This is a genomic window from Mycobacterium sp. NGS22 (assembly GCF_059813095.1).
The window spans coordinates 1-57096 of record NZ_JCALDY010000013.1 but is presented as its reverse complement, the minus strand read 5'-3'; the positions used below and the strand labels follow the sequence as shown (position 1 = coordinate 57096).

General features: G+C 67.8%; 49 protein-coding genes (1 of these 49 only partly in view). 22 read left to right on the top strand and 27 right to left on the bottom strand.

Features of this window, described 5'->3' with window-relative positions; genetic code table 11:
• Positions 1-587 carry the 3' portion of a glutamate ABC transporter substrate-binding protein gene (locus tag AC5Y47_RS14300; RefSeq protein WP_499944658.1) on the top strand. Its footprint begins 373 nt before the window's first position, so the window shows 587 of its 960 coding nt (coding positions 374-960); its start codon lies off the left edge, out of view; its stop codon occupies positions 585-587.
• Complete coding sequence (locus AC5Y47_RS14295; protein ID WP_499944657.1) at positions 587-2899, top strand: serine/threonine-protein kinase PknG; 2313 nt, start codon at positions 587-589, stop codon at positions 2897-2899. Before AC5Y47_RS14300 ends, AC5Y47_RS14295 begins: the two co-directional genes overlap by 1 nt.
• Before the next feature lie 301 nt (positions 2900-3200).
• On the opposite strand, the gene AC5Y47_RS14290 is transcribed toward AC5Y47_RS14295, so the two are convergent.
• The 4 genes from AC5Y47_RS14290 to fgd are packed head-to-tail and all read right to left on the bottom strand — an operon-like array spanning position 3201 to position 8326.
• The gene (locus AC5Y47_RS14290; protein ID WP_499944656.1) at positions 3201-4052 is read right to left on the bottom strand and encodes a putative endonuclease domain-containing protein; all 852 of its coding nucleotides are present in this window, start codon (positions 4050-4052) and stop codon (positions 3201-3203) included.
• A 51-nt stretch (positions 4053-4103) separates the two neighbouring features.
• Positions 4104-5246: an acetate kinase gene (locus tag AC5Y47_RS14285; protein WP_499944655.1), complete on the bottom strand. Its 1143-nt coding sequence runs from the start codon at positions 5244-5246 to the stop codon at positions 4104-4106.
• Positions 5239-7323 carry a phosphate acetyltransferase gene (pta, locus tag AC5Y47_RS14280; protein ID WP_499944654.1) on the bottom strand — a complete coding sequence of 695 codons (2085 nt, stop codon included), beginning with the start codon at positions 7321-7323 and terminating at the stop codon, positions 5239-5241. Before pta ends, AC5Y47_RS14285 begins: the two co-directional genes overlap by 8 nt.
• Positions 7316-8326: a glucose-6-phosphate dehydrogenase (coenzyme-F420) gene (gene fgd / locus AC5Y47_RS14275; protein WP_499944653.1), complete on the bottom strand. Its 1011-nt coding sequence runs from the start codon at positions 8324-8326 to the stop codon at positions 7316-7318. The genes pta and fgd overlap by 8 nt, the downstream gene beginning before the upstream one ends.
• Positions 8327-8355: 29 nt before the next feature.
• On the opposite strand from fgd, the gene AC5Y47_RS14270 reads away from it, so the two are divergent.
• Positions 8356-9093 carry an MBL fold metallo-hydrolase gene (locus AC5Y47_RS14270; protein ID WP_499944652.1) on the top strand — a complete coding sequence of 246 codons (738 nt, stop codon included), beginning with the start codon at positions 8356-8358 and terminating at the stop codon, positions 9091-9093.
• On the opposite strand, the gene AC5Y47_RS14265 is transcribed toward AC5Y47_RS14270, so the two are convergent.
• From AC5Y47_RS14265 to AC5Y47_RS14240, 6 genes are read right to left on the bottom strand one after another with little or no spacing between them, the layout of a single operon-like run.
• On the bottom strand, positions 9090-10406 hold the full coding sequence (locus AC5Y47_RS14265; protein ID WP_499944651.1) for an NtaA/DmoA family FMN-dependent monooxygenase: 1317 nt from the start codon (positions 10404-10406) through the stop codon (positions 9090-9092). The genes AC5Y47_RS14270 and AC5Y47_RS14265 overlap by 4 nt on opposite strands.
• A complete protein-coding gene (locus AC5Y47_RS14260) occupies positions 10403-11512 on the bottom strand; it encodes an LLM class flavin-dependent oxidoreductase (RefSeq protein ID WP_499944650.1) in 1110 nt (369 codons plus the stop codon). The genes AC5Y47_RS14265 and AC5Y47_RS14260 overlap by 4 nt, the downstream gene beginning before the upstream one ends.
• Positions 11509-12582 (bottom strand): LLM class flavin-dependent oxidoreductase, encoded by a 1074-nt coding sequence (locus tag AC5Y47_RS14255; protein WP_499944649.1) that lies wholly within the window; start codon positions 12580-12582, stop codon positions 11509-11511. The genes AC5Y47_RS14260 and AC5Y47_RS14255 overlap by 4 nt, the downstream gene beginning before the upstream one ends.
• Positions 12579-13067, bottom strand: coding sequence for a GNAT family N-acetyltransferase (locus AC5Y47_RS14250; protein ID WP_499944648.1), 489 nt, complete (start codon positions 13065-13067; stop codon positions 12579-12581). Before AC5Y47_RS14250 ends, AC5Y47_RS14255 begins: the two co-directional genes overlap by 4 nt.
• A gap of 11 nt (positions 13068-13078) precedes the next feature.
• A complete protein-coding gene (locus tag AC5Y47_RS14245) occupies positions 13079-13945 on the bottom strand; it encodes an SAM-dependent methyltransferase (protein ID WP_499944773.1) in 867 nt (288 codons plus the stop codon).
• A gap of 60 nt (positions 13946-14005) precedes the next feature.
• Positions 14006-14362 (bottom strand): DUF3054 domain-containing protein, encoded by a 357-nt coding sequence (locus AC5Y47_RS14240; protein ID WP_499944647.1) that lies wholly within the window; start codon positions 14360-14362, stop codon positions 14006-14008.
• A gap of 35 nt (positions 14363-14397) precedes the next feature.
• Between AC5Y47_RS14240 and AC5Y47_RS14235 the strand changes: the two genes are divergently transcribed.
• The gene (locus AC5Y47_RS14235) at positions 14398-15585 is read left to right on the top strand and encodes an acyl-CoA dehydrogenase (protein WP_499944646.1); all 1188 of its coding nucleotides are present in this window, start codon (positions 14398-14400) and stop codon (positions 15583-15585) included.
• 11 nt (positions 15586-15596) lie between these two features.
• Complete coding sequence (locus AC5Y47_RS14230) at positions 15597-16190, top strand: hypothetical protein (RefSeq protein ID WP_499944645.1); 594 nt, start codon at positions 15597-15599, stop codon at positions 16188-16190.
• On the opposite strand, the gene AC5Y47_RS14225 is transcribed toward AC5Y47_RS14230, so the two are convergent.
• Positions 16187-17734, bottom strand: a complete 1548-nt coding sequence (locus AC5Y47_RS14225) for an HNH endonuclease signature motif containing protein (protein WP_499944644.1) — start codon at positions 17732-17734, stop codon at positions 16187-16189. The two genes, AC5Y47_RS14230 and AC5Y47_RS14225, sit on opposite strands and share 4 nt — an antisense overlap.
• Positions 17735-17821: 87 nt before the next feature.
• Between AC5Y47_RS14225 and AC5Y47_RS14220 the strand changes: the two genes are divergently transcribed.
• From AC5Y47_RS14220 to AC5Y47_RS14195, 6 genes are all read left to right on the top strand, one after another.
• Positions 17822-18940, top strand: coding sequence for an FAD-dependent monooxygenase (locus AC5Y47_RS14220; protein WP_499944643.1), 1119 nt, complete (start codon positions 17822-17824; stop codon positions 18938-18940).
• A gap of 72 nt (positions 18941-19012) precedes the next feature.
• On the top strand, positions 19013-19687 hold the full coding sequence (locus AC5Y47_RS14215; RefSeq protein WP_499944642.1) for an ABC transporter ATP-binding protein: 675 nt from the start codon (positions 19013-19015) through the stop codon (positions 19685-19687).
• Positions 19684-22164: an ABC transporter permease gene (locus tag AC5Y47_RS14210; RefSeq protein WP_499944640.1), complete on the top strand. Its 2481-nt coding sequence runs from the start codon at positions 19684-19686 to the stop codon at positions 22162-22164. Before AC5Y47_RS14215 ends, AC5Y47_RS14210 begins: the two co-directional genes overlap by 4 nt.
• 21 nt (positions 22165-22185) lie before the next feature.
• Entirely contained in the window at positions 22186-23268 is a 1083-nt protein-coding gene (locus AC5Y47_RS14205) for a UbiA family prenyltransferase (RefSeq protein ID WP_499944639.1), read from the top strand.
• A gap of 44 nt (positions 23269-23312) precedes the next feature.
• Positions 23313-24311, top strand: a complete 999-nt coding sequence (locus tag AC5Y47_RS14200) for a pyridoxal phosphate-dependent aminotransferase (protein ID WP_499944638.1) — start codon at positions 23313-23315, stop codon at positions 24309-24311.
• The gene (locus tag AC5Y47_RS14195) at positions 24304-27276 is read left to right on the top strand and encodes a thiamine pyrophosphate-binding protein (RefSeq protein ID WP_499944637.1); all 2973 of its coding nucleotides are present in this window, start codon (positions 24304-24306) and stop codon (positions 27274-27276) included. Before AC5Y47_RS14200 ends, AC5Y47_RS14195 begins: the two co-directional genes overlap by 8 nt.
• Here AC5Y47_RS14195 and AC5Y47_RS14190 read toward each other — a convergent pair.
• Both AC5Y47_RS14190 and AC5Y47_RS14185 read right to left on the bottom strand, forming a co-directional pair.
• Entirely contained in the window at positions 27273-28784 is a 1512-nt protein-coding gene (locus AC5Y47_RS14190; protein WP_499944636.1) for a cytochrome P450, read from the bottom strand. The genes AC5Y47_RS14195 and AC5Y47_RS14190 overlap by 4 nt on opposite strands.
• A gap of 27 nt (positions 28785-28811) precedes the next feature.
• Positions 28812-30125, bottom strand: a complete 1314-nt coding sequence (locus AC5Y47_RS14185; protein WP_499944635.1) for an aminotransferase class I/II-fold pyridoxal phosphate-dependent enzyme — start codon at positions 30123-30125, stop codon at positions 28812-28814.
• A gap of 97 nt (positions 30126-30222) precedes the next feature.
• Between AC5Y47_RS14185 and AC5Y47_RS14180 the strand changes: the two genes are divergently transcribed.
• From AC5Y47_RS14180 to AC5Y47_RS14170, 3 genes are read left to right on the top strand one after another with little or no spacing between them, the layout of a single operon-like run.
• Complete coding sequence (locus AC5Y47_RS14180) at positions 30223-31140, top strand: Rieske (2Fe-2S) protein (RefSeq protein ID WP_499944634.1); 918 nt, start codon at positions 30223-30225, stop codon at positions 31138-31140.
• Positions 31137-31622 carry a hemerythrin domain-containing protein gene (locus AC5Y47_RS14175; RefSeq protein ID WP_499944633.1) on the top strand — a complete coding sequence of 162 codons (486 nt, stop codon included), beginning with the start codon at positions 31137-31139 and terminating at the stop codon, positions 31620-31622. The genes AC5Y47_RS14180 and AC5Y47_RS14175 overlap by 4 nt, the downstream gene beginning before the upstream one ends.
• A 48-nt stretch (positions 31623-31670) precedes the next feature.
• A complete protein-coding gene (locus AC5Y47_RS14170; RefSeq protein WP_499944632.1) occupies positions 31671-33098 on the top strand; it encodes an NAD(P)/FAD-dependent oxidoreductase in 1428 nt (475 codons plus the stop codon).
• Positions 33099-33165: 67 nt separating this feature from the next.
• Here AC5Y47_RS14170 and AC5Y47_RS14165 read toward each other — a convergent pair whose 3' ends face one another.
• From AC5Y47_RS14165 to purT, 3 genes are read right to left on the bottom strand one after another with little or no spacing between them, the layout of a single operon-like run.
• Positions 33166-34359 carry an O-succinylhomoserine sulfhydrylase gene (locus AC5Y47_RS14165; RefSeq protein ID WP_499944631.1) on the bottom strand — a complete coding sequence of 398 codons (1194 nt, stop codon included), beginning with the start codon at positions 34357-34359 and terminating at the stop codon, positions 33166-33168.
• Positions 34359-34778: a rhodanese-like domain-containing protein gene (locus AC5Y47_RS14160; protein WP_499944630.1), complete on the bottom strand. Its 420-nt coding sequence runs from the start codon at positions 34776-34778 to the stop codon at positions 34359-34361. The genes AC5Y47_RS14165 and AC5Y47_RS14160 overlap by 1 nt, the downstream gene beginning before the upstream one ends.
• Positions 34775-35923 carry a formate-dependent phosphoribosylglycinamide formyltransferase gene (gene purT / locus AC5Y47_RS14155; protein WP_499944629.1) on the bottom strand — a complete coding sequence of 383 codons (1149 nt, stop codon included), beginning with the start codon at positions 35921-35923 and terminating at the stop codon, positions 34775-34777. The genes AC5Y47_RS14160 and purT overlap by 4 nt, the downstream gene beginning before the upstream one ends.
• A 135-nt stretch (positions 35924-36058) precedes the next feature.
• On the opposite strand from purT, the gene AC5Y47_RS14150 reads away from it, so the two are divergent.
• The gene (locus tag AC5Y47_RS14150; protein ID WP_499944772.1) at positions 36059-37318 is read left to right on the top strand and encodes a PPE family protein; all 1260 of its coding nucleotides are present in this window, start codon (positions 36059-36061) and stop codon (positions 37316-37318) included.
• Here AC5Y47_RS14150 and AC5Y47_RS14145 read toward each other — a convergent pair.
• Positions 37315-37953 (bottom strand): PaaI family thioesterase, encoded by a 639-nt coding sequence (locus AC5Y47_RS14145; RefSeq protein WP_499944628.1) that lies wholly within the window; start codon positions 37951-37953, stop codon positions 37315-37317. The two genes, AC5Y47_RS14150 and AC5Y47_RS14145, sit on opposite strands and share 4 nt — an antisense overlap.
• On the bottom strand, positions 37950-39248 hold the full coding sequence (locus tag AC5Y47_RS14140) for an adenylosuccinate synthase (protein WP_499944627.1): 1299 nt from the start codon (positions 39246-39248) through the stop codon (positions 37950-37952). The genes AC5Y47_RS14145 and AC5Y47_RS14140 overlap by 4 nt, the downstream gene beginning before the upstream one ends.
• Positions 39249-39336: 88 nt before the next feature.
• On the opposite strand from AC5Y47_RS14140, the gene AC5Y47_RS14135 reads away from it, so the two are divergent.
• From AC5Y47_RS14135 to AC5Y47_RS14125, 3 genes are read left to right on the top strand one after another with little or no spacing between them, the layout of a single operon-like run.
• Entirely contained in the window at positions 39337-39960 is a 624-nt protein-coding gene (locus AC5Y47_RS14135) for a peptidase M50 (RefSeq protein WP_499944626.1), read from the top strand.
• A 9-nt stretch (positions 39961-39969) separates the two neighbouring features.
• Positions 39970-40710, top strand: coding sequence for a site-2 protease family protein (locus tag AC5Y47_RS14130; protein WP_499944625.1), 741 nt, complete (start codon positions 39970-39972; stop codon positions 40708-40710).
• Positions 40711-40749: 39 nt separating this feature from the next.
• Complete coding sequence (locus AC5Y47_RS14125; protein ID WP_499944624.1) at positions 40750-41643, top strand: cation diffusion facilitator family transporter; 894 nt, start codon at positions 40750-40752, stop codon at positions 41641-41643.
• Between the two features lie 8 nt (positions 41644-41651).
• On the opposite strand, the gene AC5Y47_RS14120 is transcribed toward AC5Y47_RS14125, so the two are convergent.
• Positions 41652-42065, bottom strand: a complete 414-nt coding sequence (locus tag AC5Y47_RS14120; protein WP_499944623.1) for a DUF3151 domain-containing protein — start codon at positions 42063-42065, stop codon at positions 41652-41654.
• A gap of 38 nt (positions 42066-42103) precedes the next feature.
• Between AC5Y47_RS14120 and AC5Y47_RS14115 the strand changes: the two genes are divergently transcribed.
• On the top strand, positions 42104-42889 hold the full coding sequence (locus tag AC5Y47_RS14115) for an Rv0361 family membrane protein (protein ID WP_499944622.1): 786 nt from the start codon (positions 42104-42106) through the stop codon (positions 42887-42889).
• A 67-nt stretch (positions 42890-42956) separates the two neighbouring features.
• Here the strand turns inward: AC5Y47_RS14115 and fbaA are convergent, their stop codons facing one another.
• Complete coding sequence (gene fbaA / locus AC5Y47_RS14110) at positions 42957-43991, bottom strand: class II fructose-bisphosphate aldolase (protein WP_499944621.1); 1035 nt, start codon at positions 43989-43991, stop codon at positions 42957-42959.
• Between the two features lie 62 nt (positions 43992-44053).
• Here fbaA and AC5Y47_RS14105 point away from each other — a divergent pair, with 62 nt between their 5' ends.
• Positions 44054-44743 carry a DedA family protein gene (locus AC5Y47_RS14105; RefSeq protein WP_499944620.1) on the top strand — a complete coding sequence of 230 codons (690 nt, stop codon included), beginning with the start codon at positions 44054-44056 and terminating at the stop codon, positions 44741-44743.
• Here the strand turns inward: AC5Y47_RS14105 and AC5Y47_RS14100 are convergent.
• From AC5Y47_RS14100 to clpB, 7 genes are all read right to left on the bottom strand, one after another.
• Entirely contained in the window at positions 44732-45841 is a 1110-nt protein-coding gene (locus AC5Y47_RS14100) for a glycoside hydrolase family 76 protein (RefSeq protein ID WP_499944619.1), read from the bottom strand. The genes AC5Y47_RS14105 and AC5Y47_RS14100 overlap by 12 nt on opposite strands.
• Positions 45842-45876: 35 nt before the next feature.
• Positions 45877-46524: a TrmH family RNA methyltransferase gene (locus AC5Y47_RS14095; RefSeq protein ID WP_499944618.1), complete on the bottom strand. Its 648-nt coding sequence runs from the start codon at positions 46522-46524 to the stop codon at positions 45877-45879.
• On the bottom strand, positions 46521-47414 hold the full coding sequence (locus AC5Y47_RS14090) for a hypothetical protein (protein ID WP_499944617.1): 894 nt from the start codon (positions 47412-47414) through the stop codon (positions 46521-46523). Before AC5Y47_RS14090 ends, AC5Y47_RS14095 begins: the two co-directional genes overlap by 4 nt.
• A 9-nt stretch (positions 47415-47423) precedes the next feature.
• Entirely contained in the window at positions 47424-47966 is a 543-nt protein-coding gene (gene pyrE, locus AC5Y47_RS14085; protein ID WP_499944616.1) for an orotate phosphoribosyltransferase, read from the bottom strand.
• Positions 47953-48726 (bottom strand): SDR family NAD(P)-dependent oxidoreductase, encoded by a 774-nt coding sequence (locus tag AC5Y47_RS14080; RefSeq protein ID WP_499944615.1) that lies wholly within the window; start codon positions 48724-48726, stop codon positions 47953-47955. The genes pyrE and AC5Y47_RS14080 overlap by 14 nt, the downstream gene beginning before the upstream one ends.
• A gap of 6 nt (positions 48727-48732) precedes the next feature.
• On the bottom strand, positions 48733-49563 hold the full coding sequence (ttfA, locus tag AC5Y47_RS14075; protein ID WP_499944614.1) for a trehalose monomycolate transport factor TtfA: 831 nt from the start codon (positions 49561-49563) through the stop codon (positions 48733-48735).
• A gap of 178 nt (positions 49564-49741) precedes the next feature.
• Positions 49742-52288, bottom strand: a complete 2547-nt coding sequence (gene clpB / locus AC5Y47_RS14070; RefSeq protein ID WP_499944613.1) for an ATP-dependent chaperone ClpB — start codon at positions 52286-52288, stop codon at positions 49742-49744.
• 185 nt (positions 52289-52473) lie between these two features.
• Here clpB and AC5Y47_RS14065 point away from each other — a divergent pair, with 185 nt between their 5' ends.
• A complete protein-coding gene (locus AC5Y47_RS14065; RefSeq protein ID WP_499944612.1) occupies positions 52474-53628 on the top strand; it encodes an FAD-binding oxidoreductase in 1155 nt (384 codons plus the stop codon).
• A 160-nt stretch (positions 53629-53788) separates the two neighbouring features.
• Positions 53789-57096: PPE family protein (locus AC5Y47_RS14060; protein WP_499944611.1), on the top strand; the 3308-nt coding region annotated here is incomplete at its 3' end.

Genomic DNA, 57096 nt, shown 5'->3' with positions numbered 1-57096 from the left:
CCAACCACGTCGAATACCGGATCCTGTCGGCCGACGAGCGCATCACCGCGCTGCAGCGCTCGCAGGTCGACATCGTCGTCAAAACCATGACCATCACCTGCGAGCGCCGCAAGCTGGTCAACTTCTCCACCGTCTACCTCGACGCCAGCCAGCGCATCCTGGCCCCGCGGGATTCCTCGATCAGCAAGGCGGCGGACCTGTCCGGGAAGCGGGTCTGCGTGGCCCGCGGCACCACCTCGCTGCGCCGGGTCCGCGAGATCGCGCCGCCGCCGGTCATCGTGTCGGTGGTGAACTGGGCCGACTGTCTGGTGGCGATGCAGCAACGCCAGATCGACGCGGTGTCCACCGACGACACGATCCTGGCCGGGTTGGTCGGCGAAGACCCGTCGCTGCGCATCGTCGGGCCGAACATGGCCACCCAGCCCTATGGCATCGGGATCAACCTGGACAACACCGGACTGGTCCGGTTCGTCAACGGCACCCTGGAACGCATCCGGAACGACGGCACCTGGAACACCTTGTACCGCAAGTGGTTGACGGACCTGGGCCCCGCGCCACTGCCGCCCCAACCGAAGTACGTGGACTGATGGGCAAGCCGGCGCAGCAAGACCAGCGGGACGAACTCGACCAGGACACCGCCGCCGAACCGGCTTACCAGCCGGAGGACGTGCAGACGGGTGCGACCGCCACGACGGGCCAGCCGCAGGCCACGCAGGCGTTGTTCCGGCCCGATTTCGACGACGACGATGACGACGACTCCGCCTGGACGCTGGGCTCCATAGACACCCAGCCGCAGGACCGCCTGGCCGGGGCGACGCGGTCGTTGCCGCCGGTCCGACAGCTCGGCGGCGGACTGGTGGAGATCCCGCGGGTGCCGGACATCGACCCGCTCAAAGCGCTGATGGAAAACCCGGTCGTCCCGGAGTCCAAGCGCTTCTGCTGGAACTGCGGGCGGCCGGTCGGGCGGTCGGGCTCGGAGGGCGAAGGCGCGTCGGAGGGTTGGTGCCCGTATTGCGGCAGCCCGTATTCCTTTGTGCCACAGTTGAATCCGGGCGACATCATCGCCGGCCAGTACGAGGTCAAGGGTTGCATCGCGCACGGCGGCCTGGGCTGGGTCTACCTCGCCGTAGACCACAACGTCAACGACCGGCCGGTGGTGCTCAAAGGCCTGGTGCATTCCGGTGACGCCGAGGCGCAGGCGATCGCGATGGCCGAGCGACAGTTCCTGGCCGAGGTCGTGCACCCCTCGATCGTGCAGATCTTCAACTTCGTCGAGCACAACGACAAGCACGGCGACCCGGTCGGCTACATCGTCATGGAGTACATCGGCGGGCAGTCGCTCAAGCGCAGCCGCAAGAACGGCAAGACCGAGAAGCTGCCGGTTTCCGAGGCGATCGCCTACATCCTGGAGATCCTGCCCGCCCTGAGCTATCTGCATTCCATCGGCTTGGTCTACAACGACCTGAAGCCGGAGAACATCATGCTCACCGAGGAGCAGCTGAAGCTGATCGACCTCGGCGCGGTGTCGCGGATCAACTCGTTCGGCTACCTGTACGGCACGCCTGGCTACCAGGCGCCCGAGATCGTGCGGACCGGCCCGACCATCTGCACCGACATCTACACCGTGGGGCGCACGCTGGCGGCGTTGACGCTGAATCTGCGCACCCGCAACGGGCGTTACGTGGACGGGCTGCCAGACGACGACCCGGTGCTGACCGAGTACGACTCCTTCGGCCGGTTGCTGCGCCGGGCCATCGACCCCGACCCGCGGCGGCGGTTCGCCAGCGCCGACGAGATGTCCGCGCAGCTGATGGGTGTGCTGCGTGAGGTGGTGGCCCAGGACACCGGGGTGCCCCGGCCCGGGTTGTCGACGATCTTCAGTCCCAGCCGCTCGACGTTCGGGGTGGACCTGCTGGTGGCGCACACCGACGTGTACCTGGACGGGCAGGTGCATTCGGAGAAGCTGACCGCCAAGGAGATCGTGACGGCGCTGTCGGTGCCGCTGGTCGATCCGGCCGACGTCGCCGCGCCGGTGCTGCAGGCCACGGTGCTGTCGCAGCCGGTGCAGACGTTGGACTCGTTGCGGGCCGCGCGGCACGGCTCGCTGGACGCCGACGGTGCCGACGTGTCCGAGTCGGTGGAACTGCCGCTGATGGAGGTCCGCGCGCTGCTGGACCTGGGTGACGTCAGCAAGGCGACGCGCAAGCTCAACGACCTGGCCGAGCGGGTCGGCTGGCAGTGGCGCCTGGTGTGGTACCGCGCGGTGGCGGAGTTGCTCACCGGCGATTACGACTCGGCCATCCGGGATTTCGCCGACGTGCTGGACACCTTCCCGGGGGAGCTGGCGCCCAAGCTTGCGCTGGCCGCGACCGCCGAGTTGGCCTCGCAGCCCGACGAGCAGAACTTCTACCGGCGGGTGTGGGGGACCAACGACGGCGTGATCTCGGCGGCTTTCGGATTGGCCAGATCCCTCTCGGCCGCCGGTGATCGCAACGGTGCGGTGCGGGTGCTCGACGAAGTACCGCCCACCTCAAGGCATTTCACCACCGCCCGACTGACCAGCGCGGTGACGCTGCTGTCCGGGCGGTCGCAGAACGAGATCACCGAGGAACAGATCCGCGACGCCGCGCGCCGGGTGGAAGCGCTGCCGGCCACCGAGCCACGCGTCCTGCAGATCCGCGCGCTGGTGCTGGGCGGCGCGATGGACTGGTTGCAGGACAACCGGGCCAATAATCAAGCCAGCACCAATCACATCCTGGGCTTCCCGTTCACCGACCACGGTCTGCGGTTGGGTGTGGAGGCGTCACTGCGCAACCTGGCACGTGTGGCGCCGACCCAGCGGCACCGGTACACGCTTGTGGACATGGCCAATAACGTGCGGCCGATCAGCACTTTCTAGTCGCCACCGTGGCGCTTCACCCTCGACCGCTGGGCGTTGCGCGTGAACCCTGGGCGTTGCGCGTGAAGCCTGGGCGAAGATCCGCCGATTTCCCCGCCCTACGTTCACTCCGAAAACCCTGACTTCACAACCAAAGCCAAGTACTCACACTCTACCGCTGTTCAGGAGCGCTCCCGCGTTGCGCGTGAAGCCTGGGCGTTGCGCGTGAAGCCTGGGCGTTGCGCGTGAACCCTGGGCGAAGATCCGCCGATTTCCCCGCCCTACGTTCACTCCGAAAACCCTGACTTCACAACCAAAGCCGTCATTGCCCACGCCAACCCCGTTCCTCCATCACCACTCTCACTCGGCGCACGATTTCGGCAGGCCGATTCTCGACGACGATGCGGACTATGATCCAGCCCATCTGCTCGAGCATCTCCAAGCGCCGAATGTCGTACACATATCGTCCGCGTTCGGTCTGGTGGTGCTTACCCTCGTATTCCACGCCAACCAGAAACTGTTCCCAACCCACGTCCACGTGCGCGAACGGAATCCCGTCCTTGCCCAGTACCGGGATCTGGGTCTGCGGCCGCGGGAACCCGGCTTCGATCAAGAGCAGCCGAAGGTAGGTCTCCCTCGGCGACTGCGCACCCGCGTCGACGAGTTCCAGCGCGGTCTCCAGACGTCGCAGACCTGGCGAGCGCGGGTGGCATCGTGCGAGTTCCAGTACATCGGGCACTTTGAACCCCGTCGCAGCCGCCAGCGCATCCAGTCGAGCAACCGCTGAGTGCAGTGCTCCCCTCCGGCCGATGTCGAATGCGGTGCGCTCCGCCGTGGTGACCGAACGGCCGTCGATCGTCTGCTTTTCACCGTCCAACAGCAGACACCTTCTGGTCACGATGCCACGGGGTGGTCGAGAGTTGTTACAGATCAATTCGATTGGGACGTCTCGGGGAATCCACCTGGCGCCGTGCAACGCAGCCGCGGCCGCACCCGCGACCGTAGCGCCTCCCTTGCACCACAGCCAAGCCGCCGCGATGCGCTGCTCCAGTAACGGCTCGGCCCGCGCCGCGAGGTAGACGTCGGGCAGCAAAGCGCGGTATCGCGTGCGCAGCTGATGGCGATTCAAGGTCCCACCGGCCAGCGCCCTGCTGCCGAAGAACGGCTCCTCCATGACCGGCAGAGTCCCACGGACAAGGCAAACCGCGCATTCGGCTATCCACAGCTACAACACGCCTACGCAGTCGCGCGCGATGGCCAGCTCCTCGTTGGTCGGCACGACCAGCACAGAGATTCGCGACTCGTCCGACGAGATGCGCCGAGCGCCGCTGCCGGTCGCGTTGCGGTCCTCGTCGAGCTCGATCCCCAACTCGCGCAGCCCGGCCAGAGCGTCCCGGCGCACCGCCACGTCGTGCTCACCGATCCCGGCGGTGAAGCTGATCACGTCGGTGTGGCCAAGCACCGCCAGGTAGGCGCCGATGTACTTGCGCAGCCGGTGGATGAACACGTCGTAGGCCAATTTGGCTGCGGCGTCGCCGGATTCGATGTTGGCGCGCAGCCGGCGGAAGTCGCGTTCACCAGCCAGGCCCTGCACACCGGACTTCTTGTTGAGCATCGTCTCGATCTCGTCGACGCCCATCTCGGCGGTGCGCCACAGGTAGCTGATGACGCCGGGGTCGACATCGCCGCTGCGGGTGCCCATCACCAGGCCCTCCAACGGGGTCAGACCCATCGACGTCTCCACCGGTCGGCCACCCACCACCGCCGACGCCGACGCGCCGTTACCCAGATGCAGCACAATCTGATTCACGCTGTCCAGAGGTCGGCCCAGGAACGCAGCGGCCTGCTGGCTGACGTATTCATGTGAGGTGCCGTGAAATCCGTACCGCCGGATCTGATAAGCAGCGGCCAGGCCCCGGTCGAGGGCATAGGTGGCGGCCGCCGCGGGCAGATGGTGAAAGAAGGCGGTGTCGAACACCGCGACATGGGGCACCTCGGGCAGCAGCTTGCGTGCCACTTCGATGCCCGTCAAGGCCGGGGGATTGTGCAACGGCGCCAGCGGCGAAAGCTGGTGTAGCTCTCCGACCACCGCGTCGTCCAGGCGCGTCGGTTCGTGGAATCTGTTGCCGCCGTGCACGACTCGGTGCCCAACCGCGACCAGCCCGCTGTCGTGCAGGTCGATGCCGTCCTCGGACAGCAGGTCGAACGCACGGCGCAGCGCCGCTTCGTGGTCGGCAACCGACGACGAGGGTTCCCCGATCTGCTCTACCACGCCGCCGGCCCGCGACTCCCCCGAGTCTGGATCGACGAGCTGAAACTTCAGCGACGACGAACCGGAGTTGATCACCAGCACCAGACGGTCACTCATCGGGGATACCCTGCGCCTGAATCGCCGTGATTGCAACGGTATTGACGATGTCCTCGACCAGCGCGCCCCGAGACAGGTCGTTGACCGGCTTGCGCAGACCCTGCAACACCGGCCCGATCGCGATGGCACCGGCGGACCGCTGCACCGCCTTGTAGGTGTTGTTCCCGGTGTTCAGGTCGGGGAAGATCAGCACCGTGGCGCGCCCGGCCACCGGCGAATCGCGCATCTTGGTGGCCGCGACCGACGGATCCACCGCGGCGTCGTACTGGATTGGACCTTCGACCAGCAGCTCCGGTTCCCGGGACCGCACCAGTTCGGTTGCCTCGCGCACCTTGTCGACATCCGCGCCGGATCCCGACGAGCCGGTGGAATAGGACAACATCGCCACCCGGGGGTCGATGCCGAACTGCGCGGCGGTGCGCGCCGAGCTGATCGCGATGTCGGCGAGCTGTTCGGGCGTCGGGTTCGGAACAATTGCGCAGTCCCCGTAGGCCAGCACCCGATCGGGCAGACACATCAGGAAGATGCTGGACACGGTGGACACATCGGGAACCGTCCGGATGATCTCCAATGCGGGACGGACGGTGTGAGCGGTGGTGTGCACCGCACCGGACACCATGCCCTCGACTATCCCGTTGTAGACCAGCATGGTGCCGAAATACGTTGCGTCGTTCATGATCTCGCGGGCTTGCTCGACGGTGACGCCCTTGGCCTTGCGCAGTTCGGCGTACTGCTCGGCGAATTGTTCGTGCAGGTCGCTGGAGCGGGGGTCGATCACCGTCGCCGCGTCCAGACTGACACCGAGTTCGGCTGCGCGCGAACGGACTTGCGTCTCGTCGCCCAGGATCGTCAGGTTGGCGACCTCGCGCTGCAGCAGGCGCCCGGCGGACTTCAGGATTCGGTCGTCCTCACCCTCGGGCAGCACAATGCACTTGCGGTCCGCCCGCGCCTGCTGTTGCAGCTGACGGGTGAACATTTGCGGCGTGATCACCGTGGGGATGGGAATGGCCAACTGCTCCAACAGGTCCGCGACGTCTACGTGGCGGTCCATCAGTTGCAGCGCCGTGTCGATCTTGCGTTGCGACGAGGCGGTGACCCGGCCGCGGGCCGAAGCCGCGGCGCTGGCGGTGTCGTAGGTGCCCAGCGTGGTGGCGATGATCGGCAGCCGCAGACGCAGGCCGGACACCAGGGCCGCTATCGAAGGATGCAGGTCGAAACCGCCGTTGAGGATGATGCAGGACAGCGACGGAAACCCTTGCGCCGCATGCGCACTCGCCACGGCCAGCACCACGTCCGAGCGGTCACCGGGAGTGATCACCGCCATGCCGTCGCGCAGCCGTTCCAGCACGTGGTCGGCGGTCATCCCGGCGACCATCACGCCCATCACCTCACGTTCCCGCAGCGTGGCGTCACCACTGACCGGTGTGCCGTTGACCGCGTCGCACAGTTCGGCCACCGTCGGAGCCGCCAGCAGCGGTTCCTCGGGCAATACATAGCTGCGCGGGGTGAACTCGCGCAGTGCCTCCCGGACCGCGTCCAGCTCGTCGGGTTCACACCGGTTGGCCACCACCGCCGCGGTGTGCGCCCGCTGCGTCGACAACTCCGCCAGGCAGACCTCGACGACGGCAGCGACCTCCTGCGGGGTGCGGTCCTTGCCGCGCACCATCAGCAGCACCGGCGCACCCAAGTTGACCGCGATCCGGGCGTTGACCGCGAACCCGGCCGGTGTCGTCGCGCCGCCGATGTCGGTGAAATCGCTGCCCACGATCACCACCGCGTCGCACTTCTCGGCCATCGCGTGATACGCGTCGGCGATGCACGACATCGCCGCGTCGCCGTCGTCGTGCAGTTGCTGGTAGGTCACCCCGACGCACTGTTCGTAGGGCAGGCCCGCAGTCGAGTGGTCGAGCAGCAACTCCAAGATGTAGTCGCGGCCGTCCCCCAACCGCGTAATCGGCCGGAACACACCGACTTTGGCGACGGTCGCGCCCAGGCGGTGCAGCAGGCCGAGCGCAATGGTCGACTTGCCGGTCTCGGCTTCGGGTGCGGCGATGTAGATCCCGGAGATGTCAGCCAAGTTTGCGCAACCTGGGTTCGAGATCCTTCTCGAAGAGCTCCAGGAAGCGCCGCTGATCGTGCCCGGGCGCGTGGAACACCAGGTGGTTGAGGCCCCACTGCACGTACTGTCCGACCTTCTCGACCGCCTCGTCGGGATCGGAGGACACGATCCAGCGCTTCGCGATCTGCTCGATCGGCAGGGCGTCGGCGGCCTTCTCCATCTCGATGGGGTCGTCGATGCTGTGCTTCTGTTCGGCACTCAACGACAACGGCGCCCAGAACCGGGTGTTCTCCTGGGCCAGCTCGGGGTCGGTGTCGTAGGAGATCTTGATCTCGATCATCTTGTCGATGTCGTCGACGTTGCGGTCGTTGATCTGCGCTCCCTCCCGGACCGCGGGCATCAGCTTCTCGGTGTAGAGCTCCTCACCCTTGCCGGACGTGCAGATGAAGCCGTCGCCGGCGCGGCCGGCGTACTTGGCCACCGCCGGGCCGCCGGCCGCGATGTAGACGGGGACGCCGCCCTCGGGCACGTCGTAGATGGAGGCGCCCTTGGTGCGGTAGTACTCGCCGTCGAAGTCGACGCGGTCGCCGCGCCACAATTCGCGCATCAGCCGCACGGACTCCCGCAGTCGGGCGAACCGCTCCTTGAACTCCGGCCAGTCCCCCTCGTAGCCGGTGGCGATCTCGTTGAGCGCCTCCCCGGTGCCGACGCCGAGGAAGACGCGGCCCGGGTACAGGCATCCCATCGTGGCGAACGCCTGCGCGATGACGGCGGGGTTGTACCGGAAGGTCGGGGTGAGCACCGACGTGCCCAGCTGCAGCCGCTCGGTGCGCTCCCCGACGGCGGTCATCCACGCCAGGGAGAACGGCGCGTGCCCGCCCTTGTGCCGCCACGGCTGGAAATGGTCGCTGACGGTGGCGCTGTCCATGCCGTGCGCTTCGGCGAGGACGGCCAGTTCGACGAGCTCGCGCGGTGCGAATTGTTCGGCGGACGCCTTGTATCCGAGTTTCAGTTCAGCCACTGTTTCTTTCTACTCCTACACTTCCCGGCATGACGGACCTAGTACAAGTCACCGACAGCGTCCACCTCGCCCACGGCGAAGCGGTCAACTGGACGCTGGTCACCGACGACACCGGCGTGATGCTGATCGACGCCGGCTACCCCGGCGACCGCGAGGAGGTGCTGACTTCGCTGCGCACGCTGGGCTACGGTCCTGGCGACCTGCGCGCGATCCTGCTCACCCATGCCCATATCGACCACCTGGGCACCGCGATCTGGTTCGCCAGGGAGCACGGCACCCCGGTGTACTGCCACGCCGACGAGGTGGGGCACGCCAAACGCGAATACCTGGAACAGGTCAAGATCAGCGATCTCGCCCTGCGCCTCTGGCGGCCCCGCTGGGCGGTGTGGACCGCCCATGTGGTGCGCAGTGGTGGGCTGATCCGCGAAGGGATCCCGACCACCCAGCCGCTGACGCCCGATGTCGCCGCCGCGTTGCCCGGCCGTCCGCGACCCGTGTTCAGCCCCGGCCATACCAACGGCCACTGCTCGTATCTGGTCGACGGGGTGCTGGCCAGCGGGGACGCGCTGGTCACCGGACACCCATTGCTGCGTCAGGAAGGCCCGCAACTGCTGCCCGCCATCTTCAGCTACAGCCAGCAGGAGTGCATCCGCACGCTATCGGTGCTGGCCGAGGTGGAGACCGAGATCCTGGCTCCTGGCCACGGGCCGCTGTGGCGCGGCCCGATCCGCGAGGCCACCGATGCCGCGCTACAGAAAGCGCGTTAGTCCGCCAGGTGCTCGCGCAGTGTCGTGCCGGTGTATTCGGTGCGATAGGCGCCGCGCTCCTGCAGCAGCGGCACCACCCGGTCGACGAATTCGTCGAGACCGTGCGGGGTCAGGTGCGGCACCAGGATAAACCCGTCGCAGGCGTCGGCCTGAACGTAGCGGTCGATCTCGTCGGCGATATGCGTTGCGGTGCCGACGAATTGCTCTCGGCTGGTGACGGCGATGATCAGCTCGCGGATGGACAGGCCCTCCGCTTCGGCTCGCTCCCGCCACCGGCGCGCCACCTTCACCGGATCCCCGTGGCGCACGCGTCCCTGGGTGATGTCGCTGTCGAGGACCGGATCCATCTCGGGAAGGGGACCGTCCGGGTCGTAGTCGCCGAGTTCGCGGCCCCACACCTGCTCGAGCATCGCGATCGCGGTGGCACCGCTGACCTGCTGATGGCGAATGTGGCGCGCCTTGTCCCGCGCTTCGTCGTCGGTGTCGCCCAGGACGAAGGTAGCCGCCGGAAAGACCTTGAGCTGGTTGGGATCCCGGCCGCTGGCCCGGGCCCGGCCCTTGACGTCGGCGTAGTAGCGCTGCCCGTCTTCCAGCGAACCGTGCAGGGTGAACAACGCGTCGGCGTGCCGCGCGCCGAACCCGCGGCCCTCGTCGGAGTCACCGGCCTGCAGCAGCACCGGGTGACCCTGCGGACCGGCCGGCAAGGTCGCGTAACCGCGCACGTCGAACTGTGAGCTCGAATACTCAACGCTACGAATGTGTTTGGGATCGACATAGACCCCGGCCTCGACGTCGGCCAGCACGGCATCGGGCGCCCAACTGTCCCAGAAGGCACGGGCGGCGGTCAGGAACTCCTCGGCCCTGCGGTAGCGGTCGGCGTGGCCCAGAAACCCGCCGCGGCGGAAGTTGGCCCCGGTGAACGCATCCGAGGAGGTGACGATGTTCCACCCGGCCCGCCCCTCGGACAGATGGTCCAGGGTGGCGAATTGCCTTGCCACCTCGAATGGTTCGTTGAAGGTGGTGTTGATGGTGCCGGTCAGGCCGATCCGGTCGGTGACGCCGGCCAGCGCCGCCAGCACGGTGAAGGTGTCCGGGCGGCCCACCACATCCAGATCGTGGATGCGGCCACGGTGCTCACGCAGCCGCAGCCCCTCGGCGAGGAAGAAAAAGTCGAACAAGCCTCGTTCGGCGGTGCGGGCCAGGTGCACGAACGAGTCGAACTCGATCTGACTGCCCGACGTGGGATCGGTCCACACGGTGGTGTTGTTGACGCCGGGGAAGTGAGCGGCCAGGTGAATGGGCTTGCGGCTCATGGTGTGATCCCCCACCGCCGCGCGATCAGTTCGTGGGAGCGCAGCCGGTCCTCATGCCGATGGGTGACCGAGGTGACGACGAGTTCGTCGGCGCCGGTCACCTGTTGCAGCGCCGCGAGCTTTTCGGCGACCTCGTCCGGATCGCCGACGAATTGCGTTGCGGTGCGGTCTTTTACCATCTCCTGTTGTTCGTCGGTCAGCGGTTCACAGTCGTCGGGATCCGGGTACGGCGCGGCACCACCGGTCCGGACGGAATAGACCCAGCGGCCGTAGCTCGATGCCAGACGCCGAGCGGTGGCGGAGTCGTCGGCGACGACGATGTCGGCCGACACCGCAACGTAGGGGCGCTGCAATGACTTCGACGGGACGAAGGCTTCGCGGTAGGCGTCGATGGCTTCCAGCGCGGTGGCCGGGGTGATGTGGTAGCTGCCGACGAACGGCAACCCGAGCGCTCCGGCCAGCGCGGCGCTGGGTCCTTTGGTGCTGCCGAAGATCCAGGGTGTCAGGTCGGCGCCTTCCCCGGGCGTGGCGTGCAGGTGGTGGCCGTCGACGTGGTAGTTGCCGGTCAGCATCGCGATGATGTCGCCGACCATCTCGGCGAAGTCCGGTGTCACCGCCTCGGGCTGCTGCAGGACCGACATGGTCGCCTGAATCTGGCCGAGACCCAGCATCTTTCGGAGGTCGAACGGCGTGGGGATCACCACTCCGTCGACTTCGTGCCAAACGCGGGGCGGCTTCGGCTCCCGCCGCTTGGGCTTGTCCTGCTTGGCACGCCGCTGACCGGAGCGCCCCACGCCCAGGTCGATACGGCCCGGATAGAAGGCGTCGAGCATCCCGAAGCTCTCCACCACCGAGGCCGCGGTGTGATGACCCAGTTGCACGGCGGCCGAACCCACCCGGATCTTGTTGGTAGCAGCGGCGATCTGCCCGATCAGCACCGCCGGCGCCGCACTGGCGACGGCGACGAAGTGGTGCTCGGCAATCCAGAAGCGGCGGTACCCCCACCGCTCGGCGCGCTGCGCCAACTCGACTGTGTTGCGCAGCGCGGTGGCCGCGTCGCTGCCGGAGCTGATCGGCGACAGGTCCAGTATCGACAGCGGGATCATCGATTCACCCCCGTGTACCGATTGGGCGCCGCCGGCAGGCCGAGCCGTTCCCGCAACGTCTCACCGTCCCGGTAGGCGGTCCGGAATTGCTTGGCGCGCTGCAGGAGCGGCACCACGTCATCGACGATCACCGGCAGGTCCGTGGCGTTGACGGCCGGCCGCAACCGCACGCCGTCGATCCCCAGAGTCTGCCAGTGCAGCACCATGTCCACCAATCCCGTTGCGGTACCGGACCAGACCAGCGTGTCGGACACAAAGTCAGCATTGTCGTGAAACGAAACCACCACGTCCGCAAACACTTTCAGTCGTGTTGATGGTATCTCGGCGAGGATGCCGCGCAGTGAATCGGCATCGGTGGGCGTGACGAACACGAGGTCGGCGCTGTCGGCGGCGAACTCGTAGACCGGGCCGGCGTGCGCCAGCGCGGCCACCACCGGCTGGCCCTGCGGCGGGCGCGGCGTGATCGACGGACCCTTGACCGAGAAGAACTTTCCGGTGAAGTCGATGTAGTGCAGCTTGTCCCGGTCGACGAAGCGTCCGGTGGCGGCGTCGCGGATCACCGCGTCGTCCTCCCAGCTGTCCCACAGTCGGCGTACCACCTCGACGTAGTCGCGGGCCTCGGCGAACAGCTCGGCCGGATCGACGGTCCGCCGGCCGAACAGCGCCGCCTCGTGGCTGGTCGAACTCACCCTGGGCTGCCAGCCGGCCCGGCCGTGTGACACGAAGTCAAGGGTGGCAATGGCTTTGGAGATGTGGAACGGCTCGGTGTGGGTGACGGTGGCGACCGGGATCAACCCGATGTGCCGGGTGGCCGGGGCGATCCGCGCCGCGACCAGCACCGCGTCGCCGCGGCCGGCGAGACGCTCGGGACGAATCCGCTCACCCCGTCCGATCTGCGGCATCAGGGTGTCGTCGATGGTGAGGAAGTCGAGGAAGCCGCGTTCGGCGGTGACCGCCAGGTCGGCCCAGTAGCGGCCGCTGAGCACCGACCCGGCGGTGCCCGGCGTGACGCGCCAGGCCTGTGGGAGCCAGCCGTGCCCGTCGAGGGCCACCCCCAGATGCAAAGTCATGAAAGCGCCTTCAGGAAGGCGATCGGCAGCACCGGGCCCCGGGTCGGCAGCGGTTCGGCCAGCTGGGTGTATCCGGTCGAACGGTACAGCTGCACGGCCTCGGGTTGACGGTCGCCGGTGATCAGGTAGACCCGCCGATAGCCGCTGGCGGCGGCTCCGGCTTCCAGCGCGGCGACCAGCGCGGCGGCGTACCCGCGGCGGCGATGATCGCGGTGCGTCCAGACGCGCTTGATCTCGGCGGTCTCGTCGTCGTACCGGCAGAATGCGCCTCCGGTCACGGGCTGCGCGTCGACCATGCCGATCAGCATGCCGCCGTGCGGCGCCGCGAACTCCCCGTCCGGGCCGTCGACCAGCCAGTCGCGGTAGCGACGCCGCTCCCCGCCGTACCGGTCGGCGTACTCGTCGGCCAGTTCGTCCAGCAGCGGCTGCGCCAGCGGGTCGCTCAGCGCGACGGGCACAAACCGCAGCGCCGAAGGTGTGGACATCACGTAACTGTCTAACGCGCGTCGGCTGGAAGCATTCCGGTGAGGTATCGCGGGCTGACGGCGACATCGTGCGGGCTCATGCGCCGACGACCCGCCAATCCGATGGCGGCGACCAACTCGAGGATGCTGCGGTCGGTGACCTGCCAGCCCCGGGCGGCCAGGTTCTCCGGGATGGAATGGAACTCGGCGTTGTACGTCAACTTGGTCAGGTCGACGTCCAAGCCCTGGCCGCGCCACTGGTCGATGAAGGCCCGCCCTTCCTGCAGCTGCATGGGGGTCCACGGCAGGTAATCCGCGGCGAACCAGCTACCCGGGGCGCTGACCGCGCTGACGTCACGAAGCAGGCGATCCTGCGCATCGGGCGGCAGATAACCGACCAGCAGGTTCTCCGCGATCCACATGGTGGGCTGGGCCGGATCGAAGCCGGCACGACGCAGCGCCGTCAGCCAATCTGCGCGCAGGTCGACACCCACCGCGCACCGATGCGCGCTCAGCTTGGCACCCAGGTCGCGCAATACCCGCACCTTGAAGTCGACCACATCGGGCTGGTCGAGTTCGTACATCCGCGTCCCGGCCGGCCACCAGAGCCGGTACGCGCGGGAATCCAGCCCGCAGCCCAGGTTCACCGCCTGCCGAATTCCGGCCCGGGCGCCGCTGGTGAGGAACTCGTCCAGGAACCGGCCGTGCACCCCGAGAATGTTGATCATCCCCGACATCATCGGATTGTCGCCGCCGTCGGCCGCGTACTGCTCGTCGTCGATCAACCGGATGAAGTACTCCACCCCGGCGGCGCGGACCAGCGGAGCGGCGAACGGATCGTTGATCAACCCCTTGTTGGTGGCGACCGCGCGGGCGGTCGCGCCGAACGTCGCGGTCATTCCGACGCCGGTGAACAGATCCCAGGTGTCGCCGTCCTCGCGTACCACGTGTCCGGCCTGTCAGCCGTCCAGTGCTTTGAAGGCGGCTCGCCATCCGAGCAGGAACATCGCGGTCACCGTCGAGGCGACCGCCACGAATGCCGCGGCCACGCTGGCCGAACTGGCTTTGCGCAGCGCCATGCCGGTCACCACGGTGGATAGCCAGACGATCACCCCGGTCGGCGCCACGTCGGTGGGCCGTCGCCACGCGCGCGACGCCAGCCAGCCGATGGCGGTGCCGGTCAGAAACGGCCACGCCGTCTCCGCCAACCCGCCGACGCTGACGCCTTCGTCGTGGCTACGGCGGCCGAGGGCACAGAAAGCAAGGATCGCCACGACGTCTACGCCCAGCCAGGCCGGCCCACGACGTGGTTGCATGCAGCGAGACTACCGGTCCCGGGCAGGATTGAGGGATGAACACAGACGCGCCGCCGACCTTTGATCCCTACGACCCGCTGGGTCTGGACGCGTCGTTGTCCAGCGACGAGATCGCCGTACGGGACACGGTGCGGGCCTTCTGCGCCGAGCACGTCACCCCGCACGTGGCCGAGTGGTTCGAGGACGGTGACCTGCCGGTGGCGCGGGACCTGGCCAAGCAGTTCGGCGAATTAGGGCTGTTGGGAATGCATCTGGAGGGCTACGGGTGCGGCGGGGCGTCGGCGGTGCACTACGGGCTGGCCTGCCTGGAACTGGAGGCGGCCGACTCCGGGATCCGGTCGCTGGTGTCGGTGCAGGGTTCGCTGGCGATGTTCGCGATCTGGAACAACGGGTCCGAGGACCAGAAGCAGCAGTGGCTGCCGGGTATGGCGGCCGGTGAACTGATCGGCTGTTTCGGGTTGACCGAGCCCGACGCCGGCTCCGACCCGGCCGCGATGACGACCCGGGCCCGGCGTGACGGGTCGGACTGGGTGCTCAACGGGCGCAAGATGTGGATCACCAACGGTTCGATCGCCGACGTCGCCGTGGTGTGGGCCGCGACGGACGACGGCGTGCGCGGCTTCGTCGTCCCCACCGACACGCCCGGCTTCTCCGCGAACACCATCCACCACAAGCTGTCGCTGCGCGCCTCGATTACCAGCGAGTTGGTGCTCGACGACGTCCGGCTGCCCGAGGACGCCCTGCTGCCCGGGGCAACCGGACTGCGCGGCCCGCTGGCGTGTCTGTCGGAGGCGCGCTATGGAATCGTCTGGGGCTCAATGGGTGCGGCACGCTCGGCGTGGCAGTCCGCGCTGGACTACGCGTCGCAGCGCACCCAGTTCGGCCGCCCGATCGCCGGGTTCCAGTTGACCCAGGCCAAGCTGGTCGACATGGCGGTCGAACTGCACAAGGGACAGTTGCTGTCGCTGCATCTGGGCCGGCTCAAGGACAGTGTGGGTCTGCGTCCCGAACAGGTCAGCTTCGGCAAGCTCAACAACACCCGCGAGGCCATCGAGATCTGCCGGACGGCACGAACGATATTGGGCGGCAACGGAATATCGCTGGAGTACCCGGTGATCCGGCATATGGTGAACCTGGAGTCGGTGTTGACCTATGAGGGAACTCCGGAGATGCACCAACTGGTGCTCGGCCAGGCGTTCACCGGCGTGGGCGCGTTCCGGTAGAGGGGTAGCTGATGAGAGTTCTGTTGAGCGCTGCCCTGGCCGCCTTCTCGGTGATCTTGTGCCCCACGGCACAAGCCGACCCGGCGCTGCCGACCATGACTTCGACCGGCAGCGGACCCGTGGTGGGCGGTGGCGCCAACGCCGCAATTGCGCAGCAGCTGTACAGCTTTCACGACGCCAATATCCAAGAGGTCGACGGTAACGACGCGGCGGCATTCATCACGGCCGCTTCGGGTGTGGCCAACCGCGACGTCGCGACGGTGTTTCAGCCGTTGCAGCGGTCCCTGGGTTGTCAGGTGAACGGGACCGGGTTCGGGGCGCGGGCCTATCGTCGGGCCGACGGCAACTGGGGTGGCGGCATGCTGGTGATCGCCAAAAGCAGCGTGTCCGACGGTGAAGCGCTGAAGGCGTGCGTCAAGAACAGTTGGCGTAGGGCGACGGTGGGCACCCCGACGTCGATGTGCAACAGCGGCTGGAGTTACCCGCCCTACAGCGACATCAAGCGCGGCGAAGGCTATTTCGTGCTGTTGGCAGGTAGCAACTCGGACTTCTGCAGCGGACCTAACGGCAACTACCGGACCACCGCGAGTGCCTGGCCCACCTAGAAGGGTGGGGGTTCGTCGTCGGGGCCTGGTGGTGGGCTGGTGTCGGTCCAGCCGGTGACGCTGGCGTGGCGGTTGGCCATGCGGGCTTGGTGGTTGTGTCGGCGTTCGGCGGTGACGCGCTGAGCGCGGTTTTGGGCGCGGGTGCGGCGGCGTTTGGGCATCATCGCGCCGCGTTGGGCGCAGTGGTCTTGGGGCGCAATGGTTTCGGGGGTGGGCATGCCGCCGACGGCGGTGCACAGGCTGGGGAACAGCAGGGCGCTGCCGGGGGTGGTGACGTGGGTGTCGCCGGCGGGGGAGGTCAGGATCAGGGTGCCGTCGGGTAGTTGTTGTTCGGTCCAGCCCCAGAAGGTTTTGACCAAATGGTGGGTACGGCAGTAGCACTTGGTGTTGGCCGGGTGGGTGGGCCCGCCTTGCGACCACGGGATGGTGTGATCCAGGTCACACTGGGTGGCGGGAACGTCGCAGCCCGGCCAGCGACAGGTCAGGTCCCGGCAGCGCACGAAATCGGCCAACGCTTTCGACGGGCGGTAGTGCGGTTCGGGGGCGCAGTACCCGGGGTGGATCAGCGGCACCTGTTTGGCGGTCTGGGCCAGTTCGGCGAGCAGTTCGGGGGTGATGAGCCCTTCGGCGCCGATCATCGCCGCCGGGTGGTCGGCGGTGCCGTTGAGGCTGTCGTGGGTGGCGATGACGTGGATGACGACCGGGCCGGCCGGTGGGCGGGTGGCCGCGGTGCAGTCCGGGCGGTCGCAGCGGCAGGCCAGGCGCTCGTTGCCGGCGGCTAGGGCCCCGATGGCATCGGCGCGGCGTTGGGTGCGGGTGCGCGGGTCATGGCAGCACACGGTGGCCGCCAGCGCGGACAGTTTGTCGTCCAGGGCGCGGGCATCGGGGCTGGCCAGGTGGCCTTGGATGTCGCTGAGGCCTTCGAAGTCTTCTCCGATGTAGATCTCGCGGTCGCGCTGGCGTTTTTTGCGCCGGCGCACCGCATCGAGGTCGAGGCGGGCCACGATCTTGTCGACCTGCGCCGAGAGCCGCCAGCCGCTCAGGGCGGGCCAGCGGGTGATGTTGGTGGCCACCAACGCATCCACCCGGGCCAGCACCTGGGGGTCCTCGATCAGATCGGTGCGCGAGACCACCGTGGCGAACGCCGAGAAACCGATGTCCCCGCGCTCGAACACCGCCGCGGTCTGGGGCAGGCGTTCCCCCATGGCGCGGGCATAGTGGACTTTGCCCGAGGCCCAGGACTGGCTGATCTTCAGGCCTGCGGCCACTTCGGCGGCCACCGCGGCCGTGGTGTCGATCGCCCACGCCTGGGTTTCGGCGCTGCGGGAGAGCCGATAGCTAAACAGCTGCCAGATCGCGGCCAGCTGGGTGGCCTCGGCCTGGTTGATCAGCCGATCGGCGTTTTGAATATGGGTCATCCACGCCGTGGACGCCGCGGTGGTCTCGCTCAACGCCTCCCGATGGGCGAACACCGCCCCCATCGACTCCTCGAACTGCGCCACCTTCGCCGCGGCAGCAGCCTCCGGATCCGATTGTTCGAACATACGTTCGATACTACCACAGGTTGCAGAAGGCCGCGAACCCCCAGTGCATGCGGGCCGACCGTGGGGGCACTCATTAGGCTGCCGCGCATGAAAGCAGTCGTCGTCGGCGCCGGAATCGCCGGACTTGCGGTCGCCAGCGGACTGCAGCGGGCGGGCTGGGAAGTCCAGGTCCTGGAACGGTCGGCCGATTCGCAGCCGCCGCGCGCCGGATTGTCCATCTTCGGCAACGGTTTTCGGGCTCTGGACGAGCTCGGCCTCGGGCCGGCCGTCCGGGCGATCTGCGCCGACGTGCCCCCGTTCACCAAGTCGGGCATCCGCAAACCCGACGGCGGGTTCGTCGTCACGTTCGACAAGGCGGCATACGAGCACCTGCGCGCGGTCGACCGCACCGAGCTGCACGCGGCGCTGCTGGGCACCCTCGCCCCCGGCACCGTGCAGTGGGGACAGCGCGTCATCGAGGTCAGCGACGGAGCCATCCGGACCGACGACGAGAACGTCGCCGCCGGTGCAGACCTAATCGTCGGAGCCGACGGCATCCGCAGCCGGGTCCGCGCGAGCCTGCCGCAGGACCGCCCGACCCGCCGTTGCGGCTACGGGGTGTGGCGCGCTCTCACGTCCCGGCCCGTGCCCATCGGCGAGGGCGGCGAGACGTGGGGTGCCGGCGAGCGATTCGGGCTGGCCCCCCTCAAGGACGGCCGGGTGTATTGGTTCGGTGTCGCGGACTGCGCGAAAAACGAAACCGGCGTCGAAGCTCTCGACGAGGTCCGAACCCGCTTCGGTCACTGGCACGAGCCGATCGCCGAACTGATCGATGCCACCGATCCCGGGGCCGTCCACTACACCCACGCCGAAGAACTCGAGGGACCGCTGAAGTCCTACGTGCACCGCAACGTCGTGCTGATCGGTGACGCGGCGCACGCAATGTCGCCGAATCTCGGCCAGGGCGCCAACCAGGCACTCGAGGACGCCGCAACCCTGTGTGCCCTACTCACCAACCAGGATCTGGGTCAGGCGCTGCAGAGATACGACCGGCTCCGTCGTCCCCGCACCCAGCGCATCGCGCGCGAATCGCACGCCATCGGCATCGCCGGCCAGTGGCGTCATCCGCTGCTGGTCTGGGCACGCGAAACGGGCATGACACTGGTTCCGAACTGGATTTTCAGCCGCCGGACTCTCCGACTGCAGGAATGGAAAACGTCCACCTAGAAAATTAACGGTGTGTAAGGTTAGCCTGTCCTGCACCAAATCTGCGTCGCGACTTTCCCAGGGGCCTTACACATGCTGATCGAGATGACCGGCGTCAGCAGGACCTATCAGCGGGGCCAGGAGCTGGTCAAAGCGGTCGACAACGTCACCTTGTCCCTCGGCACCGAGAAGCTGGTGGCCATTACGGGACAGTCGGGTTCGGGCAAGAGCACGCTGCTGCACCTCATCGGTGGCATCGACCGTCCCGACCAGGGCTCGATCACGGTCGACGGCGAGGAGCTGTCGCGCAAGAGTGACGACGAACAGTCCGAATACCGGCGCCGCAAGGTGTCGTTCATCTTCCAGTTCTTCAACCTGCTGCCCACGCTGACCGCCTGGGAGAACGTGGCCATGCCCCGGGTGCTGGACGGGTCGTCGATCAAGGAGGCCCGCCGGGACGCCTGCGAATTGCTGGAGATGGTGGGGCTGGGCGACCGCATCGATCACAAACCCTTCCAGTTGTCCGGGGGTCAGATGCAGCGCGTCGCCATTGCCCGCTCGCTGATCATGAAGCCGGGTGTGGTGCTGGCCGACGAGCCGACCGGCAATCTGGATTCGGAGTCCGGCAAGAACATCCTTGCGTTGTTGCGCAAGATCGCCGACGAGGGCGCGTGCTCGGTGCTGATGGTGACGCACGACCCGACGATCGCGGCCGCCGCCGACCGCGAAATCGTCATGCGTGACGGCAAAGTCGTCGAATCCGCATGATCGCCCGCTTCAGGCTGCTCAACCTGCGCTACGCGGTTGCGCACTGGAAACGATCGTTGAGTTGCGTTGCGGCGGTGATGATTGCGACCGCGTTGTTGGTGGCCATCGCCGGAATTTACAGCTCGTTGACCAAATCGGTGGCGACGATGTCCGAAGACCTCTACGGCAGAGCGGCTTTCGAGGTCACCGGCGCGGCCGACAGTGGTATGCCCGAATCGCTGGTCGCCGAGTTGCACGCGGTCGACGGGGTGGCCGCCGCCGAGCCGATCGTGAAGGCGACGGTCAATGCTCCCCGTTCCGGCACAACGCTTCTCGGTGTCAGCCCCGATATCCGGGTGCTGGACAACCGGGTGGGCAACGAACTGGTGCAACAGGCCGATCAGAGCAAGCTGGCCGGCGGCGCGATCGCCGGCCCCGGCCTGGGCACCGCTGCCGGCGCCCAAGTGGAAGTCAACAACACCCGTGTGAACGTGGTTTTCGTGCCCAAGGGGGATCTCGCCGAGAAGTACAACGCGGGAGACTATTTGATCGTCCCGCTGCCGATGGCGCAGCAGCTGCTCAACCAACCCGGCCGGGTGACGTCGGTGTTCGTCGTGGCCAAGCCGGGCGCCGACCTCAAAGCGTTGAGCGCCGATCTGGTTCGGGTGGTCGATCACCGCGCGGTGGTCGCCGAACCGCAGTTCCGCGTCGCCCAGACCGACAACTCCGTCTCGCTCACCCGCGACACCTTGCTACTGGTCGGTTCGATCGCCCTGGTGGTCGCGATGTTCATCGTCTTCAACACCATGAATATGGCTGTGGTGCAACGCCGTCCGATGATCGCCACGCTGCGCGCGCTGGGCGCCAGGCGCGGACAGTTGGCCAAGGACCTGCTGCTCGAGGTGGCCCTGCTCGGCTTTCTCGGTGGCTTGCTGGGGGCGCCGCTGGGTGCGGCGATGAGCTTCCTGGCGATCAAGCGTCTGCCGCCGTTGATGCTGCAGTCGGTCGACGTCAAACCGGACTACTTCTTCCCGGGAACCGCGATCACAGTGGTGATCTCGCTGGGGATCGTGGCCTGCGTGCTGGGCGCCGCCTGGCCGGCGATGATGGTCTTCCGGGCATCGCCGATCGCCGCGATGCGACCGGTGGAACTGGAAAGCCTGGGTGCCGACCGGAACCGCCCGCATTGGCTCGGGGTGGTCGTCGGGGCGCTGCTCACCGGCGCGGCGTTCTTCGTCGCACTGCGTCTGCACGACGAAAAGACTTTCGCCGGAGGTGTTCTGGTGCTGGTCGGTGTCCTCACGCTGTGCTGGGCGCTGGGTCCGGTGCTGGTGGCGTTGAGCAGCCGGATCGCCGCGCTGATGGGGCCGGCCGGTCAGGTCAGCCGCTCGACGATGACGGCGTCGGCCAAACGGACGTGGGCGAACCTGATGATCGTGATGATCGCGGTGGCGCTGGGCAGCGTGACCAGCGGCGTGCTGACCGACGTGGTCGACTCCACGGGAAATGCCTTCGCCTCGTTGGCCGGTGCGGACATGTACCTGTCCGCGGCATCGAAGGAAGTGGTGCCGATCAGCCCGCTGATCCCCCAGGGGACGGACCGGGAAGTGCGGGCGATCCCCGGTGTCGTCGACGTCAAACCGGTCCAGTACGCCTTCGTCAACGTCGGCAGCGACCGCGTTCTGGTGGTCGGCTCCGACCCCGGCACAGTGACCCCCGCCTTCGCCGCGATGGAGCACGCGGTCCGCGCCAAGGTCGAGGCCGGCGACGGCATCGTGGTATCGCGACAACTGCTCAGGCGCCTGGACCGCCGAGTCGGGGACACGCTGACCCTGAGCACCCCGTCCGGTGAGCAGAGCGTGCAGATCCTCGGTGTGGTCGACTATCTGACCACCGAACGCGGCATGATCGCAATGTCGTTGTCGCACATGAAATCCTGGTTCCAGCGTGACGGCGCCACCTACCTGGAAGTGCACGTCGACAATCCCGGCGACGTGCCCGCCGCGCTGCGACAGCTCGAAAAGGTCGCCGCGGCAAAGGGTTTGTTCGCCTTCAGCGGACAGGACGCCGTCGACTCGGGCAAGGGTGCGGTGGCCCAGATCGGCTCGCTGGCGGTCTTCGTGCAGTGGATCGTGGCGCTGTTGGCGGCGATGGCGCTGTTCAACGCGTTCATGATCTCGGTGATCGAACGCAAGCGGGAGATCGGCGTGCTGCGCGCCATGGGTGCGTCGCGGCGCTACATCACCAAGTCGATCCTGGTGGAGTCGACCAGCATCGCGTTGCTGGGCGGCGCACTGGGCATGCTGACCAGCGTAGTGGTGCATCGACTCGGCACGCTGATCATGAGTTCGGTCACCGCTATCACCGTGCGGTATTCGTTCTCGCCGCTGGACCTACTCACCGTCGTGGTCGCGGTGATCCTCTGTTGGAGTGGGGCTTTGCTCCCCGCGTCTCGTGCCGCGAAATCGACCATCGTGGACGCCTTGGAAGTGGAGTAGCCCGTGGAGGAGCGCCAACTGATGACCGACGCCCGCCCGGCGCCACCGGCCGGGCCATCCGGGCTAACCGGGTTTCTGCAGAAGCCCAGTGCGGAACGGCTGGAACTGGTGCGGACCTGCCCCGGCATCGACGCGCCGGCCACCTGGCGCCTCGCGCAGTTCGTGGCGTTCTCGCGGCCCAGGACGTGCATCCCGGGCATGCTGGGCTTCTATCTCGCCAGTGTCGTCGCCGGCCAGGTCTCACCACTGGCCCTCGTCGTCGGGATGATCGTCTCCTACCACATCGCCGCGATAGCGAACCTCTACAACATCTACACCGACATCGCCGAGGACAACGAGAACATCCCGTCCCGGGTGTTCGAACTCAGCCGCTACGGCCGCGACCGGCTGTTGCGCCACACCCACCTGCTGGCCGCGATCAACTTCGCGCTCTCGCTGCTGGTCAATCCGTGGTTCGCGGCCCTGACGTTCCTGGCTTTGATTGGCTGCCAACAGTATTCGTTCCGACCGTTGCGCATGAAAGCCCGCGCCCGGATCGGCATCCTGTATTTCGCGAACGCGGTGGCGTATCCGTATGTGAGCGCGGTGCTCGCCTCGGATCTGAGGTTCGCTGTGCTGACCGACCCACAGTACTGCGCGTTGGCCCTGTACCTGTTCGTCTGGTTCTGCGCCAAGGGCCTCACCAAGAATGTGCCGGATTACGAAGGGGACAAACGGGTCCACGTGACGACGTCGGCGACGTTGAGCGCCACCAGGCGCCGCGCCGCGATGATCGCCGCGGTCGCGACCGTGCTGGTGTACGCGGCCATCGTGGTTCCGGTGGGTGCCGGCTTCCTCGCCGCCAAGTATCTGATCGCCCTGATCTGGTTGCCAGTGGCGTGTTTTCAAGCCTGGCGTCTGGTGCACACGGTCGATCAGAAATCGTCGAACGACATGCTGCGTGACGACATGTTCGTCTCGGTCGGATATCTGTCGACGCTGATCCTGATCGAACGAATCTCGTTCGTCTCGGTCGCGGTGGTGGTCACCGGATTCGCCATCATGCTGCTCACCGACCGGCTGCGGCTGGACACCAGGCGTGCGGAGGACTTCGAAACGCCATGAGGGTCAAGCGGATTACTCACCACGGCGACCCCCGGAAGCTGCGAATGGATTTCGATCTGTCCCGCAACGAACTGCACCTCGACCCCCTCCCGCAGGTGCTGGAATTACTCGCTACCAGCGCGGTCACCCTCAGCCATTACCCGCAGCACCACCATGTCGCGGAACTGACCGCGGGCATCAGCGCCCTGCACGGCGTCCCGCGAGACCAGGTCGTCATCGGTCCGGGCAGCGTCGGCGTGCTGGACGCGATCCTGCATGCCGATCCGGTGCGAGAGTCCACGATCTTCGGGTTGCCGACGTTCGACGAGTACGCGGTGCTGGTCGCGCGGGCCGGCGGCGTCCCGGTCGGGGTGGCCAGCGACCCGCCGGGGACCCAATCGCTAAACGGCATCCTTTCCCATGTCGACGCGTCGACCCGGCAGGTGATCGTCGCCGCGCCACACAGCCCCACCGGCGCCACGGTGAGCCTGGCCGACCTCGCCGCGTTGCGCCACGCTCTACCCAAACATGTTCTGCTGGTTGTCGATCAGGCCTACGCGGAGTTCGACGAGACCCTGCCTCCCGACGCGGTGGGTCGCCTGGTGACCGAACTCGACGGCGTCGCGGTGCTGCGTAGCTTCTCCAAGGCATACGGTTTGGCCGGTCTGCGCATCGGCTACGGAGTCTTCAGCGGCGCCGCACTGGCCGGCCGGGTGCGCTCGGCCGTCCCGACCTACTCGGTGAACTCGGTATCGATGATCGCTGCGGCCGAGTCGCTGCGGCATCAGGGGCCGCTGACCGACCGGGTGATGCGCGTGGTCGCAAACCGGAAACGGTTGGAGGCCTTTTTGATCGACCAGGACATGGACTGCGGGATCGCCTCGCAGGGAAACTTCGTGTGGGTGCCCGCGCAGGATTCGCACACACTGTTCCGGCACGCCCTGAACGACGGCATACTGGTGCGGGAATATCCCGGCTTCGGCGTGCGGATCACGGTTCAATCCGACGCTTCGGTGGATGCCGTCATGGCGTCGTTGAGCACCTACAGCCCGATCAATGTATAACCGGCATCTGTTCTCCAACGCGCTTGGGCGACAGCGGTTCGCCGACGAGTTGGTGGACTATCTGATCGCCCTCGGTGTCGAATACATCTTCGGGATGCCGGCCGAGTCGGTGAACTCGTTGATTCACGCCGCGGGCAAGCGCAGCGAGATTCAGGTCGTCACCACCCGGCACGAGACCGCGGCAGCGCTGATGGCCGTGGGCTACGCGAGAGCGTCCGGCCGGCTCGGGGTGTGTTTCGGCACCGCGGGACCCGGGGCGACCAACTTGGTTGCCGGCGCCTACGAGGCATTCCTCGGCCGAATTCCGTTGCTGGCCATCAGCGGTCAGGTTCCGGTGGCCAGCATCGGCCGCGACACGTTCCAGGAGATCGACTCCGAAGCGCTGTTCCAGCCCTGCACGTCCTCGTCGGTGCTGATCCACTCCCCCTCGCAGTTCGAGCGATTCGCGCGGTCCTGCGTGTCGGCGGTGCACGAATCCACCGCCTGCCACGTCGCGATTCCCGGCGATGTGCTCTACGCGCCGATCGGTGGCAACGAGACGGGATTCTTCGTACCCAAGCCGCCGACGCCCGCGCCGGCGAGTAAGGAAGAGTTGCGCTCGGTCACCGAGTTCCTGAAGTCCGACGACCTGGCCATCGTGCTGTCCTGCGCCGATGCCGCGTATGTCAGCCTGGTACAAGGACTTTCGGAGCGGCTCAGTTGCCCGATGTACGACGTCGCGGGCACCGGCGTGATCCCGGCGGGTGACGTGCTGGTGGTGGGACGTTGCAGCCCATTGCTGAAGCACCGTGTCCACGGGCACGCGAACCTGCTCGAACTGACCGACCGCCGGTTCACCGGCAAGGCTTTGCCGTACATCAGGCAGGTCGTCTGCGACGTCGAAGCCACGCTGCTGACACTGCTGGACCTGGACCAGCCAGAACACGAAACCGCAAGCGAAGAAACGGTATTCACCGACCTGCCGGACGACGCCGGCATGTCCAGCATCGCCGGGATCCCCGGTGCGGCCCTGCCGATGGGCATCGGGGCCGCGCTGGCCGGGAAGTCGCGCAGCGTCGTGGTGACCGACTATCCGAACCTGAGCCAATTCGTCGCCGAACTGTCCAGCCTGGTGACGGTTGACGCGAATGTATCCATCCGCTGCCAGGTCGACGAGCCCGAAATCCTCTCCAAAATAAGCTATCTCGGCGCCGCGATGGGTTTGAGCACCGGCACCGCCCGCACGGAAGGCCCGGCACTCATCGCCGTGCGGCGCAACGCACCGGCCGCGCCGGCGGCGCCGGTACGTCCCGGCGAACGGTCACTCGCTGCGGCACTGCAGACGAATCTCGTTGCGCCGGTACAGATCAGCGACTTCTGCGCACCGTCACTGCCCGCGTTCGGTACCGCGCAGCGCAACGCCAACGTCCAGGCGCCATCGATGAGCGCGGCCGGGCTGCGCAAGGCAGGGCGTCCCTCGGCCGGTACGGTCGCCGCGACCGGACCCGCACTGCTGTTGCAGCTCAACGGGATCTACGACGCGGCGCTGGACAACGCCCGCATCCTGGTCGTCACCGTCGAGACCGACACCTGGCATCTCGACGCGCAGCGGGTGCTCGACGAGGTCACCGTGGCGCACTACGTTGTCGATGACGTGACGACGGCGGCCGCGACGGTCAGAGCCGCGTGCGCGGCCGCCGCGGCGCCGGGCGGCGGCGTGGTGCATCTGCAGGTCCGACGCGACGCGCTGGAAACACGATGGGACGACTGCGACAGCCGGACCGAGATACCGGCCCCGAGGCCGGCCCCGCCGGACCATGCGGCGCTGGACGAGGCGATCGCCGCGATCCGCTCCGCGCCCCGGGTGGCCGTCGTCGCCGGTCGCGGCGCCGCCGGTTGCACGGACCTACTCACCGAGCTGTCGGCCCTGCTGGGCTGCTCGGTGCACCTGACGATGGGCGGCGACTCGGTGGTGGACAGCCCCGGCCTGCGCGCCCACGGCCGCGTCGGCGGCTCGGGTGACCTGCGCGCGTTCCAGCAGGTCGCCCGCGCCGACGTGCTGCTGCTGGTCGGCGTGTCCAACCGCGGGTCGGCCTTCGACCTGGGCGCAACCGGGCGCACCATCGTGGTCAACGTCGACCCCAACGCGATGCTGCGACTCAAAGAGCAGGACATCTGCGTGCTGGGCGACGCGGTGACCACGCTGGAGGCGATGGTCGGCGCGCTGCGCGCCGACGCTCCCGAGCAGCCGTCGCCCCCGCGGCCACGCCGCCGCCCCCGGCTGCGCCCCGTCGAACGCGCCCCGCTGCGCGCGTCCAACCTCACCCAAGCCATCGACGACGAGCTCGCCCGGTTCGACGGGATCTCCACGGTGTGCGCGGACGTCGGCGTCAACACGCTGTGGGTGTACCGGTACATCACGTCGATGACGCGCAGCATCTGGTCGGCATCGTTCGGCACCATGGGCTTTGCGGTCCCGGCGGCGATCGCAGCGGCCAAGAACACCGACACCCGACTGGTGGTCGCGGTCGCCGGCGACGGCGGAACATCGGTGACGCTCAACCAGATTCGCTCATCGGTCGGTGTCACCAAACCGGTGGTCTTCGTCGTCGTCAACAATCTGGCGCTGGCCGCGATCAAGTTCGAGAGCGAGATCATGGGCTGGCCGGACCGCGGCTCGGCGATCCCGGACATCAACTTCGCGCAGTACGCCGCGTCCGTCGGCATCGAGTCCCGCCGGGTCGACACCCTGCGCGATTTCCGCGCCGCCTTCAACGAGGCGATCAGCGTGAACCGGCCCTACCTGATCGACGCGCGGTGCGTGCTCAACGACGCCCCGGTGCAGGCCGGCCGCAAGCACTGGCGCCAGGTCGCCGGGTTCTTCGTCGCCTGGTCCAAAGAGGGCCGCGACGGGGCCGGCACGTTCGGCGAGGTCACCCGCGCCGTCGTGGCGGGCAAGCTGTATGAGAAGGGCATCGCGGACTAGGCACGCGACACCGTAACCGGCAGTCCGCCCTTGACCATCACGGAGAAGGTGAACTGCGGTTCGGGCTGCCAACCGTCCGGCACGCTCAACCGGTAGCGCTGGAACAGGATGGTCAGGAAGAACTGCGCCGCCATGTAGGCCATCGTGGTGCCCAGGCAGAAGTGTTGTCCCGAGCTGAACGGCATGAACGCCAGCCGTGGCCGCGCTCGCACCTGGTCGGGGTCGGTGAACCGGGTGGGGTCGAACCGGTCCGGGTCCGGCCACCATCTCGGGTCGCGGTGCACCACCGACATCGAGGCACCGACCAGCGTGTACTTGGGCAGCCGATAGCCGCCCAGCTCGTTGTCGGTCATGCAGAACCGCGGGAAGAACGGGTGTCCCTGCATCCGCTGGCCCTCGTCGAAGCAGGCCCTGGTCCAGCCCAGCCGGGACACGTCGTCGAAGGTGGGCAGCGACCCGCCCAGCACATCGATCTCCTCATACAGCCCGGCCAGCTGGTCGGGGTTCGTCAGCAGCAACGCCACCGTCCAGCTCAGTGCCGCGCCGGTGGGGTCATACGCGCCACCGAGCAGTCCGACGATCTCGGCGGCCAGGTCGGGCCGGGAGATGGGCGAGCCGTCCTCGTAGCGGGCCTCCAGCAGTGTGTCCAGGAAGTCCGGGGTCTCCAGCGGGTTTTTCTTGCGGTCCTTGATCAAGCGTCCGACCAGGCGATAGATCCGGGTCAGCGCCGGCAGCAGGCTGGATCGCCCTTTGTGCGGCAGCAGATTGGGGAACGGCACCATCAACGTGGTCATCCCGAGCAGGCCGGTGATGGCCCGCATGTCGGCGTCAAGACGGCGCAGTTCCCGTTCCCCGATCGAGGCCGAGAACAACGTCTTCAGATAGACCTTCAACGTCAACAGCGATATCTCGTACTGCAGGTCCACCGGCGCTCCGGTGCCCGCGAAGGATCCCCACCGGGTGAGCCGTTCGTCGAATTCGCTGCTGAAGATGTCGGCCATCGTGGTCAGGTGCCGACGGGTGAACATCGGCATCAGCATCTTGCGGCGTTCCCGCAGCTTGGGCCCTTCCAGCATGATGCTGTTCGCGCCGATCACCTTCAGCAACGGACCGAGCAGGTCGTAGCGGCTGTAGCGGCCCTCGGAGTCATCCATGAACTCGCACAACAGGTCCGGGTGGGTCACCGCGACCATGTCCAGCAACGGCATCGGGATGCGGAACATGTCGCCGTAGCCGGCCGCACCGCGACTGATCAGCTCGAAGGGATCCTTGCGCAGCTCGAAGAAGGAGCCGAACACCGGCAAGCCCTTGGGACCGGGCGGCAACGGCGCCGGACGGCCGGAACCGCGCGCGGCGCTGAGCAGCGTAGGCACCGACAGCCGGGTCGGCCACAGCGGGTCCTCGCGCGTCCGCGGTGCGACGACGGGGGCTAGCACGGGCGGGAGGCCGGTTGGCTCGTCGCTTTCCTGCTCGTAGGGCCGGTACGGCGGCTCTTCCGCAGCGGTCAACGTGTCACAACCTTTCGTTAGGCACGCCTAAGTTACCGCGGCGGCCAGGTCGGCGGCGAACCGCGTTGCCTGCCGCACGGTGATGCTCGCCGAGGTGATCCGGATGCCGCACCGGGGACGGTAGGGATCGACGGCGAAGATGTCCCCGGGCTGCACCGCCCAACCTGCCCGCGTCAGCCGTGCGACCGTCGCGTCGACCGTCTCCGGGTCGGCAAGGTCCACCCACAGATTCAGCCCGTCGGGCGAACCCAGCGGCGAAATGCCCTTGGCCGCAAGCGCTTCCGCGAGCACGTGACCGCGTTTGGCGTAGGTTCGCCGGGCACGGCCCAGCCGTGCGACCGTCGCGGCATCGGTGAGCATGTGCGCTGCCGCCGCCTGCAGCAGATGACTCACCCAGGTCTTGCCCGCCCGCAATCTGGCGCCGATCAGCGCAGCGGTCTGCGGGTTGGCGGCCACCATCGCGACCCGGATGTCCGGGCCCAGAAACTTGGCGACGGAACGCACCAGCGCCCAGTTGTACGTCGAGGGCGGGGTCACCCGGCAGTACGGCGCCGACGACACCAGCGAAAAGTAGTCGTCCTCGATGACCAGCACTTCCGGATAGTCCGCCAGCACCGCCCGCAGCGCCGCGGCACGCCGCTCGTCGATGCTCACGCCGGTCGGGTTGTGTGCTCGAGGGGTGACGATCACCGCCCGGGCACCGCGATTGGCGATCGCGTTGCGGAGTCCGGCCACCGTCATGCCGTACTCGTCGACCGGGACGGGCACCCGCTGATAGCCGTTGAGCCGGACGGTACCGATGCTGACCAGAAAGCACGGGTCTTCGACGGCGACCGCGTCCCCGCGGGTCAGGCAGATGCTGAGCACGCGCTCCACGGCGTCGACGGCGCCGTGGGTCACGACGATGTCGGCCGCGCCGACGCTTTCGACATCGGGCGCGAACATCCGCTCGGCCACCGCCATCAGCCGGGGTTCGACCGCCGGCGCCCCGTACAGCGTGGGCCGGTATTGCGAGCGGCGCAGCGCCGCAAGCAGATCGGGCAACAGCCTGAGATCCGGGTTTCCGCTGGCCAGATCGACCAGCCCGGACGAGGGCAGCTGCTCGGCGTCCAGGTCGGGCATCTCGGCGATCGCGGTCCCGCGGCGCCCCTCGGCAACCGCCACACCGGCCGACACAAGTTGCCGATACGCCGCGGCGACGGTGTTGCGGTTGACCTGAAGTTCGGTGGCCAACGCGCGGATCGGCGGCAGCACCGCGCCCGGCGCGAGATCCCCGCGCGACACGAGATCACGGACGCTGTCCGCGATCGCGCTGGCGGTCGACCCGGAAATCGGCGGCACGGGAGTCAATGTACCGGCGCCGACGCGCCCAACTGTGTATTTTTGTCCTATGACAAACAATGCTAGGTTTAACCTCACAGTGAGAGGAAAGCTTTAGATGGTGGATCAACTCGTGCGCCCCGACGACGGCATCGGGAAACGGATTCTTGCGTTCATCGGTCGCCAGGAATGGCTCGACCGGCCCAGCTACCGGCTCGAGAACGTGCTCAGCTTCGTGTTCAATGCGCTTGGCGGAGCACGTAATCGGATTACGAACCTGCTCAACGGGGTCTGGCTGGGGCACCCGGCGCATCCGCCGCTGGCCTCGCTGGCAAGCGGTGCGATCGGAACCACCGTGGCCCTCGACGTGTTGCACGCGTTGCCGCATCGACCCCCGTTCGAGCGACGCGACTCGGCACGCTTCGCCCAGAACGCACTCGGCATCGGCATCCTGGCCAACCTCGCCTCGGCCGTCACCGGCGTCACCGACTGGCAACACACCCACGAGGAAGACCGCCGCGTCGGGCTGGTGCACGGCGTGCTGAACCTGGTCGCGACCTCGCTCTACATCACGTCGTGGCGCGAGCGGCGGCGCGGGCGTCAGCTGCGCGGCACGGTGATCAGCGCGGTCGGCTACGGCATTGCGACCGGCAGTGGTTTCCTCGGCGGATCGCTGGTGTTCGGATCCGGGATCGGGATCGACCAGTCCGGCCCGCGGCTGCAGCTACCGGATTGGACGCCGGTGCTGGCCGAGACGGAGTTGCCGCAAGGACAACTGCAGCGCGTCGAGGTGGACGGGGTCGGGGTGGTCCTGTGCCGGAGCGAGGAGGACGAGGTGTCCGCGGTCGGCGAGTTCTGCCCGCACCTGGCCGCACCGATGGCCGACGGCTGGCTTGACCGCGGCCGCATCGTATGCCCTTGGCACGGTTCGCAATTCGACGCCCAGTCCGGGCAGGTGGTCCGCGGTCCGGCGGCCGCGCCGCTGCCGTGCTACCAGGCGCGGTTGCACGAGGGCAAGATCGAGGTCCGCGGATGAACGCCTACGACGTGCTCAAAGACCACCACAATTTGCTGCGCAAGTTGGGCGGCCGACTGCGTGAGGCGCCGGCCGGTACCCCCGAACGCGAGAAATGCATCGACGACCTGCTGCTCGAGTTCGACATCCACATGCGCATCGAGGACGACCTGTACTACCCGGCGATGGCGGCCGCCACCAAGCTGATCGCGATCGCGCACGCCGAGCACCGGCAGATCTACGACCAGCTGGCCGTGGCCTTGCGCACCTCGCCGAAATCCCCGGACTACGAAGCCGAGTGGAATTCCTTCCTGACGGTCCTCGAGGCGCACGCCGACGAGGAGGAGCGTGACCTGGTCCCGCCGCCGGCCCCGGTGGATCTGAGCGCCGAGGAACTCGACCGGCTGGGCCGGGAGATGGCCGAACGGATGGACAAGTTGCGCAACTCGAGGCTGCAGCGACTGCACGTGAAAGGGCGGGCCGCACTGTTGCGGGCGTTCTGAGCACGCGGATAACGTTTACCGGATGGAGTCGCACGGTATAGGAGGACCATGACGCCATCCAGCGAAGTCTCGACCGCCGACAAGCGCCATCACGTCGTCATCATCGGAAGCGGTTTCGGCGGTCTGAACGCGGCCAGGAAACTCAAGCGCGCCGACGTCGACATCACCCTGATCTCCAAGACCACCACCCACCTGTTCCAGCCGCTGCTTTATCAGGTGGCGACGGGCATCCTGTCCGAAGGTGACATCGCCCCCACCACCCGGCTGATCCTGCGACGGCAGAAGAACGTGCGGGTGTTGCTGGGCGAGGTCAACGACATCGACCTGAAGGCCCGGAGGGTCACGTCGAAGTTGATGGACATGGAGACCGTCACCGAATACGACAGCCTGATCGTCGCGTCCGGATCCCAGCAGTCCTACTTCGGCAACGACGAATTCGCCACGTTCGCGCCCGGCATGAAGACGATCGACGATGCGCTGGAGCTGCGCGGTCGCATCCTCGGTGCGTTCGAGGCCGCCGAGGTGAGCACCGATCACGAGGAGCGGGAACGGCGGCTGACCTTCGTGGTGGTCGGTGCCGGACCGACCGGCGTCGAGGTGGCCGGACAGATCGTCGAACTCGCCGAGCGCACCCTGGCCGGGGCGTTCCGGACCATCACACCCAGCGAGTGCCGGGTGGTGCTGGTCGACGCCGCGCCCCTGGTCCTGCCGCCGATGGGTGAGAAGTTGGGCGGCAAAGCGCAGCGACGGCTGGAGAAAATGGACGTCGAGGTCCAGCTCAACGCCATGGTGACCGCCGTGGACTACAAGGGCATCACGATCAAGGAGAAGGAGACCGGCGAGCGCCGTATCGAATGCGCGGTCAAGGTGTGGGCCGCCGGCGTGCAGGCCAGCAAGCTGGGCGAGCTGGTCGCCAAGCAGTCCGACGGCACCGAGACGGATAAGGCCGGGCGCGTGGTGGTGGAACCCGACCTCACCGTCAAGGGACACCCGAACGTCTTCGTCATCGGCGACCTGGCATCGGTGGAGGGCGTGCCCGGCATGGCGCAGGGCGCGATCCAGGGTGCGAAGTACGCCACCAAGGTGATCAAGAACATCGTCAAAAGCAAGGACGATCCAGCCACCCGCGAGCCGTTCAATTACTTCAACAAGGGCAGCATGGCGACGATCTCGCGGTACAGCGCCGTGGCACAGGTCGGCAAGCTGGAGTTCGGCGGGTTCATCGCCTGGCTGGCCTGGCTGGTTTTGCACGTTGCATACCTGGTGGGCCACCGGAACCGGATCGCCGCGTTGTTCTCCTGGGTGATCTCCTTCGTCGGCCGTACCCGGGGGCAGATGGCGATCACCAGCCAGATGATCTACGCCCGCGTGGTGACCAAGTGGATGGAGGAAAGCCAGGGACTCTCCGCTGCCGAGAGCCAGGGCGCGCTGGCGGCTGCCGAGCAGGCCGAAAAAGCCGAGCAGAAGGCCGGCTAGCCCCGCGCGAGCAGACACAAAAGCCCCTCATTTCGGTACGAAATGGGGGCTTTTGTGTCTGCTCGCGCTAACTCAGGGCCTGGTCGATGTCGGCGATCAGGTCGTCGGTGCCTTCCAGGCCGACCGAGATGCGCACCACGCCGTCGCCCAAGCCGATGGCGGCGCGACCTTCCGGGCCCATCGCCCGGTGCGTCGTCGTAGCCGGGTGTGTGACAAGGGATTTGGTGTCGCCGAGGTTGTTGGAGATGTCGATCAGCCGCAGCTTGTCCAGCACCTCGAAGGCCCGTTGCTTGGCGGCACCCTCGGGCGCGTCGAGTTCGAACGTGACAACCGTTCCGCCGCCGGTCATCTGGCGCTTGGCCAGGTCGTGCTGCGGGTGCGACCGCAGGAACGGATAACGCACCCAGCTGATCGCCGGATGCCCCTCCAGGAACTCAGCGATGCGGTGCGCCGAGGAATTGCTGTACTCGACCCGAACAGCAAGCGTCTCAAGGCCTTTGAGCATGACCCAGGCGTTGAAAGCGCTCATCGCGGGGCCGGTGTGGCGCATGAGTTTCTGCACCGGACCGTCAATGTACTCCTTGTCGCCGAGGATGGCCCCGCCCAGCACCCGGCCCTGACCATCGATGTGCTTGGTGCCCGAGTACACCACCACGTCGACCCCGAGCGGGAACCCCTGTTGCAGCAGCGGCGTCGCAAAGACGTTGTCCAGCACCACTTTCGCGCCCGCGGCGTGGGCCAGCTCGGTGACCGCGGCGATATCGACCAACGACTGCATCGGGTTGGACGGTGTCTCGAAGAACACCGCCTGGGTGGGGACCGACAGGGCTTGTTCCCACTGGGCGAGGTCGTCGCCGTCAACGAATACGGTTTCCACGCCCCAGCGCGGCAGGATCTCGTTGCACACCACGAAGCAGGAGCCGAACAGGCTGCGCGCGGCGACCAGCCGGTCCCCCGCGCCGAGCAGCGCGCCCAGCGAGACGAACACCGCGGCCATGCCGCTGGCCGTGGCGAACGCGGCCGGGGCGCCCTCGATCAGTCGCAGCCGGTCCTGGAACATCGACACGGTCGGGTTGCCGTAGCGCGAGTAGACGTAGTGGTCGACCTCGCCGGTGAAGGACTGCTCGGCAACGGACGCCGAGGGGTACACGTAGCCCGAGGACAGGAACATGGCCTCGGCCGTCTCTTCGAACCCGGTTCGGGTCAGTCCGCCGCGCACCCCGATCGTGGCCGGGCCGACGCCCTCGGGCAACGCCGACACTAGCCCTGCTTCCAGGGCAATCCGAGCGCGCGCCAACCCGTTTGACCGCGGTGACCGCGCGAGTCGAGTTGGCCTTCGAAGCCGTCGAGCACGTTGTAGGACGGCGTGATGCCGGCCTCGGTGGCGACTTCGGCGGCGCCGATGGATCGATTGCCCGAACGGCACAGGAACACCACCGGGCGCTCGGCGTCACCGGCCGGGGCGATCTGGTTCCGCAATTCGGACAGGAAGTTGGCGTTGTGTTGTCCGTTGGACTTGTTCCACTCGATGAAGAGCACGTCACGGCCCACACTGGACAGGTCGGGAACGCCGACGAAACTCCATTCGGCGTCGGTGCGCACGTCCACCAGCACGGTCTGGGGGTTCTCCACGATCAGTTTCCAGGCCTCGAGTGGCGTGATATCTCCTGCGTAACTCACGCGCGAGAGTCTCGCACATTCAGCCGTTCCGCGACCTGCCGGGCGCGGTCGCGGGCAGCGGACAGCTCGGGCGCGGTGGCCAGGGCCAGCCCCCGGCTGGACGCCCGGTCCGGTGATGCCGATTCGAATATCCGCAGGTCGCTTTCCGGGACGCCGAGCGCGGCGGCGAGCACGTCTGCGTCGGGCTTTGCGGCGGTCTCCCGCGTGACCAGCCGGGCCGCTCCCGGAGACACCATCATGGTGTCCACCGCCACCCCCAGGATCGCCCGGGCCTGCAGCTCGAAAGCCGAAAGTCGCTGGCTGCGCACGGTTACCCAGGCGCTGTCCGGCGGGCCGGCGGTGACTTCTGCGAAGTACACCTCGTCCCCGTTGACCATCAGCTCGACGCCGAACACCCCGCGTCCACCCAGGGCTTTGACGATCCGCGCGGCGATCGACCTGGCCGCGTCCAGCGCGGCGGTGCTCATCTGCTGGGGCTGCCACGATTCCAGCTCGCCGTCGGGTTCGCTGCGGTGCCCGATCGGGCTGCAGAACTCGATGACCGGACCGGACGGGCCTTCGCTGCGCACCACGATCAGCGTGACCAGAAATTCGACGTCCACCACCGTTTCGGCCCAGACGCGGCCGTTGCCGTCTTCGGTGGCAGCTTCGTAGGCCGCAGCGATCTCCTCGGCCGACTCCACCACCGACCGTCCCCTGCCGCCCGGGCCGGCGGCGGGTTTGACCAGCAGCGGGAAGCCGGCATGCGCGCCCACCGCCTCCAGTTCGGCCAGTGACTCGACGAACCAGAACGGCGCGGTGGGCAGGCCGAGTTCGTCGGCGGCCAGCCGGCGCAAGCCTTCGGAGTCGGCGGTGAGTTGCACCGCGCGCGCCCCGGGCACCAACTCGGTGTCCGAAGATTCCCGGGCGGCCACGGCTGCCACGTCGGCGACATCGCCGAGCGCCACCACGAAGTCCGGCGTGCGCTGTGTCTCGACGTCGTCGGTGTACACCTCGGCACCCAGGCGCTGCAGCGCCACCGTCAGTTCCCGGGCGGACTCGTCGGAGCCCAGCAGCAGCACCCGCGGTCCGGCTGCCACCGGCGCCTCGATGGGCCACGCCGTGGTGACCCCCTCGCCCTGTTCCTCGGTCCCGCCGTCAGTCACCGCTCAAGGATAGGGCGGGGCCGCCGCAACACAGCGGTGTGCCTCTTTTTGAGTTTTGGTGAAACTCTTGTGAAACTCTTTGGGCAGTACCAGTCAGGTGTCATCGAGGAAGGGGGGCCGCGACCGATGTTGAGCATGGATTTCGGCGCGCTGCCACCCGAAATCAATTCGGCCAGGATCTATGCCGGTCCCGGGTCTGCACCGCTGCTCCAGGCGGCGGCGGCATGGGAACGGCTGGCCGGCGAACTGCACGCGACCGCGGAGTCCTATGCCTCGGTGATCTCGGGTCTCAACGCCCAGGAGTGGCTGGGGCCGTCCGCGTTGTCGATGGCCGCCGCGGCCACCCCGTACATGGCGTGGATGCGGGCCACCGCAGCCCAGGCCGAAGAGGCCGGCGCCCAGGCCCTGGCCGCTGCGACCGCGTACGAGACGGCCTATGCGGCGACGGTCCCGCCCGCCGAGATCGCCGCCAACCGCAGCAGCACGATGTCGCTGGTGCAGACCAATATCTTCGGACAGAACACCCCGGCCATCGCGACCAACGAGTCCTATTACGGCGAGATGTGGGCGCAGGACGTGGTGGTCATGGACGGCTACGCCGGCAGCTCGAAAGCCGCCGCCGAGTTGTCGCCGTTCACCCCGCCGCCGGCGACCACCGCTGACAGCGCGCTGCCCGGGGAAGTCGCGGCCGCCGCCGCCGCGGCACCGGCGGCGCCGGCGATCCCGTTGCCGAGTCCGTTCGAGGACCTGGACCTGCTGGTGCTGGCCACCGCGGGCCTGGCGGGAGCCAGCTTGATCGTCGCGCTGGGTCAGTTCAGCGAGGAAGTGCGTAGCGACGAAGTCCAGGAAGAAGAGCTCGAAAAGGGCAACGAGCTCGAAGAAGACGAACTGGAGAGTGGCGAGCGCTTCGGCTTCACGCCGCCCCGGGGTCAGCTGACGCCGCGGCCCCTCACCGGGGCGGGAGCCGCCGCGCTGACGGGCACGTCGGCCAATCTCGGCGGCCTCTCGGTGCCGCAGAGCTGGTTCATGCCGCCGGCAGCGCGCCAGGTCGCCGCACTGTTCCCCGGCACGACTCCGCTGGTGATGACGGGCGGGCCGGACGGCGGCTACGCGGGCATGGCGGCAGCGGGTATGGCCGGCGTCGGGCTGGCCGGCATAGCGGCGCGGGGCGGTGCGGCCTCGACCCCGACGCAGGCGGCCCCGGCGGCCAGCAGCACCGGCGCCGCCGCGACCCGGCCCGGGGCCCCCGACACCCCGGCGATTCCAGCCGCGGCCGCCGCGGCGCAGTTCCCCGGGTTACCGCAGGGGCTGCCGCCCGGCGTGGTTGCCAACCTGGCGGCAACGCTGGCGGCGATCCCCGGGGCGACGATCGTCGTGGTGCCGCCGAAGGATTAGGGCTGGCCGGGCAACAGCCGCACCATCAGCCCGTTGCCCTCGGCCAGCACGTTCTGGTCGGCGTCGACGATCTCGGCGGACACGAACGCTTTGCGGCCTTCGGTGCGGGTGACCCGCCCGCGGATTACCAGCGGCTGGTCGATCGGGGTGATCCTGCGGTAGTCGACGTGCAGGAAGGCGGTTCGGCTGATCGGCCGGCCGGCGGCGTGCGAGATCATGCCGAACATGTGGTCGAACAGCAGTGGCAGCACTCCGCCGTGCACCGCCATGTTGCCGCCGACGTGAAAGCGGCTGAAGTGACCGGTCATCTCGACGCCGTCGGGACCGTAGCGGGTCAGGTCCCACGGCGGCATCAGCAGGCTGCCCATGCCGGGCAGATCCGGCGTCCGCCCGGCCGGCGACTTGCCCTCGGCGGCCTGGAAAGGCTCGAGCAACGCGACCAGCGCGGCGGCGTGTTCGGCGGCCCGGTCCCACACGTCGTCGCTCGGGTCGGCGGACACGGCCAGATCCTGAACCGTCCGCATCGACGTCACGAATCTGCGGAACCCTTCCCCTGGCTCGGCGACCCCGTATTCGGGAAAGCCGCCGTGGTGTTCGTAGTCGGGATCCTCGCTGGTGGGGTCCGGCTCGGTCACGGACGCGCCGCCAGGACGTCGCGGCGCACGATGGTCTGATCCCGTCCCGGACCGACACCGATGCACGAAACATGCGCCCCGGCAAGCTCTTCCAGCCGCAGCACGTAGTCGCGCGCCTTGGCCGGCAGGTCGTCGAACTCGCGCGCCGCCGAGATGTCCTCCCACCAGCCCGGCAATTCCTCGTACACCGGCTCGGCCTTGCACAGCAGGCTCTGGGTCATCGGCATCTCGGAGGTCTGTTTGCCGTCGATCTTGTAGCCCACACACACCGGTACCGTCTCCAGGCTGGACAGCACGTCCAGCTTGGTCAGGAAGTAGTCGGTGATGCCGTTGACCCGGGTGGCGTAGCGGGCGATGACGGCGTCGAACCAGCCGCAGCGCCGGCGCCGGCCGGTGGTGACGCCGAATTCGCCGCCCGTCTTGGACAGGTACTCGCCGTTCTCGTCGAACAGCTCGGTCGGGAACGGACCCGAACCCACCCGGGTGGTGTAGGCCTTCAGGATGCCCAGCACCGTGCTGATCCGGGTCGGACCGATGCCGGACCCGACGGCGGCGCCCCCGGCGGTCGGGTTCGACGACGTGACGTAGGGGTAGGTGCCGTGGTCGACGTCGAGCAGCGTGCCCTGAGAACCCTCCAGCAGCACCGTCTCCCCCGCCTCCAGCGCGTTGTTGAGCAGCAGCCGGGTGTCGGCGATGCGGTGGGAGAAACCTTCAGCCTGCGCCAACAACGCCTCGACGACGTGCTCGGGTTCGAGCGCTTTGCGGTTGTAGATCTTGACCAGGATCTGGTTCTTGAGCTCCAGGGCGGCTTCGATCTTGCGCGCCAGTTGCTCGGGGTCGAGCACGTCGGCCGCGCGGATCCCCATCCGGGCGATCTTGTCCTGGTAGCACGGGCCGATGCCGCGGCCGGTGGTGCCGATCTTCTTGCTGCCCATGTAGCGCTCGGTGACCTTGTCGATGGCCACGTGATACGGCATCAGCAGGTGGGCGTCGGCCGAGATCAGCAGCTTGGAGGTGTCCACGCCGCGGTCTTCCAGACCCTTGAGTTCGTCGAGCAGCACGCCGGGGTCGATCACGACGCCGTTGCCGATGACGTTGGTGACCCCGGGTGTCAGCACGCCCGACGGGATCAGGTGCAGCGCGAAGTTCTCCCCGGTCGGCAGCACGACGGTGTGCCCGGCGTTGTTGCCGCCCTGGTAGCGCACCACCCACTGCACCCGGCCACCGAGCAGATCGGTGGCCTTACCTTTGCCCTCGTCGCCCCACTGGGCGCCGATGAGGACGATTGCCGGCATGACGTGCTCCCAACTCGTCTCGCAGGTTGGGCCCCTTATGGTGGTCCAGCCGGTGACCTACCCTACCCAGCGGTATGCGAGGAGTGTCATGAATGCGCCCGGTGTTGCGGTGTTGCCGTTCGACGAACGCGAGCCGCCACGCCCGCTGCGGGGGCTTGCGACGGGTGGGCTCGACGATGTCGACGCACTGATCCAGACCAGCGGGCGCTTGGTGGTTGTCGGCTCGGACGCCGACCTGGCCGTCGTGTTGACCCGGCTGCTGCGCCTGGACCGGCTGGACGTCGAAGTCGCCTACGCGCCGCGGCGACGCACCCGCGCCACCCGCGCCTACCGGTTGCCGGCGGGTCGCCGCGCGGCCCGGCGCGCGCTACGGCGCGGTGCCACCCGGGTGCCGCTGATCCGCGACGAGACCGGGACGGTGCTCGTCGGGCGGGCCAGCTGGTTGCCGGCCGATGGGTCGATCACCGGTGAAGCCGTCGTGGACGACACCGTGCTGTTCGACGGCACCGCCGCCGAAGTGTGGATCGAACCGACGCTGGGGCTGCCGGGCCTGCGCGCCACCGTGGCCGGGCGCCGCCGATGGGTCAGCGGCCGCGCCGCGCAACTGGGCACGACCGGCGCAAACGTGCTGCGTGACGGCGTCCCGGCCCCACGCGGGGTGCGCCGATCGACGTTCTACCGCAACATCGAGGGCTGGCTGCTGGTCCGGTAGTTTCGACCGGTGCGACCCAGCCCGATCTTCCTCGGCCTGGTCGGGTTGACCGGCGTCGGTGCCGGACTGGCCTGGGCGGCCGGGTCCACGGTACGGCCGCTGGCCTACGCCGGAGTGTTCGTGCTGGTCATCGCGGGTTGGCTGGTGTCGTTGTGCCTGCACGAATTCGGGCACGCCTACACCGCCTGGCGGTTCGGCGATCACGACGCGGCGGTGCGCGGCTATCTGGCGCTGGATCCGCGGCGCTATACCCATGTCGGGCTGTCGCTGGTGCTGCCGATGGTGTTCATCGCGCTGGGCGGGATCGGGTTGCCCGGTGCCGCGGTGTACCTGCGGACCTCGATCATGAGACCGGTGCGCCGCACCCTGGTCAGCCTGGCCGGTCCGGCGGCCAACCTGGTGCTCGGGGTGCTGCTGCTGGCGGCCACCCGGCTGACCTACGACCCGGCGCACCGGGTGCTGGCCGCCGGGCTGGCGTTCCTGGGGTTTCTGCAGCTCACCGCGGTGTTGCTGAACCTGCTGCCGATCCCGGGACTGGACGGCTACGACGCGCTGGAGCCGCACCTGAGTCCGCCGACGCAGCGCGCGGTGGCGCCGGCCAAGCAGTGGGGCGTGTTCCTGCTGTTGTCGCCGGTGCTGAACCGGTGGTTCTTCGGCAGCGTCTACGCGCTGTTCGGCCTGTCCGGGATCTCGCCGCGGCTGGCGATGACGGGCGCCGCTCTCACCCGGTTCTGGGGTTCGCTGTTCTGAGTCTTGTCATATATGCGTGTGTACGCATATATTCTGGGCATGGGCGCCGGACACAGTCACACTCCCGCCGGGGCGGACGCGTCGCGGATGATCCCCCGCATGATCGTCGCCGCCGGCATTCTGGCGACGTTCTTCGTCGTCGAGCTGACCACGTCGTTGCTGATCAACTCCATCGCGCTGCTGGCCGACGCCGGCCACATGCTCACCGATGTGGTCGCGGTCTTCATGGGCCTGGCCGCCGTCGTACTGGCCCGCAAGGGCAGCTCGTCCCCGGAGCGCACCTACGGCTGGCACCGCGCCGAGGTGTTCACCGCGGTGGTCAACGCGGTGCTGCTAGTCGGTGTGGCGGTGTTCATCCTGTACGAGGCGGTCGACCGGCTGGGCGGGGCGCCGGCGGTGCCCGGTGTGCCGATGATCGTGGTGGCGCTGGCCGGCGTGGCCGCCAACTTCGCGGTGGCCATGCTGCTGCGGTCGCATTCCGAAGCGAGTCTGGCCGTCAAGGGCGCCTACATGGAGGTCGTCGCCGACACCGTCGGCAGCATCGGCGTGCTGATCGCCGGGATCGTGACCGTGACGACCCGCTGGCCCTACGCCGACGTGGTGGTCGCGGTGCTGGTGGCGCTGTGGGTGCTGCCGCGCGCGATCGCCCTGGCCCGCGCCGCACTGCGGATCCTGTCCGAATCGTCGCCCGCCCACGTCGACGTCGAGGAATTGCGCGCGGCGCTCGGTGCGGTCGACGGCGTCACCGAGGTACACGACCTGCACGTCTGGACGCTGTCGCCGGGCAAGGACGTGGTCACCGCGCACCTGACCAGCGGCGGCGACGCCGCCCGCGTGCTGCGCGAGGCGCGTGCGGTGCTGGCGACCCGCGGACTCGACCACGCGACCGTCCAGATCGACTCCCCGGACGGTCACTGCGCGGAGACGTACTAGCGCCCCTGCTAGAGACCCAGCGCCGTCCGGGCCTGCGGGTCGCAGTCGTCGAGCAGGTCCAGGCACCGCCGAAACTCGTCGGTCTCTCCGATGGTGTCGGCGGCGCGCGCCAGGGCGGCCACGCAGCGCAGGAACCCCCGGTTGGGTTCGTGCTGGTAGGGCACCGGGCCGAACCCTTTCCAGCCGTTGCGGCGCAGCTGGTCCAGACCCCGGTGATAGCCGGTGCGGGCATAGGCGTAGGCGGTGATGGCGCGGTCGTCGGCCAGCGCCTCTTCGGCGAGTGCGGCCCAGGCCACTGACGCCGACGGGTGCGCGGCGGCGACGATGCCCGGATTCTCGTTGGCGAGCAGCTCGGCTTCGGCCTCGCTGTCCCCCGGCAGCAGGATCGGATCAGGTCCGAGAAGGTCACCCATCGACGTCATGGGGGTCATTCTGCCAAGCGGGTCGCTAAGCTGCTTCTATGCCCAACGCACCCGAGCCAGAACGCGACGGCACCGGTGACGACGTCAGCCAGCGGCTGGCAGCCAGCGAGGCCGAAACCGAGACGCTCAAACTCGCCAAACGGCAGCCAGAGGCGGCCACCGAACCCGTCGGGCCCGACGACCAGCCCGAGCGGCGCTTCACCGCACCGGGTTTCGACGAAAAGGAAACCCAGGTGATCGCCACCGCCCCGGAGGCGCCCACCGAGGCCTTCCAGACGCGTGCCGCACCGAACACGCCGTCAGCCGCGCCCCCGCCGCCACCGAAAGCGGCTGTGCCGCAATCGATTCCCGCTCGCAGCGGTGGCAAACAGCCGACCAAGACCCGCAATTGGGGCTGGGTGCTGGCGATCGTGGTGATCGTCCTGGCGCTGGCGGCGATCGCGATCCTGGGCACCTTGATCCTGACCCGCAACAACGATTCGAAGGTGTCGCAGGAAGACCAGGTCAAACAGACCATCCAGGGCTTCGACATCGCCGTCCAGCGCGGCGACCTGACCGCGCTGCGCGGCATCAGTTGCGGCACCACCCGCGACGGCTATCTGGAGTACGACGAGAAGTCGTGGTCAGATACCTACCGCCGGGTTTCGGCGGCCAAGCAGTATCCGGTGATCGCCAGCATCGACCAGGTGGTCGTCAACGGTCAGCACGCCGAGGCCAACGTCACCACGTTCATGGCCTACGACCCGCAGACCCGGTCGACACGCAGCCTGGACCTGCAGTTCCGCGACGACCAGTGGAAGATCTGCCAGTCACCCAGCAGTTAGCCCGCGCTAGCAGACGCAAAAGCCCCCAATTTCCTTGCGAAATGGGGGCTTTTGCGTCTGCTCGGCACTATGAGGTGACCGACTTGCCGGCGCAGTGCAGGTCGTTGCATGCCTCGATGACACGCTCGGCCATCGCCGCTTCGGCCTTCTTCAGGTAGCTGCGCGGGTCGTAGACCTTCTTGTTGCCCACTTCGCCGTCGACCTTGAGCACGCCGTCGTAGTTGGTGAACATGTGCGCGGCCAGCGGGCGGGTGAACGCGTACTGGGTGTCGGTGTCGACGTTCATCTTCACCACGCCGTAGCGCAGCGCCTCCTCGATCTCGGACTTCTCCGACCCGGAACCACCGTGGAAGACGAAGTCGAACGGCTGCGCGTCGTCGGCCAGACCGAGCTTGGCCGCGGCCACCTTCTGACCCTGGGCCAGGATGTCGGGGCGCAGTTTGACGTTGCCCGGCTTGTACACGCCGTGCACGTTGCCGAAAGTCGCGGCCAGCAGGTAGTGCCCGTGTTCGCCGTGACCGAGCGCGTCGATGGTCTTCTCGAAGTCCTCCGGCGTGGTGTACAGCTTGTCGTTGATCTCGTTGGCGACGCCGTCCTCCTCGCCGCCCACCACCCCGATCTCGATCTCCAGGATGATCTTGGCGTCCGCCGCCGCCTTGAGCAGTTCCTTTGCGATTTCCAGGTTCTCGTCGATCGGCACCGCCGAGCCGTCCCACATGTGCGACTGGAACAGCGGGTTATCCCCTTTGCCGACCCGTTCCGACGAGATCGCCAGCAGCGGGCGCACGTAGCCGTCCAGCTTGTCCTTCGGGCAGTGGTCGGTGTGCAGCGCGACGTTGATCGGATACTTGGCCGCGACGACGTGGGTGAACTCGGCCAGCGCCACCGCACCGGTCACCATGTCCTTGACGCCCAGTCCGGAACCGAACTCCGCGCCGCCGGTGGAGAACTGGATGATGCCGTCGCTGCCCGCTTCGGCGAAGCCCTTGAGCGCCGCGTTGACCGTCTCCGACGAGGTGCAGTTGATGGCCGGGAAGGCGTAGGCGTTCTCCTTGGCACGTCCGAGCATCTCGGCATAGATCTCGGGGGTTGCGATGGGCATGGAACGGCTCCTCCTAGACGACTGGCCTACCCAGTATGACAACGCCGGTATGTTGAACCACCATGAGCACCACCCTGGCGGCCCTGCCGAACATCCTCGACCCCATGTACTGGGTCGGACCGCAGGGATTGTTCGCCTCAGCCGTGCTGCCGACCATCCTGGTCATCGTCTTCGTCGAGACCGGACTGCTGTTCCCGCTGTTGCCCGGCGAGTCGCTGCTGTTCACCGGTGGATTGCTGGCCGCGCATGGGACGCTGGACATCCGGGTGCTGGCACCCGCCGTGGCGGTGGTCGCCATTCTTGGTGACCAGACGGGATACTTCATCGGCCGCCGGATCGGGCCCGCGCTGTTCAAGAAGGAAGACTCGCGGTTCTTCAAGAAGCACTATGTGACCGACTCGCATGCGTTCTTCGAGAAGTACGGGGCGTGGGCGATCATCCTGGCGCGGTTCATGCCGTTCGTGCGGACATTCACCCCGGTGATCGCCGGCGTGTCCTACATGCGGTATCCGGTGTACCTGGCGTTCGACATCGTCGGTGGCATCCTGTGGGGCGCCGGGGTGACGATAGCGGGCTACTTCCTGGGCAACGTGGAATTCGTGCACCACAACCTGGAGAAGATCATCCTGGGCATCCTGTTCGTGTCGATGATCCCGGCGTTCATCGCGGCCTGGAAGGGTTACCGGGGCCGACGCCGCAGCGCGCAGGCGACCGCCGAAGACGAAGCGGATCCGCTGACGTTATCCGACTGACGCGACGCGGTGCGCGGCCTCCATCAGCATCCAGCCCGACAGCTGCACCGACAGGTCCCGCTCGGGGATCTCCGAGCTGTTAACCGCGCCCTGGACGAACTGCGCCTCCTGACCGGCCGCTTTGGGGATCTCGGCGTCGCGGTCCCAGAACGCGCCGAACACCGGTAGCCCGTCCACGGTCTGGCGGTAATCCCATGCCGACTTCGCCGACGACAGCACGATCTTGGCGGCGGTGTCCCGGGCCGCGACGTCCTCGGCGGCGTCGCCCGGCAGGTCGGTGGCGACCAGCGCCAGGTAGCGCGCGGTGATCCCGGCGAACAGGCCTCCGTCGCCGCCACCGCCACCCTTGAGCACCCCGGCCGGCGCCATGTGCTCGTTCACCGCGGCGACCAGGCGGTGCACCCGCGGCCGGTGCCGGTCGTCGTGGGTGCGTTTGGCGAGCTCGGTTTCCAGCCCCAGCACCACACCCTGGCAGTAGGTGTACTGCGGGCGGACCAGCGAACCGTCCTTGATGCCGTCGAACACCAGATGTGTCTCCGGGTCGATCAAGGTTTCGTCGAGCCAGTCAGCCATCTGCTGGGCACGCCGCAGGTGCCCGTCATAGCGGGCCAGGAAGATCCCCGCGGGGCCGTTGGAGGGAGCGTTGAAGAATCGTTCGCCGCCTTTGCGCCACGGGATGCCGCCGCCGTCTTCGGGCGCCCAGGCGTCGAGGAACTGCCTGGCGAGTTTGGGCAGCGCCCGGCTGCGTTCGACGTCGACGAGCCGGGCGGCGCGCTCCAGCGCCAGCGCCAGCCACGCCATGTCGTCGTAGTAGCTGTTGGTCCAGCGGAAGGTGTTGCGCAACCGGTGTGACCGGACCTGCCGGTTGATCCGGGTGTGCCGTTGGGGTTGCGGGTCGCGCAGCTGGGCGTCGATCAGGCAGTCCAGCAGATGCGCCTGCCACCAGTAGTGCCAGGTGCCGAACAACCGGTCGCGGCGAGCCGACGGCCACGCGACCACGCCGAGCTGGGTGCCGGGCAGTAGCCAGACCCGGCTCAGGTGCCGTTGCGTGACAGCGGTTTCGGAGCTGGCGGCCCGGTTCGCCCATACCTGATCCATAGCTGTCGATCCTGCCTTACCGTCGCAGCGGGTGATCACCAGGCGCGGGTGAGGTCCCCGTGCTGCCGAATCCAGGCGTGCATCGCGATACCCGCGGCCACACCGGCGTTGATGCTGCGCGTCGAGCCGAACTGCGCGATCGACACCGTGATCGTCGCGCCGGTCCGGGTGTCGTCGGTGATGCCGGGCCCTTCCTGCCCGAACACCAGCAGGCAGTCGCGCGGCAGGGTGGTCTCTTCCAGCCGGGCGGCGCCGGGCACGTTGTCCACCGCGACCACGGTGAGGCCGGCGGTCGCCGCGAAGTCCATCAACTCGGCGGTGCTGTCGTGGTGGCGCAGCCGCTGGTAGCGGTCGGTCACCATGGCGCCGCGGCGGTTCCAGCGCCGGCGGCCGACGATGTGCACGGTGTCGACGGCGAACGCGTTGGCGGTGCGGACCACCGATCCGATGTTCGCGTCGTGCCCGAAGTTCTCGATGGCCACATGGAGCCGGTGGCGCCGTTTGTCGATATCGGCGACGATCGCCGCCCGGGTCCAGTACCGGTAGGCGTCGACGACGTTGCGAGTATCGCCGGCGCGCAACAGATCTGGATCGTAGCGGGGGTCATCCGGCGGGTCACCCGTCCAGGGCCCGACCCCACCCCCGGCCGGCGCGCCCCATTCGGTGGGACCCGGCTCGGTCACTTGGTGGTCCACACCGCGGCGTGGGTGCCGACGACCGCCACCGTCGCGTACAACAGCGCCTCGTTGATCTCGCCCTGGGTGCACAGGGATGCGCTGAGCTGCACAGCATCCCGCGACGCGTCGGGCAGAACCAGCACCGAGGACCCGTAGGTCGCGCAGCCCGGGCTCAGCGGCCGGCCGGACAGAGTCGGCGTAGCCAACAGCATCAGAGGTCCGCCGCGTTTGGCGGAGTCCTCGCGATACCGATCCGCCACCGCGTCGGCCTGCAGACCCAGCAGCATGTAGCCGTTGCCGTTGAACGCCGCCGGGTTACCCAACTGGGCCTGGGTCACCGGCATGCCGTCGGCGCGCCACGCCGACACACTGGTGGTCTTGACGACCAGTCCGGTGTCGCTCTCCTTGGTCGGCAACAGACCCACCGGGAACGCCGCCGGATAGGCTGCCGCGGTTCCGGCGATCCGATCGCGCGGGGAGTAGACGTACATCCCGCGAACGGCGCTGCGTTCCTTCAGCGGCCCCAGGCACACCGTGCCGGTGAGCCGGTCCGGCGGCGCCTTCAGTGGTGACGTGACGTCGCGGACCTTGGTCATCGCCTCGTCGCAGCTGCCCAGCCCGGTCGCCTCCATCGGGTGCGACAGCGCGCCGTACAGACCGAACCGGATGTCTTCTGCCTTGGCGTGCGGCTGGTGCGCGTCCGTCGGCGACGCGTCGACGTCGACCAGCACATACTCGTCGGACCAACGCAGATTCGACACGGACATGTTCCAGCCCAGCACCGCCTGAGATTCCCCGAAGCGGGCGTTCTGCGCACCCCAGATCCGGCTCTTGTCCGACCCCGAGCAGCCCACCAGGCAGGCCAGCGCCAGGGTCAACGCCACGAGAAATCGCACCACCGCGGCCTAGCTCAACCCCAGATCGGCGAGACCCAGCACGCTGCGGTAGGGCAACCCCTCGGCTTCGATGGCCTCCGCGGCGCCGGTCGCGCGGTCCACGACGGTGGCCACGCCGACCACGTCGCCGCCGGCATCCTGGACGGCGCGCACCGCGGTCAGCGCCGAGCCACCGGTGGTGCTGGTGTCCTCCACCACCAGCACCCGCTGGCCGGACACCTCGGACCCCTCGATAAGTCGTTGCAGGCCATGGGCTTTCGCCGACTTGCGGACCACGAACGCGTCGATCGGGCGGCCCGGCGCGTGCATGACCGCCGTCGCGACCGGATCGGCGCCCAACGTCAGGCCGCCGACCACCGCGTAGTCCCAGTCCTGCGTGAGTTCGCGCATCAGCCGGCCGATCAGGGCCGACGCCCGGTGGTGCAGGGTGGCGCGGCGCAGGTCGACGTAGTAATCGGCCTCCTTGCCCGACGACAGCGTGACGCGGCCGTGCACCACCGACAACCGGCGCACCAACTCGGAGAGTTCGGCGCGCGGCTCAGGTTCGGCCACTGCCACTGCCGAATCGCTTGGTCACGGCGCGCGCCAGCCGTCGCGGCATTGCGCGTCCCGTGGCGACCAGGAACTTGTACTCGACGCCGGGCACACTGATCACCTTGCCGCGGGCGACGTCGGCGAGACTGTCGCGGACCACATCGTCGACCTCGAGCCACATGAACGACGGCACCTCGGTCATGTCGATTCCGGCGCGACTGTGGAACTCGGTGCGCACGTAGCCCGGGCAGACGGCATGCACTCCGACACCGGTGCCCTGCAACCCGTTGGCCAGTCCTTCGGTAAACGAGATGACCCAGGCCTTGGACGCGGAGTACGTCGAGCCCCGGCCGGGCAGCAGGCCGGCGACGCTGGCGATGTTGATCACGGTGCCGGCCCGGGCATCGAGCATGGCCGGCAACGCGGCCCGGGTCAGATGCATGACCGCGGTGACGTTGACGTCGAGCTGTTTCTGCAGGTCCGCGGGGTCGGCGTCCCAGAATTCACCGGACGTGCCGAAGCCGGCGTTGTTGACCAGGACGCGGACCCCGTCGGCCAGCCGCTCGGCGACCTTGTCGCGATCGGCGCCCACCGCCAGGTCCGCGCGCAGAATCTCGATGTTGCCGGCTTCGGACTGCAGCTCGCCGGCCAACTGCTGCAGCCTTTCTGCATCCCGGGCAACGAGAACGAGGTCGTAGCCGTCGCGGGCGTAACGGCGGGCATATCCGGCACCGATGCCCGAAGTGGGCCCAGTGATCAACGCGACAGGTCGGGGCATCGGCGCTCAGTGCTGGTAGTTGCTGGCCTGGTGGCCGTTGCGGCCCGTCCGCGGCGGACGCCGAGCGGTTTCGGGCTCGGCGGCGCGGCGACCCGGCTCGGGCAGGATCCCGGCGGCCGGGTCGGGTTGGGCACGTCGCGACGGCAACTCCGCTCGGGCCGCCGAGGCGAGCGGTCGGCTGGGGGCACGCCGGCCCTCGGACTCGCCGGTCTCCTTGGTGGTCTCGGCGGGCAGCGGCGGCAACACCCGCAGCAGGTCGTTGAACTGGCGGACCGTGCGCAGACCCTCGTCCCACTGGGCGCGCGTGCTGGCGATCGGCATCGCCACCAGTGTCCAGTGCTGCTCGTTCCACATGATCTCGGCGCAGTCGGGTGCGGTGTGGGCGAAGGTGACCATGCGCCGGTCGCAGGCCCGCCTGGCCGCGTCGAGATTGGTGGAGTAGACCATCCGGGGTCCGATCGCGCCGAGCAGCCAGATGTCGCTCTCGCGCGGCTCCTTGAGACCCTTCAGACGCAGGTCGACCACCACGTTGGTGCCGACCTTGCGGTGCAGGGCGATCACCGTGGCGACTTCCTCGAGGTCGAAGATGTACACCGCCTCGCCCCGGATCTGCCCCAGCACGACGTTCTGCGCGGGCACATCACCGACCGTCGACATCACCCCGCGCTTCCAGCGGTGCAGGATGTCGGTGGATTCGCGTTCGTAGTCGAAGCCGTGTGACCTGGCCCAGGACCTGCGGCGCCGGCTGCGTCCGCGGCGTCGATCGATGTCGACGTACAACAGCACCGCCGCACCGACGAAACACAGTGCGGACAAGGTGAACCAGAGCGGGACCATCGGAGGACAGCTTATCTGCTGTCTGGTTCGAACACAGAATCCGAGCTGGTCACAACCACGTCACAGGGTAGCGTCGAGCGACGCCCGAGGGGGTGGCGGTGAGGTGGCGCGAGCAGACGCGAAAGCCCCCGAAAACGGTCGTTTTCGGGGGCTTTCGCGTCTGCTCACGCCGTGGGACTCAGCCCAGAACCAGCGAGTCGCCGTCCGCGCTGACGTTGACGGGCACCACGTCGCCGTCGTGCACCTCACCGGCCAGCAGCATCTTGGCCAGCTGGTCGCCGATGGCCTGCTGGACGAGCCGGCGCAACGGCCGCGCGCCGTACACGGGGTCGAAGCCGCGCTGGGCCAGCCACTGCTTGGCCGGCAGCGACACCTCGAGCTGCAGGCGCCGCTGGGCGAGCCGCTTGGCGAGCTGGTTGAGCTGGATGTCCACGATCTGGACCAGTTCCTCGGGGTTGAGGCCGTCGAAGATCAGCACGTCATCCAGGCGGTTGATGAACTCCGGCTTGAACGCCGAGCGCACCGCCGCCATCACCATCTCCTCGGTGCCACCGGATCCCAGGTTGGACGTCAGGATCAGGATCGTGTTGCGGAAGTCGACCGTGCGGCCCTGGCCGTCGGTCAACCGGCCCTCGTCGAGCACCTGCAACAGCACGTCGAAGACGTCCGGGTGGGCCTTCTCCACCTCGTCGAACAGCACCACCGTGTAGGGCCGCCGGCGTACCGACTCCGTCAGCTGACCGCCCTGGTCGTAGCCGATGTAGCCGGGGGGTGCACCGACCAGCCGGGCCACCGAGTGCTTCTCGCCGTACTCGCTCATGTCGATGCGGACCATGGCGCGTTCGTCGTCGAACAGGAAGTCCGCCAACGCTTTTGCCAGCTCGGTCTTACCGACGCCGGTCGGGCCCAGGAACAGGAACGAACCCGTCGGCCGGTTGGGGTCGGCGACCCCGGCCCTACTGCGGCGCACCGCGTCGGAGACGGCCTGCACGGCCTTCTTCTGCCCGACGACACGCTTGCCCAGCTCGTCCTCCATGCGCAGCAGCTTGGCGGTCTCGCCTTCGAGCAGCCGGCCGGCCGGGATCCCGGTCCACGCCGACACCACGTCGGCGATGTCGTCCGGACCGACCTCTTCCTTGAGCATCACATTCTCGCGGGCCTCGGCCTGCGGGATCGCGGCGTCGAGCTTCTTCTCGAGCTCGGGGATGCGGCCGTAGCGCAGCTCGGCGGTCTTCTCGTAGTTGCCGTCGCGCTCGGCGCGCTCGGCCTCGCCGCGCAACGCTTCCAGCTGCTCCTTGAGTTCGCGGACGACGTCGATGGCGTTCTTCTCGTTCTGCCACCGGGTGGTCAGCTCGGCCAGCTTCTCCTTGTAGTCGGCCAGCTCGGCGCGCAGCTTGTCCAGCCGTTCGCGCGATGCCGCGTCCTCTTCTTTGGCCAGCGCCATCTCTTCGATCTCCAGCCGGCGCACCAGACGCTCGACCTCGTCGATCTCTACGGGACGGGAGTCGATCTCCATCCGCAACCGGCTGGCGGACTCGTCGACCAGGTCGATCGCCTTGTCCGGCAGGAAACGGGCGGTGATGTAGCGGTCGGACAGGGTGGCGGCGGCCACCAGCGCGGAGTCGGTGATGCGCACCCCGTGGTGCACCTCGTAGCGGTCCTTGAGCCCGCGCAGGATGCCCACGGTGTCCTCCACCGACGGCTCGCCGACGAACACCTGCTGGAAGCGGCGCTCCAGCGCGGCGTCCTTCTCGATGTATTTGCGGTACTCGTCGAGCGTGGTGGCGCCGACCAGCCGCAGTTCGCCGCGGGCCAGCATGGGCTTGATCATGTTGCCGGCGTCCATCGCCGATTCGCCGGTCGCGCCGGCGCCGACGATGGTGTGCAGCTCGTCGATGAACGTGATGATCTGCCCGGCGGAGTTCTTGATGTCGTCGAGCACCGCCTTGAGGCGCTCCTCGAACTCGCCGCGGTACTTGGCGCCGGCCACCATGGACCCCAGGTCCAGGGAGACAACGGTCTTGTCGCGCAGGCTCTCCGGCACGTCGCCGGCGATGATGCGCTGGGCCAGGCCCTCCACGATGGCGGTCTTGCCGACACCGGGCTCGCCGATGAGCACCGGGTTGTTCTTGGTGCGCCGCGACAGCACCTGAACCACGCGCCGGATCTCGTTGTCGCGGCCGATGACCGGGTCGAGCTTGCCGTCGCGGGCGCGGGCGGTCAGGTCGGTGGAGTACTTCTCCAGGGCCTGGTAGGTGGCCTCGGGGTCGGCGCTGGTCACCCGCGCGCTGCCGCGGACTTTGACGAACGCCTCGCGCAGCGCCTGCGGGGAGGCGCCGTGCCCGGTCAATAGTTTGGCGACGTCGGAGTCGCCGGTGGCCAAGCCGACCATCAGGTGCTCGGTGGAGACGAACTCGTCGTCCATCTCGGTGGCCAGTTGCTGGGCGGTGGTGATGGCCGCCAGCGACTCGCGGGACAGCTGCGGCTGGGAGCTGGCGCCGCTGCTCTGCGGCAGTCGGTCCAGCAGCCGCTGGGTCTCGGTGCGAATGGCGGCGGGCTCCACGCCGACAGCCTCAAGCAGCGGCACGGCGATCCCGTCGTTCTGCGTCAGCAGCGCCATCAGCAAATGAGATGGCCTGATCTCGGGATTGCCGGCGGACGACGCCGCCTGCAGTGCCGACTTCAGGGCCGCCTGCGTCTTGGTTGTCGGGTTGAAAGAGTCCACGACACCTCCGTTCGGGTCTTGATGAAAAATCTTGTCGGGTGGTACAACGCCGTCAAGGTTGAGTCTGTTCCGCTCAAGTCTAAACTCCCCTGGGCGAGCAGACGCAAAAGCTCCCGACACGCCGGGGAAAAAGGGGATTTTGCGTCTGCTCGCGCCAAGAAAAGGGGCCCCTAAAATTGGTGGGCGTGGGACTCGAGGACCGGGAGGCGTTGCAGACGCTGCGCGACGCGTTCACCGACGCCGAACTCGTCCACCGCTTCTATACCCGCTGGTTCGCCCTCGACGCCTCTATTCGCGACCTGTTCCCCCCCGAGATGGCCGGCCAGCGCGCCGCGTTCGGGCACGCACTGCATTGGCTCTACGGCGAACTGCTCGCCCAGCGCGCCGAGGAGCCGGTCGCCTTCCTCGCCCAGCTGGGCCGCGACCACCGCAAATACGGCGTGCTGCCGGCGCACTACACGACGTTGCGCAGCGCGTTGTCTGCGACGCTGCGCACCCAGCTGGGCAGCGCGTGGACGCCGGCCGTCGCCGAGGCCGCCGAACAGTCGCTGAACCTGTTCGCCGGGGTGATGAGCGGGGCCGCGGACTCCGACGACGCACCCGCCTGGTGCGACGGCACGGTCGTAGAGCACCACCGGGTGTCGCGGGACCTCGCGGTGGTGCGGCTGCGCCTGGACCGACCGCTGCGCTACCACCCCGGGCAGTACGTCAACGTGCACATTCCGCAGTGCCCGCGCCGCTGGCGTTACCTGTCGCCGGCCATCCCCGCCGACCCGGACGGTCAGATCGAGTTCCACGTCCGGGTGGTGCCCGGCGGCCTGGTCAGCAACGCCGTCGTCACCGAGACCATGCCGGGGGACCGTTGGCGGGTGTCGAGTCCGCACGGCGGATTCCACGTCGACCGCGACGGCGACGACGTGCTGATGGTCGCGGGCAGCTCGGGACTGGCCCCGCTGCGGGCACTGATCATGGATCTGAGCAGGTTCGCCGAGAACCCGCGGGTGCACCTCTTCTTCGGCGCCCGCTACCCCTGCGAGCTCTACGACCTGCGCACGCTGTGGCAGGTCGCCGCCCACAATCCGTGGTTGTCGGTCTCGCCGGTATCGGAGTACAACCGCGATCCGGCCTGGGCGGCCGAGTACCCCGACGTCTCGCCGCCGCGCGGACTGCACGTGCGCCAGACGGGCCGGCTGCCCGACGTCGTCACCAGGTACGGCAACTGGGGCGACCGGCAGATCCTGATCTGCGGCGGACCCGACATGGTCCGCGCGACCAAGGCCGCGCTGATCGCCAAAGGCGCGCCCGCCGAACGCATCCAGCACGATCCGCTGTCGCGATAGGCCGCGGCGGATATCGCGGCGCACGCCCCGCGAGAACCGCGCCGAAAAGATCTGTGGATTTTTCGCGAATCGAACGCAATTCTGTGTCAGACGGCTGTTGAATAGTCATCTGCTGACACACGCGCCCAACGGGATATGCGGTTCCAGTTAGGAACAGGTGATGAGCTTCGCGGTGCTCCCTCCCGAGATCAACTCGGCGCGGCTACTGTTCGGCGCGGGCCTGGAACCTCTGCTGCGGGCGGCAGCGGCCTGGGACGGCCTGGCCGCCGAGCTGGGTCTGGCAGCGTCCTCGTTCTCCTCGCTGACCTCGGGACTTGTCGGCTCGTCGTGGCAGGGTGCGTCGGCGGTCGCGATGGCCAGTGCTGCGGCGCCGTATCTGGGTTGGTTGACGACGGCAGCGACGCACGCCGAGCAGGCGGGCACCCAGGCGCGGGTCGCCGCGGCGGCGTTCGAAGCCGCGGTCTCGGCGACGGTGCAGCCGGCGATCATCTCGGCCAACCGCTCCCAGTTCGTGTCGCTGGTGCTGTCGAACCTGTTCGGCCAGAACACCCAGGCGATCGCGGCCAGCGAAGCCCTCTACGAACAGATGTGGGCCCAGGACGTGGTCGCGATGTTCGACTACTACACCGGAGCCGCGGCCGCGGCGGCGGCCCTGGTCCCGTTCCCGGAAGGGCTGCTGAGCCTGCTGGGGGTCTCGGTTCCCGCCGCCGTCCCCAGCCTGGACGTCATCGCAGCCGCGGCCGCCCGCAGTTTCCGCAACCTCGGCTTCGCCGACATCGGTGTCGGCAACATCGGCAGCGGCAACATCGGCAACTTCAACATCGGCTCGGGAAACATCGGCAGCAACAACGTCGGCTTCGGCAACGTCGGACCGGCGCTGACGGCCGCATTCGACAACTTCGGCTTCGGCAACACCGGCAGCGGCAACATCGGCTTCGGCAACACCGGCAACAACAACATCGGCTTCGGCAACACCGGCGACGGCAACCAGGGCATCGGGCTCAACGGCATCGGACTGTCCGGCTTCGGCGGCCTGAACTCCGGTTCGGGCAACCTCGGTTTCTTCAACTCGGGCACCGGCAACATCGGTATCGGCAACTCGGGCACCGGAAACTTCGGCATCGGCAACTCCGGCAACAGCTACAACACCGGCATCGGCAACTCCGGCGAAGCCAACACCGGGTTCTTCAACACCGGCATCGCCAACACCGGCTGGGGCAACACCGGCAACTACAACACCGGCATCTTCAACCCCGGCAACAGCAACACCGGAGGCTTCAACCTCGGCAACTACAACACCGGATTCTTCAACGACGGCAACTACAACACCGGCATCGGCAACCCCGGCAACGTCAACACCGGTGCGTTCAACACCGGCAACTACAACAACGGATTCCTGTGGCGCGGCGACAACCAGGGACACTTCTTCACCAGCGGACCGGGCTACTTCAACTCGACCAGCACTCCGTCGTCGGGATTCTTCAACAGCGGACTCGGTAGCTCGTCGGGGTTCTTCAACACCGGCGCCAACAACTCCGGCATCCTCAACACCACGCCGACGGTCCTGGCCGTCGGCAACTCGGGCTTGTTCAACACCGGCGGCTTCCAGTCGGGTCTGATCAACTCGGGCAACACCATCTCGGGCCTGCTGAACTCCAGCCTGGTCGCCATCACGACACCGGCGTTCGTCTCGGGTGTGTTCAACACCGGAAGCAACATGTCGGGCGTCTTCGGCGGCCCGTCGACGTTCAATCTCGGGCTGGCCAACGACGGCGCCCTGAACATCCTCGCCAATGCCAATATCGGCAGCCGCAACATTCTGGGCAGCGGCAATATCGGCGACTTCAACATTCTCGGCAGCGGAAATGTCGGCAGCGGCAACATAATCGGTAGCGGAAACATTGGCAGCCAGAACTTCGGTAGCGCCAATATCGGCTCGCTGAACATCGGCAATGCGAACATCGGCCTGAACAACATCGGCTCGGGCAACCTCGGCAGTTTCAACTTCGGTTTCGGCAACCTCGGCAGCTACAGCATCGGGTTCGGCAACGCCGGCAACTTCAACCAGGGTTTCGCCAATACCGGCAACAACAACATCGGCTTCGGCAACACCGGAAACAACAGCTTCGGCATCGGCCTCACCGGCGACGGCCAGTTCGGCATCGGCGCCCTGAACTCCGGTCTGGGCAACACCGGGTTGTTCAACTCGGGAACCAATAACTTCGGCTTGTTCAACGCGGGCACCGGCAACATCGGCATCGGGAACTCGGGCACCGGCAACGTCGGCCTGTTCAACGCCGGCGTCGGGAACTGGGGCTTCGAGAACCCCGGCAGCGGCAACACCGGATTCCACAACCCCGGTGACTACAACACCGGCTTCGGTAACGTCGGCGCCCTCAACTCCGGCTTCTACAACACCGGCAGTTACAACACCGGCGGTTTCAACGCCGGCAACTTCAACACCGGCGACTTCAACGCCGGCAACACCAACACCGGCAGCTACAACCCGGGCAACACCAACACCGGGTTCTTCAACACCGGCAACGTCAACACCGGCCTGCTGAACAGCGGCAACTTCAACAACGGCTTCTCCCAGGCGCTGGACAACCAGGGCCAGATCGCCATCGATCTGTCGTACACCACCCCGTACATCCCGATCGACATGTCGATGACGATTCCGGTGAACATCGTCATGCCGTTGGGCGGCATGACGATCCCGCTGACCGAAGCCGGAGCGATCTTCCCCAGGACCTTCTACCTGCCGGTGCCGATCATCGCCCCCGAGGGGCTGTTCTTCGTCGGGCCCATCACGCTGGGTGCCTCGACCATCACCGCTCCGCTGGTCACGCTGACCATCGGCGGACCGGGAGTCAACCTGCCGATCAGCATCACCGGGGCCCTGGAAAGCCGCACCATCACATTCCTGAACATCCCCGCCGCACCCGGGATCGGGAACTCCACCACCAACCCGTCGTCGGGCTTCTTCAACACCGGAGCCGGCGGCTCGTCGGGTTTCCAGAACCTGGGCGCGGGCATTTCGGGCATCTCGAACATCGCCGCGACGCTCGGCGCGTCCGGCTTCCAAAACGTCGGCTCGTTGACGTCGGGCTGGGCCAACCTGGGCAACTCCGTCTCCGGCTTCTACAACACCAGTGCGCTGAACCTCGCGACCCCGGCCAACATCTCGGGCCTGTTCAACATCGGCAGCAACGTCTCGGGCCTGTTCAACGGCCCCAACGGCACGGTGTTCAACGCCGGCCTGGCCAACCTCGGCCAGTTGAACTTCGGCGACGGCAACCTCGGCAGCTTCAACCTGGGTAGCGGCAACATCGGCAGCAATAACTTCGGCTTCGGCAACCTCGGCAGTGGCAACTTCGGCAGCGGCAACGTCGGCGTCGGAAACTTCGGCTTCGGCAACGCCGGCCCGGGTCTGACGGCGGTCCTGGACAACATCGGTTTCGGCAACCT

Excerpts from the sequence above, each read along its gene's own strand:
- AC5Y47_RS14295 (WP_499944657.1), top strand. The coding sequence starts at position 587 with ATGGGCAAGCCGGCGCAGCAAGACCAGCGGGACGAACTCGACCAGGAC.
- AC5Y47_RS14290 (WP_499944656.1), bottom strand. The coding sequence starts at position 4,052 with ATGGAGGAGCCGTTCTTCGGCAGCAGGGCGCTGGCCGGTGGGACCTTG.
- AC5Y47_RS14285 (WP_499944655.1), bottom strand. The coding sequence starts at position 5,246 with ATGAGTGACCGTCTGGTGCTGGTGATCAACTCCGGTTCGTCGTCGCTG.
- AC5Y47_RS14270 (WP_499944652.1), top strand. The coding sequence starts at position 8,356 with ATGACGGACCTAGTACAAGTCACCGACAGCGTCCACCTCGCCCACGGC.
- AC5Y47_RS14265 (WP_499944651.1), bottom strand. The coding sequence starts at position 10,406 with ATGAGCCGCAAGCCCATTCACCTGGCCGCTCACTTCCCCGGCGTCAAC.
- AC5Y47_RS14260 (WP_499944650.1), bottom strand. The coding sequence starts at position 11,512 with ATGATCCCGCTGTCGATACTGGACCTGTCGCCGATCAGCTCCGGCAGC.
- AC5Y47_RS14255 (WP_499944649.1), bottom strand. The coding sequence starts at position 12,582 with ATGACTTTGCATCTGGGGGTGGCCCTCGACGGGCACGGCTGGCTCCCA.
- AC5Y47_RS14250 (WP_499944648.1), bottom strand. The coding sequence starts at position 13,067 with ATGTCCACACCTTCGGCGCTGCGGTTTGTGCCCGTCGCGCTGAGCGAC.
- AC5Y47_RS14245 (WP_499944773.1), bottom strand. The coding sequence starts at position 13,945 with ATGACCGCGACGTTCGGCGCGACCGCCCGCGCGGTCGCCACCAACAAG.
- AC5Y47_RS14240 (WP_499944647.1), bottom strand. The coding sequence starts at position 14,362 with ATGCAACCACGTCGTGGGCCGGCCTGGCTGGGCGTAGACGTCGTGGCG.
- AC5Y47_RS14235 (WP_499944646.1), top strand. The coding sequence starts at position 14,398 with ATGAACACAGACGCGCCGCCGACCTTTGATCCCTACGACCCGCTGGGT.
- AC5Y47_RS14230 (WP_499944645.1), top strand. The coding sequence starts at position 15,597 with ATGAGAGTTCTGTTGAGCGCTGCCCTGGCCGCCTTCTCGGTGATCTTG.
- AC5Y47_RS14225 (WP_499944644.1), bottom strand. The coding sequence starts at position 17,734 with ATGTTCGAACAATCGGATCCGGAGGCTGCTGCCGCGGCGAAGGTGGCG.
- AC5Y47_RS14220 (WP_499944643.1), top strand. The coding sequence starts at position 17,822 with ATGAAAGCAGTCGTCGTCGGCGCCGGAATCGCCGGACTTGCGGTCGCC.
- AC5Y47_RS14215 (WP_499944642.1), top strand. The coding sequence starts at position 19,013 with ATGCTGATCGAGATGACCGGCGTCAGCAGGACCTATCAGCGGGGCCAG.
- AC5Y47_RS14210 (WP_499944640.1), top strand. The coding sequence starts at position 19,684 with ATGATCGCCCGCTTCAGGCTGCTCAACCTGCGCTACGCGGTTGCGCAC.
- AC5Y47_RS14205 (WP_499944639.1), top strand. The coding sequence starts at position 22,186 with ATGACCGACGCCCGCCCGGCGCCACCGGCCGGGCCATCCGGGCTAACC.
- AC5Y47_RS14200 (WP_499944638.1), top strand. The coding sequence starts at position 23,313 with ATGGATTTCGATCTGTCCCGCAACGAACTGCACCTCGACCCCCTCCCG.
- AC5Y47_RS14195 (WP_499944637.1), top strand. The coding sequence starts at position 24,304 with ATGTATAACCGGCATCTGTTCTCCAACGCGCTTGGGCGACAGCGGTTC.
- AC5Y47_RS14180 (WP_499944634.1), top strand. The coding sequence starts at position 30,223 with ATGGTGGATCAACTCGTGCGCCCCGACGACGGCATCGGGAAACGGATT.
- AC5Y47_RS14175 (WP_499944633.1), top strand. The coding sequence starts at position 31,137 with ATGAACGCCTACGACGTGCTCAAAGACCACCACAATTTGCTGCGCAAG.
- AC5Y47_RS14170 (WP_499944632.1), top strand. The coding sequence starts at position 31,671 with ATGACGCCATCCAGCGAAGTCTCGACCGCCGACAAGCGCCATCACGTC.
- AC5Y47_RS14150 (WP_499944772.1), top strand. The coding sequence starts at position 36,059 with ATGGATTTCGGCGCGCTGCCACCCGAAATCAATTCGGCCAGGATCTAT.
- AC5Y47_RS14140 (WP_499944627.1), bottom strand. The coding sequence starts at position 39,248 with ATGCCGGCAATCGTCCTCATCGGCGCCCAGTGGGGCGACGAGGGCAAA.
- AC5Y47_RS14135 (WP_499944626.1), top strand. The coding sequence starts at position 39,337 with ATGAATGCGCCCGGTGTTGCGGTGTTGCCGTTCGACGAACGCGAGCCG.
- AC5Y47_RS14125 (WP_499944624.1), top strand. The coding sequence starts at position 40,750 with ATGGGCGCCGGACACAGTCACACTCCCGCCGGGGCGGACGCGTCGCGG.
- AC5Y47_RS14120 (WP_499944623.1), bottom strand. The coding sequence starts at position 42,065 with ATGACGTCGATGGGTGACCTTCTCGGACCTGATCCGATCCTGCTGCCG.
- AC5Y47_RS14115 (WP_499944622.1), top strand. The coding sequence starts at position 42,104 with ATGCCCAACGCACCCGAGCCAGAACGCGACGGCACCGGTGACGACGTC.
- fbaA (WP_499944621.1), bottom strand. The coding sequence starts at position 43,991 with ATGCCCATCGCAACCCCCGAGATCTATGCCGAGATGCTCGGACGTGCC.
- AC5Y47_RS14105 (WP_499944620.1), top strand. The coding sequence starts at position 44,054 with ATGAGCACCACCCTGGCGGCCCTGCCGAACATCCTCGACCCCATGTAC.
- AC5Y47_RS14100 (WP_499944619.1), bottom strand. The coding sequence starts at position 45,841 with ATGGATCAGGTATGGGCGAACCGGGCCGCCAGCTCCGAAACCGCTGTC.
- AC5Y47_RS14080 (WP_499944615.1), bottom strand. The coding sequence starts at position 48,726 with ATGCCCCGACCTGTCGCGTTGATCACTGGGCCCACTTCGGGCATCGGT.
- ttfA (WP_499944614.1), bottom strand. The coding sequence starts at position 49,563 with ATGGTCCCGCTCTGGTTCACCTTGTCCGCACTGTGTTTCGTCGGTGCG.